The following is a 56,604-nucleotide window of genomic DNA, read 5'->3' as shown; positions in this document are numbered from 1 at the left end:
TGGCCATGAACAGGATGATCGGCTCCTGCCCGACCAGATGCTTCATCACCAGCACCTGCACCAGCCAGGCCAGCAGCACCATCACCGCGACCGTCAGCGCGATTGCCACGACGCCCGGAACATTCCATCCGAAGTGGGTGATATGGCCTCCAAAGACCGCGTTGATCAGATGCGAAAACGGCACCTGCCCCTGCATGATCCCCACCAGCGTCATCGCTGCAAACAGCGCCAGGACACCCTGGGCATAGTTGAAGATGCCGGAGGCCTTGTAGATCAGGACAAACCCCAGCGCGACCAGCGCATAGAGAACGCCCGCCATCAGGCCGTTCAGCGTCACTTCCATCGCAAAGACGAGTTGTTCGGGCATTACAGGCTCTCCTCGGAATTCTGCGCTGCGGCGGTGCACAAGGGGTGCACAGGGGGTGTACGGGTGTCACCCTGCCGGAGCCGGGTGCTGCTGCGGTGCAACTCAGTCATGGCTGACCCCCAGGTAGGCGTCGATCACATCCTGATTGTTGCGCACCTCATCGGGGGTGCCGTCACCGATCTTCTTGCCGTAGTCCATGACCACGACCCGGTCGCTAAGGTCCATCACCACGCCCATGTCATGTTCAATCAAGGCGATGGTGGTGCCAAACTCGTCGTTCACATCCAGAATGAAGCGGGACATGTCCTCTTTCTCCTCGACGTTCATGCCGGCCATCGGTTCATCCAGCAGCAGCAGCTTCGGTTCCGCCGCCAGCGCCCGCGCCAGCTCGACCCGTTTCTTCAGGCCATAGGGCAGGCGCGCCACCGGGGTTTTTCGGATGTGCTGGATCTCCAGAAAGTCGATGATCCGCTCCACAACCTCGCGGTTCTCGGTCTCTTCAGCCTCGGCCTTACCCTTCCACAGAGCCTGCGAAAACAGGCCTGTTTTCATATAGTTGAGCCGACCGGTCATAACGTTGTCCAGAACGCTCATGCCTTCGAACAGCGCGATATTCTGGAAGGTGCGGGCGATGCCCTGGCGCGCCACCTCATAGGGGCGCATCGGCGGGCGTTTCTTGCCGTGGAACAACACCTCGCCTTCCTGCGGCACATAAAAGCCGGAGATCACGTTCAGCATCGACGACTTGCCGGCGCCATTGGGGCCGATGATCGCGCGGATCTCGCCCTCGCGGATGTCAAAGGAGATATCCTGGATAGCCACCACACCGCCAAAGCGCAGGGTGATGTTTTTCATCTCCATCACCACACCGCCGATGGTGCGGCCATCCTCCGTCACGTAGCTTAAGGAATTGTCAAGCATAACAACGGCCTCCATATTTTTGCCGCATAGAAATTTTAAGATTTCCATGCGATACTTGTTTAAAACGAGCAGCAAGGAGATCGACGTTATGTTCGGCGAACTTGAGCATTCCTGCCTTCTGAAGATGGCACTTGAATGCAAGCAGATGGGCCTCAGCCAATCCGAAAGCCTGGCCTCCATCATGGAGCAGACTCACGGGTTCAGCTCCCACTTTAAGATCCAGCAGGTGGTCAACACGGCCTACAATCCCGGCCTCAACCCCGACCTGATCTGACGGCGGCCCGGCCTGCCCGGCACGGGGCAGGAATTTTTCCGGTGAAACGTGCATCATTCTGCGGCCACCTTGTGAACCGCCCCCGGTTTCACGTCCGCGTCGACAATGGTCAGCGTCGCCTTGATGGAACCCTTGCGGCCGTCCTCATAGGTCACTTCCGTCACTGTCGAGACCTTTTCCGAGCCGTCGTAAAGCGCGGTGATGATATCGTCGAACTTCTCTTCCACGATACGGCGGCGCACCTTGCGGGTGCGGGTCATCTCACCGTCATCGGCATCCAGTTCCTTGTGCAGAACCACAAAGCGGTGCACCTGACAGCCCGATAGCATCGGGTCCTCGGCCACAGACTTGTTCACCGCAGAGACATGCGAGCGGATGGAGTCCAGAACTTGCGGATGGCCTGCCAGCTCCTGGTAAGAAGCATAGGCAATGTTGTTGCGTTCGGCCCAGTTACCCACCGCCGTCAGATCAATGTTGATGAAGGCAACGCAGCGGTCGCGGCCATTGCCGAACAGCACCGCTTCCAGGATGTCCGGATAGAACTTCAGCTTGTTTTCCACATATTTGGGCGCAAACATGCTGCCGTCGGCCATTTTGCCCACGTCTTTGGCGCGATCGATGATCCGAAGGTGGCCGGAGCCTTCCTCGAAGAAGCCTGCATCGCCTGTTGCCACCCAGCCTTCAGCATCCTTGGTTGAGGCGGTGGACTCCGGGTTGTTGAAGTATTCAACAAAGGTGCCGGGCGAGCGGTAGTGGATCTCGCCGCTGTCGTCGATCTTGATCTCGACCTCCGGGGCCGGCACGCCAACGGTATCGGCGCGGACCTCGCCATCCGGCTGCACAGTGATGAAAACGGTGGCCTCGGTCTGGCCGTACAGCTGTTTAAGGTTGATGCCCAGCGAACGGTAAAAGTCAAAGATCTCCGGCCCGATCGCTTCGCCAGCGGTATACCCCACACGAATACGGCCATAGCCCAGCGTGTCCTTGAGCGGACCGTAGACCAGCACATTGCCCAGCGCGTATTTCAGCCGGTCCATCAGACCCACAGGGCGGCCATCCAGGATATCGCCGCCGACTCTCTTGGCGTGCGCCAGGAAGTGGTGGAACATCTTGCGTTTCAGGGCGCCTGCGTCCTCCATCCGGATCATCACATTGGTCAGCTGGCCTTCGAACACCCGCGGCGGCGCAAAGAAATAGGTCGGGCCGATTTCGCGCAGGTCGGTCATCATGGTGTCTTGGCTTTCCGGGCAGTTCACGCAGAAACCGCACCAGTAGGCCTGGCCGATCGAGAAGATGAAATCGCCCACCCAGGCCATCGGCAGGTAGGACAGGATGTTTTCACCTTGAGTCAGATGATCGAACTCTGAAGAATTCTTGGCGCTTTGGATCACGTTGCGGTTCGACAGCACCACACCCTTGGGCTTGCCAGTGGTGCCGGAGGTATAGAGCATCACGCAGGTGCTGTCGTAATCCAGTTTGGCCTGGCGCGACTGCAGCTCGCCGATCAGCTCGTCATGGGCGGCGCGGCCCTGATCCTGGATATGGCTGAATTGATGCAGCTGGGTGTGGTCGTATTTCCGCATGCCGCGGGGATCGAGGTAGATCATATGCTCGAACTGATGCAGCTGATCCTGGATCTCGATCACCTTGTCGGCCTGTTCCTGGTCGCCAACGATCACAAAGCGCGCGCCGCAGTGGCCCAGCACATAGGCCATCTCCTCGGCTACCGCGTCCTGATAGAGCGGCACCGGCACGGCACCCACCGCCTGCGCGGCAACCATCGACCAGTACAGGTAGGGGCGGTTGCGGCCGATGATGGCGACAAAATCGCCCTCTCTCACGCCAAGGTTGATAAGGCCCAGCGCCAGCGCCTCGATTTCCTTTGCCGTCTCGGCCCAGGTCCAGCATTGCCAAATGCCGAATTCCTTTTCCCGGTAGGCCGGCGCATCCCCGAATTGCGCCGCATTGCGTTGAAGCAGCGCCGGCAGGGATTGCATGCCCTGGGCGCCCATCTGCATCTGAGCCAACTTTCTCTCCTCCCTTTCCGGCGTTACTGCCGGACTGGCCGCTGCTCGCGGCTCTGGCCCCGATTAGGGACAGCGGCAGAGTAGCCCGTCAACTTTTTCCTGATGTTTTCCCAAATCTTACGAATTGTAACAGCCCAAATTCCCTTGTTTTTAAGACAGCTACACGAGCGGATCGGCCTCCTCTCAAGCAAATCCTTACGCCGCAGATTAACCAACCGCGCACCCTAGGCGCGGGATACGAACAAAAAGTCATGTTTCGAATCGCCAATAATTGAGCGCCTTCTGAAACATTCGGGCCAGCAAGCTTGCCGACAAAAGAGCTGTCCTCAGCCGCCCGGCAACCAGAAGGAGATCATGCGCCGTGACTTAAATGTCTCTCGGCCCCCGCGGCTGAATGCCAATTTGCCCTGAACCCGCCCCGGTGCTAGCCATGATCCGGGGAGAACCATGAACCGGACAAGCAAACAACACGCCGCCATGACGACCGCCGGGCTGAATCTGATCGCCCAGGCGCTGTCGATCTATGACAACGACCTGCGGCTGGCGGTCAGCAACCGACGCTTTCAGGAAATGTTCAATCTGCCTGACCACCTGGTCGAGCCCGGCGCCTCTTTTGCCGAAACCATCCGCTTCCTTGCCGAAGCCGGGGAATACGCGCCGGAAAGCGATATCGAGGACATCGTTCAAAGCCGGGTTGAGCAGGCACTGAATTTCGTGCCGCATTACCTGGAACGCGAGCGGCCCAACGGGCAGATGATCTCGATCGAAGGCTCGCCACTGCCGCAGGGCGGGTGGGTCACGGTCTATACGGACATCACCCGCGCCAAACGTGCCGAGCAGTTGCTGCGGTCCCGCTCAGAAGAACTGTCGGAGAAGCTGATTGCCCATACCGAGGAGCTGTCCGCCGCCAACCGGCAGCTGGAGGCAGCTAACACCGCGCTGGAAGAGACCAAGCGCCAGCTGACAGAAATCGAGGGCCGCACCCGCCTGACAACGGAAATGATGCCCGCCCATATCGCCCATGTGGATGCCGACGGGTATTATACCTATACCAACCGCCGCCTCAGCGCCGTGTTTCCGGGCCGCCCGTCGGATATCCTGGGCATGCATATCTCAGACGCATTGGGCGAGGCCGCATTTGAGCGGATTGAGCCGCATCTGCTGGCCGCCTACAAGGGCGGCAGCCCGGTGTTCGAGTTTACAGAAAGCCACGGCAGCCGCCGGATCAGGGTGGCCTTCACCCCGGACCAGCAGGGCGGTGTCTATATCCTGTCGATGGATGTGACCGAAGAAACCCAGGCCCGGGTGGCGCTGCAGCAGGCGCGGCGCCGCGAGATGGCCGCGCAGATGACCAGCGGCCTTGCGCATGATTTCTCCAACCTTCTGACCATCATCCTGGGCATGCAGGGCAAGCTGGAGAAAATGGGACTGGGCGGCGAGGCGGGCGATCTGGTGCAAGGCACCTTGTCTGCAGCGCGGCGGGGCGGGCGGCTGTTAAACCGGATTGCCGAAATGACCAGCCAGCGAACCCTACGCCCCCAGGCCACCGACATGCACGCGCTCCTCGATGAGCTGAAAGTGCTGGCGTCACCGTCGCTGCCGCTGGGTGTGGGGCTGAGTATTCTCGACAACTTGCCGGATCAGTCACTGCTGCTGGACGCGGGCAAGCTGCAGGACGCGCTGTTGAACCTGATCCTGAACGCCCGCGACGCCTGCGGCACGTCCGGCCAGATCACCGTCAGCGCCCATGCCGTCGGCCAGACCTGGGTCGAAATCACCGTCACCGACACCGGGCCCGGCTTTTCACCGGAAGCGCTGGAAAAGGCGCTCAATCCGTTTTTCACCACCAAGGGCAGCGAAGGCTCCGGACTTGGCCTGCCGATGGTCTACGACATGGCCAAGCTGGCTGGCGGCGACATGCGCATTGGCAATGGCATTTCCGGCGCCGCGATCACCCTGCGCCTGCCCTACCGCCCGGCCCCGGATGCGGGCGGAGGCATGGCGCTGCTGGTGGAGGACAGCGAGGACCTGCGGGCAGCCTTCCGCGACATGCTGATCGATCTTGGCTATTCGGTGATAGAAGCCGCGAGTGTAGACGAAGCCTGCGCACTGACTGCTGACCTCCCGGACATTGCACTGGTGCTGTCGGACATCATGCTGGAGGGCAGTGCAACCGGTGTTGATCTGGCCTTGCGGCTGGACGGGTCCGGTCTCCCCTGCATCCTGATGACCTCCCTGCCTGTCAGCGATCCGCTGTTCCGCAAGGCATTGAAATGCGGTCCGGTTTTGCGCAAACCTTTCACCATTCACCAGCTGTCTGAGCTTATCCAACCGGAGCCCGCCGCATGACATCCCCTTTGGTCACCATATTGGATGACGAGCCGGAAATCCGGCAGATCCTGACCGAAACACTGGAGGACGCAGGCTTTCGCACCCAAAGCTTCGCCCGCGCGCGTGAATTCGAAGCAGCCTTGAACCGGGTGACGCCGGACGTTTGCCTGGTGGACCTTTCATTGCCGGATACCGACGGTTTGGCGCTGGTGCACCGGCTAGCGCTGGAACAGGGGGCGGCGGTCATCATCATTTCCGGCCGGGCGCAGGTGCAGGACCGGGTGACCGGTCTGGAGCTTGGCGCCGATGATTACATCACCAAGCCCTTCGATCCGGCAGAGGTGGTGGCCCGGGTCCGTGCGCGGCTGCGCGCAGGCCCGCGAACGGCGTCCTCTGCCAGCAACACCGCACATTTCGCCGGCTGGACTGCTCATTTCGACCGCTATGCACTTGAGGATGCCGAGGGCACCGAGACCCCTTTTTCCCACGCCGAAGGCGAGGTGCTGCGGCTGTTTCTGGACAGCCCCAAGCGGCTGATTTCCCGCGCCCAGATGCAGGAGATGCTTGGCGGCGCGGCCGGCGACAGCTTCGACCGGGCGATGGACGTGCGCATTTCGCGCCTGCGCACCAAGCTGCGCGAAGACCCCAAGAACCCGAGGCTGATCAAGACCATCTATGGCGCAGGCTATATTTTTCTGGGAGATGTAGACTGGACATGACCCTGTTCAGCTAGAAAAGCCGCCGGTCTGCACTACGCTCCATTTGAGAGACAAAAGGAGCGAAAGATGACGCAGCTGCAGTATTTTACCGCCCTTTCCGGGCTTTGGGTGTCACTAGCCTGGCTTCCCTATATCCTGGACCGGGTCATGGTCCGCGGGCTGATGGGCGCCATGGCCAATCCGGGCCCCAGCGACCTGCCGCAATCACTCTGGGCACAGCGCGCGCACCGGGCGCATATCGTCGGCGTGGAACTGTTTGCCGCCTTTGCGCCGCTTTCCGTTCTGGCGATGCTGGTTCTGCCCCTGGAAGACCAGCCCGACAGCCTGGGCCTCACCTTTTTCCTCGGCATGGCAGCGCATTATGTCATCTACACCATCGGCATCCCGATCCTGCGCACGCTGGCCTTCGCGGTGGCGGCGCTGTCTTCTGTGCTTCTGGGCCTCACGCTGCTGGGCGCAGCATAGAGTTTCTTGCCCGTGCGAATCACTTGGCATAGAATCAGCCCATGGCCACCTGTCTGCTCTACCGCCAAGCTCCTTCGCGCCCGTCGCGGTTCTACCGCATTGAGCTGGCGATGAACCTGTTCTCCGAAGTCTCCGTGCTGCGGGAATGGGGTGTGGCCGGCGGCAACGGGCAAAGTGTAATCAATATCTACGCCAACCTGCGCGAGGCCTCGCTGGCCGCCGACAGGCACCGCAACCGGATGATCAAGCGCGGCTACGGCCGGGCCTGACCCGCGCCGCACCAGCGGCGCCCGGCCCAACTGTGACGGGCCTCCGGCAGGAGGTCCGGGAACAGGCGGGAGTTCACCCGGCCAGGGCGCAGGCAGCGCGGTTCAGCACTTGCAGACCCAGCACCAGATCCGCCTCGCCGGTATCTTCGTCAAAGGCATGGCTGATACCGCCGATCGAGGGAACAAACAGCATCCCGGCAGGCATTACGGTTGCCAGATTGGCCGCATCATGCAGCGCTCCGGAGGGCATTTTCTGCCATTTTCCCGGTGCCAGCGCCTCCGCGGCAGCCGCCAGCTCCGCCTGAAACCGCGCATCCATAGCCGCCGGTTCTATGCCCGTAACGGGGCCAAGCTGCGCCGCCACACCGTGACCCGCAGCAATCTCTTGCACAGTTTCCCTGATGATGGCCTCCATCCGTGCCAGCCGATCTGCATCCGCATCCCGCCATTGCAAGGAGAACTCCACCCGCCCCGGCACTATGGAAGATGCATTGGGATGCAGCGCCACATGGCCGATGGTCCAGACCGTTGCGGGCGTGACCACATTTGCAAAGCGGCTGTTTAGAGCCGTGTTGAAATCAGACAGCGCCTGGAACACGTCCCGGCGCAGGTGCATCGGCGTAGTGCCTGCGTGGTTCTGCCGACCCTCAAAACTGATCCGCATGTCCCGGATGCCGACGATATCCGTCACCACCCCGATCCCCAGGCCGGTTTCCTCCAGATAAGGCCCCTGCTCGATATGCATTTCCAGAAAGCCGCTGAACCTGTCATGCGGCAGGAAATCGCTGGCCAGGTCCGCCATCGTGCTGCGCATGTTCGCAAGCGTATTGCCATGATCGTCGGCGAACCCGTCCGCCTCTTCAAGTGCCAGCTTGCCGCTCCACACGTCAGAGCCGGTCAGCACTCCGAACCGGCCCTCCTCATCCTGGAAACTGACGCAGGAAATGGGTGGACCCCCGGCCTCCTTTGCCGCCCTCGCAATCTCCAGCCCGGCGATCACGCCCAGCGCTCCATCCAGCCAGCCGCCCTCTGGCTGGCTGTCGCTGTGGGAACCGACCAGCAGGCTATTTTCCCCGGCCAGCCCGAACAGATTGCCGAGAGGGTCGAGATACGGCTCTAATCCGGCATCCTTGAAACGTTCAGCCAGCCATTTGCGCGCCGCAATGTCGGCATTCGAATAGGCCTGCCGCACAACCCCCTTGCCCACGCCTGATGCACCAAAGCAGCGCAGCTTGTGCAAGTCACCGAGAAATCGCTGAGGGTCGAGGGGCATGGCGGGTCTCCAAACTGACAGAGGCACATTGCGCCATGTTCCCGCGGCCCTCAACGAATTTGATCCGAGCAGCGCCAAGCCCGCCCTTTCCTCCGCCTGCAAGCTCCCCTAAGACTCCCCCGGTAACAACGGAGCCGCCTGTACATGTCCCACATCACGCTGATCCGCCACGGCCAGGCCAACACCCAGGCCCGCGACGAGAAAAGCTATGACCGGCTCAGCGATCTGGGCCACCAGCAGGCGGCCTGGCTGGGAGACCACCTGCGGGCCAGCGGCAGCAATCATCCGCGCGTCTATTGCGGCACGCTCACGCGGCATATCGAAACCGCCGCCTCGATGGGGTTTGCGGATCCAGTGCAGGATGCACGGCTGAACGAGATGGAGTACTTTACACTCGCCGAGGCAATGCGCGATCAGCACGGGCTGCCGATCCCCGAGGAGCGCGAAGGATTTGTCGAGCATCTGCCAAAGGTCTTTGCCGCCTGGGCGAACGGGAAGATCGCCCAGCCTTATGAAACCTGGGAGCACTTCGAAACCCGCACCCGGCAGGCGCTGGAGGAGATCTCCGCAGGCGACGGCCCGGCGTTGGTGGTAACCTCCGGCGGACTGATCTCGATGGCGCTGCGGCAGGCGATGGGGCTGGACACCGCGGGGATGGCGCGGATAGCGCTGGCGGTGATGAACACCTCCATGCACCGGCTGTTCCCCATTGGCGGCCACTGGAGCCCGGTTTTGTTCAATGCGGTGCCGCATCTGGAAGCGCCGGACCGGCATTTTGCCCAGACACATCTCTGAGACATGAACGGGAGGGACGACATGCAGCTTTACTATGCCCCCAACACCATTTCGGTGGCCGTCGCCATCGCGCTTGAGGAAGCCGGGCTCGGCTATGAAGCGGTGAAGATCGACTTTGCCGCCAAGGAACAGACCGGCGCGGCCTATGCCCAGATCAATCCCAAGGGGCGTGTGCCGGCACTGGCGGTTGAGGGCGGTATCCTGACCGAAACCGGCGCGCTGCTGGAGTACATCGCCGACATGGCACCGGACGCGGGCTTGCGCCCGCAGGACCCGGTGCTGCTGGCCCGGATGCGCGAGGTGATGTTCTACCTCGCCTCCACCATGCATGTGAACCACGCCCACCGCCTGCGCGGCGCCCGTTGGGCCCAGGAGCGGACCAGTTGGAAGGACATGCAGAAGATGGTGCCGCAAACCATGGCGGCCTCCTGCGAATACATCAGCCAGTTTGGCCTGCGCGGGCCATTTGTGCTGGGGGAAGAGGTCAGCCTCGCCGACTGCTACCTTTACGTGGTTTGCACATGGCTGGAAGGTGACGGGGTGAACGTGGCAGACTTCCCGAAAATCCGGAACTTCATGACGGCAATGGAACAGCGCGCATCCGTGCGCGCGGTCCATGCCAAGGGAATGCTTTGAAGGACATGTCAATGACGCATCTGTGGGTACGGGCCGAGCAGCGCCCCAACGAAGACCGGGTGGGCCTGACCCCCGAAGGGGCCAAAGCGCTGCTGGCCGCGGGCATCAAGGTCACGGTCGAAGCAAGCTCTGTCCGGGCAATCCCGCTGCAGGGCTATGCCGATGCGGGCTGCGAGATTGCGGCGGAGAACTCCTGGCCGCAGGCGCCTGCGGACGCGATCATCTTCGGCCTCAAGGAATTGCCCGAGGATGGCACCCCGCTGCCGCACCGCCACATCATGTTCGGCCATGCCTTTAAGGGCCAGCACTCCGGCAAGGCTTTGCTGGAGCGGTTCAAGGCCGGCGGCGGCACGCTTTATGATCTGGAATACCTGGTCGACGAGACCGGCCGCCGGGTGGCCGCATTTGGCTACTGGGCGGGCTATGCCGGCGCGGCGGTGACACTGAAAGCCTGGGCGGCGCAGCAGCGCGGCGAACTGTGCGGCCCGGTTGGCGTCTATGGCGGCAAGGATGCCTTGCTGGCAGACCTCGGTGCAGAGCTCGACGCTTTGAACAAGGACCGCCCCACCGCAATCGTGATCGGCGCGCTTGGCCGGGTCGGCACCGGTGCTGCCGACCTCTGCGAGGCTATGGGAGTCGCCGTCACCAAATGGGACATGGCCGAAACCGCCAGCGGCGGCCCGTTCCCGGAGATCCTGGCCCATGACTTGTTCCTCAATTGCATCTTCGCACGCCCAGGCACCCCGGTATTTGTCCCACGTGAAGCATTGGCAGCGGACCGCAAGCTTACCGCCATCGGCGATGTCGCCTGCGACCCGGACAGCGACTACAACCCGGTGCCGGTTTATGACCGCGCAACCACCTGGGAAGCCCCCGCCTTGCGCGTCGCCGAAAACCCGGTGCTGGACGTGATGGCGATCGACAACCTGCCGTCGATGCTGCCGGTGGAAAGCTCCGAGGATTACGCCGCGCAGCTGCTGCCCTCGCTGCTGACGCTGACCGATCTGGAAAGCGGCGTTTGGGGTCGGGCAAAATCCACCTTCCTGGAGCATTTGCCGGAATGATCGCTCCCTACATCGGCTATCTGGCGGCTTTCCTCGGTACCGTTTGCTGGATCCCCCAAGCCTACAAAGCTTGGGCCTCCCGCGACACTTCCGGCCTGTCGCTGCCCTCGAACCTGATGTTCCTGGCCACGGTGTCGCTATGGCTGGCTTACGGGCTTATGGTCGGCGACTGGCCGCTGATCGTTGCAAATATCTGTGCAGTGACAGCCGTTCTGGTGATCGTCGCAGCAAAACTGAAATTCGGATAAGGGAGACATCACATGACTATTCACTGGTGCGGCACCGGCCTGTCGGCAATCCCCGGCCTGCGCCGCCTGCTGGAAGCGGGCCACGACGTGGCGGTCTGGAACCGGACCACCGACAAGGCCCGCGAGGCCGTCGGCGATCTGACCACCAACATCCATGCCTTCAGCATCGCCAACCTGGGCCAGATGCTGAGCCCGCACGACGTCATCGTCTCAATGCTGCCGGGCGACTGGCACGTGCCGCTGGCAGAACTGGCCATCGAACACGGCGCGCACTTCGTCTCCTCCTCCTACATCGCGCCGGAGATGCGCGCGCTGGACGAGAAGGCCAAGGACGCTGGCGTTTGCCTTATCAACGAGGTGGGTCTGGACCCGGGCATCGACCACCTGATGGCACATGCGCTGGTGGCGGACTACAAGGCCTCCGGTGCCTTCGACCCGGCAAACGAGATCAGCTTCATTTCCTACTGCGGCGGCATCCCCAAGACCCCGAACCCGTTCCGCTACAAGTTCAGCTGGTCGCCGCTTGGCGTGCTGAAGGCACTGCGCTCGCCGTCAAAGTCGATCCGCGACTTCAAGGAACTGGAGGTCGCCCGCCCCTGGGATGCGATCTCCTCGTATGAGGCACCGCTACCGGCACCAGAGAGCTTCGAGGTATATCCGAACCGCGACTCCATCCCCTTCATGTCCCAGTATGAATTCGGCGAGGACTGGAAGGTGAAGGAATTCGTCCGCGGCACCCTGCGCCTCAACGGCTGGGCCGATGCCTGGGCGGATGTCTTCAAGGAGGTCGAGACCCTTTCCGGCCCCGAAGGCGACGCCCGCCTCAAGGAAATGTCGGACCAGTTCTGGGCCGAGAACGCCTATGACGAAGGCGAGCCGGACCGGGTGGTGCTGTGCGTAGGTCTGAAGGCCGAAAAAGACGGTGCCGAGGTCTGGCACAAGACCTATGTGATGGACGCCTGGGGCGACGCGCGCGGCACCGCCATGGCGCGTCTGGTCTCGTATCCCGTGTCCTTCGCCATCGAGGCCGTAATGAACGGCAAGATCGCCGCTGGTGTGCACGCCGCGCCCAGCGATCCTGTCCTGGTCGAGAAATGGATGGCTGAGATCGGCAGGCTGGCCCAGCACCTCGAGGTCGTCGACAGCAAGGCCTGATCGCAGAAGCAAAACAACAAAGGGCGCCGGATTGCGGCGCCCTTTCGCTTGCGGAAGCCAACGTGGCAGATCAGCGGCCTATCACATCATCCTCGACATCATTGACGTCGATCCCCAGAGCTTCCAGCCCGGCCTCCAGATTGTCGGCCAGATGCGGTGTGCCCAGCAGGTAGTCAGCGGTTGGCGTGGTGGCTTCCTGACGTGCCGTATAAATCGCCTCAGCCAGTTCTTCTGGTTCGAAACTGCCGCGCCCGACCCACATGATGCCTACCAGCTCGGCTTGCTGGTCCTCGCTCATCCTGTCGATAAAAGCGCGCAACTCTCCCTCAGCCCGGCCCAGCTCCCGGGCCATCATCGCCACTTGTGCCACCTTGCGGACCGAGATCTCCAGCATTGCTCCATTCCTTCTGTTCGCTGCCTCAGCATATCAAACCGCAGGCAAAACGCCTAAGTCTTTGATCTGAGGCAAATGGAGCGACCACTAACCTTTCGGCTTCCCGTAAAGAGCGAGCCCCTTACTGCGCCCGCGCAAAACTTCCGGCGGCAGCGCCATCCAGCCCTCGCGCGCGGGCTCTGCACCGGCGGCCTCCAGTAAGTCCGCAGAGGCAATCACCATCATGCCCTGCGCCTTGGTCAGCTGCTCCAGCCGCGCCGCAGTGTTCACCGTGTCGCCAAAGACGGAATACTCCAGCCGGTCCTGCGTGCCGGTCACACCCGAGAACACCTCTCCCCAGTGCACACCGATCCCGGCGCCCAAGCCGGTGTCACCGGCCTGTTCCCGTGCCCGGCGCCAGTCGTTCATTTGCGCCGCCAGCCCTTCAGCGCAGCCCAGCGCTTGGGCCGCCGCGAGATCCCCTTCGAACAGAACCATCGCGGCATCGCCGATATATTTGTCGATCAAACCGCCTGTCCGGGCTGCAACACTTTCCACCCGCGTCCTGAATTCCGTGATCAGGCTGCTCACCTCCTGAGGCTCGCGGCCCTCGCACCAGGTGGTAAAGCCGCGGATATCGATAAACAGGATTGCCATTTCCTGCTGCCGGCCCTCCTGCATTGCCTCCAGCCCGCCGCCAGCCAGTCGGCCTGCCAGCTTCGCCGGCAGATAGCGGGTCAAGTTTGCCTTCTGGCGGGCTTCTTCAATGGAGCGGTGCAAAAGCGCGCGCATCCGCACGGCAGCCACCACCAGAACACCGCCGGCCAGACACAGCATCACCAAACGCATGAAGTTTGGAGGAGAGTCCAGTGTCAGCCTGATCCGCTCAACCAGATCCGGCGCAGCTTGAGGCGGCTGCCAAAGGATCATCCATGCAAATCCCGCTGCGATCAGCACCAGCATCACGGCAAGCCGCAGCGGATTCAGCCTGAGAACGCCGAAGGCCAGCACAACTGGGGCCATCCAAACGGCGGGCATGGCAAACAGCGCACCACCGGGCACGCCTGTGTTCAGCAGCGACAGGAATGTGTTCAGCAGCAGAAAGGCGCAATCTGCAAAAACCGCCAGCCAGATCATCCAAGGCTTGAAAAGCAGTTTCCCAATTGCCCAATAGATCAGCACGCCAACCGCCAGGTAAGACAACATGGTCGCCGCTGCCAGCCCGACCTGACGCCGCAGATGCGGCTCTTCAATCACCCTCACGGACTCGACGGCCAGCACCATCGTCAGCATCAACCCCAGCGCCACAGCAATCCGCAAAAGCGCAACGATGCGCTCCGCCTCGACCTCCGCAGAACGCAGCAGGACCGCTTCCTCGGCCCGCTGCGTCATCAGAGCCAGCGGCAGCTTCATTTACTCCTCCGCCAGAAGCGCCACCTGGCGCGGCTCGACTTCCACTTGGCCTGGGTCCTCCAACTCAGCGCCATTGGCCACGACGCCCATCGCCTCAAACCTTCGGGCCGAGGGCAGCACACGGGCTTCCAGCGAGCCCACCGCCTTGTTGTAGTTGTTGACCGAGGACGACAGCGACCGCCCTACCGACGCGAGATTCTTGGAGAAGGTTGCCAGCCGGTCATAAAGCTCCTTGGCAGTCTTCTGCACTTCGACGGCGTTTTCTGCCATCTTCTCTTGCTGCCACCCATAGGCAATCGACTTTACGAGGGCCATCAGCGTGGTCGGAGTGGCGATCAGCACCTTGTTCTCAAAGGCGTATTCGATCAGCCCCGGGTCCGCTTCCGCTGCTGCCGACACGAAGGTCTCGCCGGGGATGAACATCACCACGAAATCCGGCGTCTCCCCCAGCGCGCTTTGATAGGATTTGGAGGCCAGCTGCCGCACATGGGTTTTCACATGGTTTGCGTGACGGGCCAGTGCCGCCTGCTGCTGATCCGGCGTTTCCGCCTCCAGCGCATCCAGATAGGCCTCCAGCGGGGTTTTTGCGTCCACCACGATGCTCTTGCCGCCGGGAATGCGCACCACCGCGTCGGGACGGCGCAGGCCGTCGTCGGTGCCAACACTTTTTTCCAGCTCATAGTCCACATGCTCAGCCATGCCGGCCATCTCGAACACCTGCCGCAGCTGCATCTCACCCCAGCGGCCGCGGGTCTTGGGTGCGCGCAGAGCCTGCACCAGCTTGCGGGTTTCGCCGCCCAGCGCTGCCTGACCCTCCGCCAGATGCTTCACCTGCGTCTGGATGGCGCCATAGGCCTCGTTGCGTGCCTGTTCGATTTCCTTGATCCGTTCCCCAAACTGGCCAAGCTTCTGGTCCAGCGGTTTCACCAGGTTCTCAATCGCCGCATGGCGCTTGGCCAGATCCTCGTCTGCTGTCTTGCTGTGGGCCTGAAACCGCTCGCTGACCAGGCTCAGGAAGCTTTCAGAATTCTGCTTCAGCACACCCGAAGCCAGCGAGGCAAACTTGTGCTCCATCTGCTGGTTCATGTGCTTCAGCTCTTCCAGCCGTGCCGCGTGCTCGGCTTTCAGCGCCTGCACCTGTGCCTCTGCCTGATAGCGGCCGGTGCGCTCGTTTTCATGCACGCGGCGCAGGGTGGCCAGCTCGTCCGTCAGTTCCGGCAGCCGGGCCGCTTCAGCCTTCAGCCCCGCGATGTGGCTGCGCTGATCCGCGTTCACCTGCTCCAGCTGCCGGGCCGTGCCGCGCAACCGCAGACCGGCCAGCGCCAGAAGTGCGGCCAGTCCAGCCAGCGCATAGATTACCCATTGGGCTTCTTCCAGTGTCACTGCTCGTCCTCCCTTGAACGGGGGTTCTTGTTCATGTGCGCCCGAACAGGCGCTCGATATCTGCCAGTTTCAATTCCACGTAGGTGGGGCGGCCATGGTTGCACTGGCCGGAATGGGGCGTGGCCTCCATCTCCCGCAGCAGCGCGTTCATCTCCTCGCCCCGCATCCGGCGGCCGGAGCGGATTGAGCCATGGCAAGCAACCCGGCTCAGGATGGCCTCGACACGCGCTTGCACCAGCTGGCTTTCGCCCTGATCAGACAGCTCATCCAGGATGTCCTTGATCATTGCCTCGGCATTGACCTCACCCAGGATCGCCGGAGTTTCCCGCACCGCAATGGCATTGCCGCCGAAGGCCTCAATCCCGAGACCGAATTTCGCCAGCTCATCCGCGACCCCCAAGAGGCAGGCACAGTCGTTGTCGCTCAGCTCAATGATCTCTGGAATCAGCAGCGCCTGCGCGGCGACGCCGTTCTCCGCCATCTGGCGTTTCAGCTTTTCATAGACCAGCCGCTCGTGGGCGGCGTGCTGGTCGACAATCACCATGCCGTCGGCGGTCTGGGCGATGATGTAGTTCTCATGCACCTGGCCGCGCGCCGCACCCAGCGGCAGGGCTTCGGCCCCGGGCGCGGTGCCTTCAGGCGCATCCAAGGGCTGACCCGGGGCCATCGGAGCCTCTGGCGGTTCTGTCACCCGGCCGCTGTAGGCACCGGCCAGCTCGGCAAACCCAGCAGACGCCTGCGGCTGGTAGGCGGGTGCAGGCGCAAAGCTCTCCGGCTGCTGCGCCGTATAAGATGCCGCCCGAGCACCAAAAGAAGGCCGGTCCATCTGATAGATCCGGGGGCCGCCGCTCGCGGTGGGCTGTTCCGCCTTCATCGCCCCCAGCGTGGCACCGGCCACGGTGGTCGAGGCGCGGTGACCGGCTTCGGCCAGCGCATGGCGCAAGGAGGAAACGATCAGGCCGCGCGCCAGGCCGGGATCGCGGAACCGCACCTCGGATTTTGCCGGGTGCACGTTCACGTCCACCAGCTGCGGGTCGCAGTCGATGAACAGTGCCGCTGCCGGGTGCCGGTCGCGGCTGAGGAAATCGAAATAGGCCGCCCTAAGCGCGCCGGACAGCATCTTGTCCTTCACCGGCCTTGTGTTCACAAACAGGAACTGCGCCACCGCCGCGCCGCGGGAATAGGTCGGCAGCGCCGCATAGCCATAAAGCCGGATGCCCTCGCGGGTTGCGTCGATCTTCAGCGCGTTTTCGGCAAACTCCCGCCCTAGAACAGAGGCCAGCCGGCCGTGCAGCGCGTCAAAAAGATCGCCAGACAGGGGATCTGCGCGGAAGGTGATCCGTCCCTCTCCGCCTCCGGAGACATCGCGCAAGGTAAAGCCAATTGATGGCTCCGCCATTGCGAGCCGTTTCACAGTATCTGAAATCGCCTGCGCCTCTGCGCGTTCGGTACGCATGAACTTGAGCCGCGCAGGTGTTGCAAAGAACAGATCCCGCAGCTCTACGATGGTGCCTGCCCGCAAGGCTGCAGGCTTCACTTGCTCCAGCTTGCCGCCCGAAACCCGGATCTGCGCCGCCTCATGACCCTCGGCCCGGCTGGTGATGGTCAGCCGCCCGACGGCACCCAGGCTCGGCAGCGCCTCGCCCCGGAAGCCGAAGGTGTGGATGTTCAGCAGGTCCGTGCCATCGATCTTGGAGGTCGCGTGGCGGCTCAGCGCCAGCGGCAAGTCCTCCGGTGTCATGCCGCAGCCATCGTCGGTGACCCGGATCAAGGTCTTGCCGCCATCCGCAATCTCTACCGAGATCCGTGTGGCCCCGGCATCAATGGCGTTTTCCACCAGTTCTTTCACAGCGGAGGCGGGGCGTTCCACCACCTCGCCCGCGGCGATCCGGTTGATGGCGCTGTCGTCCAACTGGCGGATGATTGGCCGGCTGTCTGACGCTGATTTTTCGCGGATATGGGGTTCTGCACTGCTCATACCCCTAAATTTAGCATGTGTGGCCGATTCTGCCACCGGAATGCGCAGCCCAGCCTCCGCAGGATCACGAAACTGGAAGTCCCCTCATCCAGCGGCTTTCCGCGCGCCCTAATGCTCCGCCCCTTGATTTTTTTGTCCATTCAGTCAAAAAACATGCCCGTCTGCGGGGGCGTTCGCTTGCCAATATGCCGCACCCGTGCGATTTTCGCACAGAACTCTTCCGAGGAATTCCAATGGATAGCCAAACCGCTGAACGAAGCGCGCAGCTGCCGCAGCTGGCTGAGCCGCGCAATCCGGGCATGGAACTGGACCTGGACTGGGTCGCAGCCGTGCAGGCCAACACTTCGGCCATCGAACGCCGCTGCGCCACCCTCCCGGGCCGCCGCAGCGTCAAGAAGGACCACCAGGCCGCCTGGCTCTTGAAGGCGATCAGCCTGATCGACCTCACCACCCTCTCCGGTGACGACACCGAGGGCCGGGTGCGCCGCCTGTGCGGCAAGGCGCGCCAGCCGGTAAGCGCGGGCCTTTTGCGCACGCTGGGGATGGAGGGCCTCACCACTGGCGCAGTCTGCGTCTACCACGACATGATCCCGACCGCGGTCAAGGCGCTGGAAGGCACCGGCATCCCGGTTGCTGCCGTCTCCACCGGCTTTCCGGCCGGCCTGTCGCCGTTTCACCTGCGGGTCGCGGAGATCGAGGAAAGCGTCAAGGACGGGGCAGAGGAGATCGACATCGTGATCACCCGCCGCCATGTTCTGCAGGGCAACTGGCAGGCGCTGTATGACGAGATGAAAGCGTTTCGCCACGCCTGCGGCGATGCCCATGTGAAGGCGATCCTGGCAACCGGCGAGCTGGGCAGCTTGCGCAATGTGGCGCGCGCCTCGCTGGTCTGCATGATGGCGGGCGCCGATTTCATCAAGACCTCCACCGGCAAGGAGAGCGTAAACGCAACGCTGCCTGTGTCGCTGGTGATGATCCGGGCGATCCGCGACTATTACGACCGCACCGGCTACCGCGTCGGTTACAAGCCCGCGGGCGGCATTTCCAAGGCCAAGGACGCGCTGGTCTATCTTGCGCTGATGAAGGACGAACTGGGCGACCGCTGGCTGCAGCCGGACCTGTTCCGCTTTGGCGCCTCATCACTGCTGAACGATATTGAGCGCCAGCTGGAACACCATGTCACCGGGGCATACTCCGCCGGCTACCGCCACGCGATGGGCTGAGGGCTGAACACATGACCATCAAAGAGATTTTCGACACCATGGACTATGGCCCTGCCCCCGAAAGCGCTGCCGAGGCACTGGCCTGGCTGGTTGATCAGGGCAGCCGGTTCGGCCATTTCATCAATGGTGAATTCACCAGCCCGGGCGAAGGGTTCGACAGCAAGAACCCGGCGACGGGAGAGGTGCTGGCTACACTGACTCAGGCCACGCAAGCGGATGTGGATGCGGCTGTTGAGGCCGCGCGCAAGGCGCAGGGCAGCTGGGCCGGTCTTGGCGGCGCGGGCCGCGCCAAATACCTCTATGCCATCGCACGCCTGTTGCAGAAGCACGCGCGTCTGTTCGCGGTGCTGGAAACACTGGACAATGGCAAGCCGATCCGCGAAAGCCGCGACATCGACATTCCCCTGGCGCAGCGGCATTTCTACTATCACGCCGGCATGGCCCAGCTGATGGACAGCGAACTGCCGGATGCCGAAGCCCTTGGTGTCTGCGGCCAGATCATCCCCTGGAACTTCCCGCTGCTGATGCTTGCGTGGAAGATTGCCCCGGCCATAGCCATGGGCAACACCGTGGTGCTGAAGCCTGCGGAATACACCTCGCTGACGGCACTGCTGTTTGCCGATATCTGCCGCCAGGCAGGCCTGCCCAATGGTGTCGTCAACATCGTGACCGGCGACGGTGCCGCGGGCGAGATGATTACCGCTGCCAAAGTGGACAAAATCGCCTTTACCGGCTCCACCTCCGTTGGCCGCAGGATCCGCGAAGCCACCGCAGGCAGCGGCAAGGCGCTGACGCTGGAGCTGGGCGGCAAGTCGCCCTACATCGTCTTTGACGACGCAGATATCGACTCCGCCATCGAAGGCTTGGTCGACGCAATCTGGTTCAATCAGGGCCAAGTCTGTTGCGCGGGCTCCCGCCTTTTGGTGCAGGAAGGTATCGCCGAGCGTTTTCACACCAAACTGAAGGCCCGCATGGACGGGTTGCGTGTTGGCAATCCGCTGGACAAATGCATCGACGTGGGTGCCGTGGTGGACCCGGTGCAGCTGGACACCATCAGCAGCATGGTTGCGGCCAATACCGCCGGCGTCATGCACCAGGCGCAGGTCAAAATGCCCGAAGGCGGCTGCTTCTACCCGCCGACGCTGATCGAGGGACTGTCCCCCGCAGATCCGCTGATGCAGGAGGAGATCTTTGGCCCCGTTCTGGTCTCCTGCACCTTCCGCACCCCGGCGGAGGCAGTGGAGCTGGCCAACAACACCCGTTACGGCCTCGCTGCAACAGTTTGGACCGAGAACGTGAACCTTGCGCTCGATATGGCGCCGAAGCTGGAGGCCGGCGTTATTTGGGTCAACGGCACCAACATGTTTGACGCCGCTGCCGGGTTCGGCGGCGTGCGCGAAAGCGGCTTTGGACGCGAAGGCGGCTGGGAAGGGCTGGCGGCCTATACCCGCCCGAAGTCCAAGGCCAAGCAATTGGCCAAGGTAGAGGCGTTTGCCGGCAACGGTGCGCCGGTGGACCCGCTGGACCGCACTGCAAAGCTTTATGTTGGCGGCAAGCAGGCGCGGCCGGATGGCGGCTACAGCCAGGCCATCCACGGCAAGTCCGGCGCGCTGCTGGGACACGTTGGCCTCGCCAACCGCAAGGACGTGCGCAACGCGGTTGAGGCCGCGGCGGGTGCCGGCAAGTGGTCCAAGGCCACCGGTCACCTGCGGGCGCAGATCCTCTATTACATCGGCGAAAACCTCTCGGCCCGCGCAGAAGAGTTTGCGGCCCGCATCGACGCGATGACTGGCAAGAAGGGCGGCGCGGCAGAGGTCGAAGCCTCGATCCAGCGCCTGTTCTCCGCGGCTGCTTGGGCAGACAAGTACGACGGTCAGGTGCATGGCGTTCCAATCCGCGGTGTGGCGCTGGCGATGAAGGAGCCGGTTGGCGTGATCGGTGCGCTCTGCGCCGATGAAGCGCCGCTCTTGGGTCTGGTCTCGGTGATGGCGCCGGCCATTGCCATGGGCAACCGGGTGGTGCTGGCGGCCTCCGAGCCGTTCCCGCTGGCGGCAGCCGACTTCTACCAGGTGCTGGACACCTCAGACGTGCCCGGCGGTGTGGTCAACATCCTGACCGGCAGCCATGCGGAGCTGGCAAAACCGCTCGCCTCGCATCTGAACGTCGACGCGGTCTGGAGCTTTTCGTCTTCCGACCTGTCTGCAGGGATCGAGGCCGCGTCTGCGGGCAACCTGAAACGCACCTGGGTCAACAACGGCACCGTAACCGATTGGATGCAGGACCACACCAAGCACTTCCTGCAGGAAGCCACAGAGGTGAAGAACATCTGGGTACCCTACGGCGAGTAAGCCGCTTTTGCTACCTGCAAAACATTACGCCGCTCCAAACGGGGCGGCGTTTTTTTTCACGCCCTCCCGGGGCCTGCAAGTACTTGCCGTGCTGCCGCCGGGACCCGCCCTTGCGCAGCAGGGGCCAAGCCCATGGCCAAAGGCTGTCCGGTGCATCCGGGGAGCCAGCGGTCGCGGGAGCACTGCGCGGCTTGACGCGTCTGGAAGAAAAGAAAACGCCCGCTCCTTTCGGAACGGGCGCAGAAAATCCGGATAAGCGCGGATTAGCGGCGGATGCCCAGACGCTTGATCAGGTCCTGGTAACGGGCCTCATCCTTGCCTTTGGTGTAGTCCAGCAGCTTGCGGCGCTGAGCAACCATTTTCAGGAGGCCACGGCGGCCGTGGTTGTCCTTCTTGTGGGTTTTGAAGTGCTCAGTCAGGGTGTTGATGCGCGAGGTCAGGATTGCAACCTGGACTTCCGGGGAACCGGTGTCGCCTTCTTTGGTTGCAAATTCTTTCATCAGGCGCGCTTTTTCTTCCGCAGTGATCGACATCGGGGTCTCCTTCATAGGTTAGAGTGGATGGCGCAGGCCGGGATGTCGTCCAGCACAGGCCCATGGAGCGATCTGCCGCGGAGTCGCGGCAGATGCGGGCGTATAAGATGATTCCGGCGCAAAGGCAAAGAATATGTGCAGGGGCCCTGAAGGGATTGCCGCTCTTACTGCGGCAGTATTCCTGCCGCAGCCGCCGAGGCTGTGTCCATTAGCACCAGATCGCTGGCCGTCAGCGCATCGGCTCCTGACACGCGCAGCGCAGGTTCGCCATCCACCAGGACCAGCTGCTCCCCCTCTGCATCTGGATTCTGCTGCACCTCCACGGTTGGTTCAGCACCAACGTCGAAGTCCCAGACCAACACCAGCTGATCCTCAGCGGCATCGTAATCCATCAGATGGACAGCCTCCGCCGTTCCTGTCCAGATGCCCGCAGTAAACTGGTCTGCGCCCGCACCGCCTGTCAGGACATCCGCAGCCCCGGCGATCAGTGTATCGTCGCCCTCGCCGCCATTCACGAAATCCTGCTCAACGCCATCCCCGGCACCGGACACCACGTCATCACCCGTGCCGCCGAACAGCGCATCCTGACCGTCACCGCCGGCCAAACTGTCATTGCCATCATTGCCATGCAGCGAATCCGCGCCGCTGCCGCCCTCCAGCCAGTCGCCGTCCTGACCGCCGTGAAGAACATCATCGCCGCTGCCGCCAACCAAACTGTCGGCTCCGAAATGGCCGTACAGGCTGTCCGCCCCGTCGCCGCCTTCCAGAACATCGGCACCTTCCTCGCCGTGCAGAAGATCATCTCCGCTGCCGCCAAACAGGCTGTCGTTGCCGCCATCGCCATGCAGAACATCGTGACCTTCACCGCCGTCCAGCCAGTCATCGCCACCGTAGCCGCCAATCTGGTCATCCCCGCCGCCGCCGATGATGCTGTCAGACGCGCTGCTGCCGGGCAGCACATCATCTGCATCAGTCCCTGTTACGGTTTCTCCCTCTGCAGGGTTCTCACCGCCAGGCTCAATGTAACCGCCATCCAGGCCATCTTCCTCCGCCTCCGCGGCTGCAGTGTCTTCGTCCTCTGCACCGTCGACATTGACCAGAACCGCGCTGCCCATTGCAACCAGTCCCAACATGCTTGCCAGCCACAACATTGGCGCTCAACTCCTGGAGGATTCACTCACACGCAAGCACACTCTCACAGTGCGCCGCAAATTGCAAAACAAAACAGGAACGCCAGTTAATGCCTCTCAATGGTCATCGGTGTCCAGCCACAGTTCCGGCTGCTGGCGGTAGGGAATATACAACGGGTGCTTTGGATGGCCTGCCTTGCTGAGGCCAAGATGATGCAGCGGCTTTCCTGTTGACCGCAGCGCTTCTTGCACACGCGCGCCCTGACCGAGGTGTTCGCCATGCGTGCCCCAGGCACAGAGGACTGTATCAGCCCACTCCATCCCTTCAAGAATAGCAGCCATGTTGTCCGGCCCTTCCGGTGCGTCCAGTCTGCGCATCTCCCGCGGGTCGGTAACGCGGCACGCAAAAATGTTGGTAGCGCGGAACCCGCCAAACCCCAATGCGCGAGCGCGGCGTTCGCAGCGTTCAATGGTTGGGTCGTTCTGCACCTCGGTTGCAGTCGAAGGGTTCAGCATCACGAACATCACCCGCAGGCCAGCAGGTTCCCAGATCCGGGTCAGGCTGTAGCGGTACGTTTCGCAATCGGAATACACGGCGGTCGAGGGCGCATCGCCCTTGGTATGGCTGCGGGTGATCATGGCAGCGGTTTTAGAACAGCAAAGGTTGCCTTCCAAGCCGGCTTTCATCATCCTCCAACTGATCCGCGGCCAGACTATTGCCGCAAAGGTTTTGACCAATTTAACGATCTGAGCGGAATGGAACTTCTTATCTTTCTGGCACTGGCTGGCTCCGCAATCGCGGTTGGTTTTGATAATGCGGAAGATTCCGGAGAAGATCGGTCTGAACCGGAACCGCCAGTTGATCCCGAAACGCTGGAGGAACCTGATCCGCTGCCCCAAAGCATCAGCTTGTCCGGCACCGCCGGGACGAACGACATCCTGGAAGGCGCAGATGGAAACGACACGCTGAATGGCAACGCCGGTGACCTCGACCTCATGGCAGGCGGCAGCGGTGATGATGTACTGCATCTAGGTGCCGGCAATACGGCCACCGGCGGCCAAGGCGCGGACCGTTTCGTTCTGGACGATGCAGGCAGCCGTGAAACGGTGATCGAGGATTTTGAACTGGGTACCGACCAGCTGGCACTGACGCCGTATTCCTCCGGTTACGTTGAACTGATCGAAACCGAGGACGGCAGCGGGCTGCGGTTTATCGACACTCTCAACAACCAAACGATCCTGACCCTGCCCGGCGTTTCGCTTGCAGAGGGAGAGGTCTTGGAAGTGGATTTTCTGAACGGAATTGGTGACGTTGCCTGGACAGAGCGTTTTGAAAACCCTGGCTCCAGCGCCCCCCTTGCCCTGGATGCGATCCGCGGCACTTCGGACAGTGACACACTGGACGGCACCGCAGGCGATGATGTGATATTTGGCGAAGGCGGTGCCGACACCCTTACCGGCGGCGAAGGCAACGACACGCTCTACAGCGGCAGTGGCTCAGTCCACTATGAAGGGTCCTACAATCACTACCCCGGCGATCTGACCCGTGTGGGTGACGACGGTGATGTGCTCGACGGTGGAACTGGAGATGACCGCCTGTGGATCGGTCCCGGAACAACGGCCACAGGCGGCGCAGGAGCGGACGCCTTCCACGCCTTTGCAAATGTGTTTGAGGCCGGAACTCCGGCGGCGGAAATCACCGATTTCGATCCGTCAGAGGATCAGTTGCGGATCGACTTCCCGGTCGTTGCCGGCTTCGGCTCCATTCCCAGCTACAGCTTCGAAGATGCAATTGCTGGGCTTAGCGTCAGCTACGACGCGGATCAGAACAGCACTCTGATCGCCATGGACGGTATTGCCATCGCAACCTTGCCCGGGGATCAGTCCGGGGTCAGTATCGCCTTCCACGACGACTACTCCACCAGCGAGGACCGTTGGCGTGATGCGGCGGGCAGCCGGATCAGCGCCGAAGAGGGCGCGCAGGCCAGTGTCCTCCTGACCGCACAAGAGTTTTACTCTGTATTCGGAGACAACGGTACAGCCAGGCCATCCTAGGCAAGACCGCAGAATACCACCAAGGATATTAGGTCAGCTCTACTGCCCGAATGTTTCGCGCGCGAAACATCCGGTCAACGCTGCTGACCCAAAAAGATACACTTTGTTAACCGGCGCTTACGTCCTGATTGAAGACCCGGCTGGGATGCAGGGTCCCGGATTTGTAGACGCCGACCGCAACCGCCTGGCCGTCGAGCGAAGCCCAGGCCTCATCGCCGTACTCAACCTCATCATTGGGCATCACCATGCCCGGGTTGCCGTTGCGCAGCCGGACCGCACCTTCGGGGGTGCATTTGACTTCGGGCAGATCAGCCAGCCCTTCCTCCAGCGGGCGCAGGTATTGGTCCAGCTCCGGCGTGCGGGCCAGGCGGTCGATCTCCTCCAGCGAAATCCCGTCCTCTGCCGCATCAAACGGGCCAGACCAGATCCGGCGCAGTTCCTTGACGTGGCCGTGACAGCCCAGTGCTGCGCCCAAGTCACGGGCGATCGAACGCACATAGCCGCCCTTGCCGCAGGTCATTTCCAGCACCACATGGTCCGCATCGGGGCGGTCCAGCATGATCAGCTCCTCAACCCACAACGGGCGGGCCTCAATCTGCACGTCCTCGCCGTCCCGGGCCAGCTTGTAGGCACGCTGGCCGTCGATTTTGACGGCCGAGAACTTGGGCGGCACCTGCATGATCTCACCCAGGAAGGGCAACAGTGCCTCCTTGATCTGCGCGTCGGTAGGACGCTCGGCGCTTTCGGCAATCACCTCGCCTTCGGCATCATCGGTTTTGGTCGCCTGGCCCAGCCGCACAGTGAAGGTATAGGCCTTGAGCGCGTCGGTGATATAGGGAACCGTCTTGGTCGCCTCGCCCAGTGCCACCGCCAGAACGCCGGTGGCCTCCGGGTCCAGGGTCCCCGCATGGCCGGCCTTCTTGGCCTCCAGCGCCCAACGCACCTTGTTCACAACCGCGGTCGAGGTCAGGCCCGCGGGCTTGTCCACCACCAGCCAGCCGGAAATATCGCGCCCTTTGCGTTTGCGTGCCATGCATCGTCCCCATGTGTATGTGAGGCGCGCCGGTTACCGGATCGCCGGGACAGTGTCAATTTAACAAAGGTGCTGCTGGCGGGAAAGCAGTGTTGCACCGCTTGCCCTTGCCCGGATCCCGCAGTAGGCAATCGCCCATGGCCGTATCAAGCAAATACACCCCGCCGCAGGACCCGCTGGAGATCCTGCACCACGACGCCGAACTGCTAGCGGTGAACAAGCCGGCGGGCCTGTTATCTGTGCCGGGGCGCGGGGAACATCTGGCCGATTGCCTGATCAGCCGCATCCAGGCGGCCTTCCCCGAGGCGCTTCTGGTGCACCGGCTGGACCGGGATACTTCTGGCGTGATGGTGTTTGGCCTTACCCCGCATGCGCAACGTCACCTGTCGATGCAGTTTGAAAAGCGCACCGCAAAAAAGGCCTATGTCGCGCGGGTCGCGGGCCGGCTGGAGCCGCGCAGCGGCACCGTGGACCTGCCGCTGATTGTCGATTGGCCGAACCGGCCCAAACAAATGGTCTGCCACGAGACCGGCAAACCTGCCGTCACCGACTGGCGGGTGATGAAGTATGAGGACGATGCCACACGGGTGCGGCTGACCCCCAAGACCGGGCGGTCGCATCAGTTGCGGGTGCATATGCTGTCGCTGGGCCACCCGATCCTGGGCGATCCGCTTTATGCCGCTGGCGCCGCGCTGGAACATCCGCGCCTGATGCTGCATTCGGAGGAATTGCGGATCAAGCACCCGGACAGCGGCGAGTCCTTGAAGTTCCGGGTCAAGCCGGATTTCTGAAGCCTGCGGAGCTTACGGCGCCTCCATCACCATCATGAACAGCGTCTCCGCCTGCAGCGCCTCGTAGCTGTGCGGGCGGTCGCCGGGATAGGTGTAGTAATCGCCGGTCCTCAAGATCTCCTCCTGCCCCTCCGGCCCGGCCCGCATCTGACCGGAACAGACCAGCATATGCTCCACCGTGCCGCGCGGATGCGGCTGGGCGCGGCGGATTTGCCCGGGCTGCATCACCACCCGGTAGACGTCCCGGCGCACGTTCGGCGGGCTGCGGGACAGCAGAACAGCGGCGAAATCAGACTGGTCCGATTCCAGAACCTCCCCCTCGCCGGCACGGATCAGCCTTGTGGCGGGTGCCTCGGTCTCAAACAGCAGGCTCAGCGGGACATTCAGCGCAGCCGCCAGTGCCCAAAGTGTTTCTACGCTGGGGTTCCCGTTGCCTGCCTCCAGTTGGGACAGCGTTGATTTGGCTATCCCCGCCCGCGCAGCAAGGGCCGAAAGCGAAATCCCCGCCCGGCTGCGTTCGCGCTGAATGGCCGCGGCGATCATCTGGTGCGGTGCTGCAGTGTTCATTATTTCACCCGATTGTTCGACTTGACGAACGGCAATTGCGTTCGGTATAGAAACCACACGTCCGGATTAGACGAACGATCAGCTCATTGCCAGAGGAGCCGTGCAATGGTCATTCAGGAGATCACCGCCCATCCAGGCGCCCGCGGCCAGCTAATAGCCGGCCTGCAGGACATTCTTCCTCTTGCGGTCGGCGTTGCTGTCTACGGGCTCGCCTTTGGCCTGCTGGCCGCGCAGGCGCAGATGAGCGGGGTGCAGACCGGGGTGATGGGAACCATCGTCTTTGCCGGCTCGTCTCAGATCATCGCGGTGGAGCGGCTGGCGGCTGGGGCGAGCGCCGGTGCGGCGTTGCTGGCAGGCCTTGCGCTGAACCTGCGGCTGCTGCTGATCACCGCCTCGCTGCGGGATGAGCTAGCCGGGCGGCCATGGTGGCAGATCCTGTTGGGCGTGCACCTGGCTACTGATGAGAACTGGGCGCTTATGCACGCCAAGCGCGCCCGCGGCAAAAGCGTTGGTTACTGGTACCTGGTCGGCGGCGGATTGGGTTTGGTGGCTGTGTGGGTGGTGGCCACGGTGGCAGGGGCGAGTTTCGCTACGGCTGTGCCGGAACCGCGCGCCCTGGGCATGGACTTTGCCTTCACTGCCGCCTTCATCGCCATCCTGCGCTCCCTGTGGAGCGGCAGTGCCATGCTGCTGCCTTGGGGCGGATCCGTTGCCATCGTTCTGCTGGCCGGACTGCTCACCCCGCTTGATCCGACCTGGACGCTGATACTGGGGGGGCTGGGCGGCGCTGCAATTGCAGGAGTGCTGAACAATGAATGAAACCTGGCTCCTGATCCTTGGCCTTGCCGCTGCCACATTCACCGTTCGCCTCTCGGGCTACCTGCTGGGCCGGCGTCTCCCGGACCACGGCCCTTGGGCGCGCGGACTGCAGGCGCTGCCGGGCTGCCTGATCCTGTCGCTTGTCACCTATCTGCTGATGCAGGGCGGGCCGCAGGAATGGGCTGCAGGCGCAACCGCGCTGGTGGTAGCGATGCTCTCTCGCAGCCTGCCGCTGACAATGGCGGCTGGCATCGCTGCAGTTTTCCTGTTTAGAGCCTATTATTAACCCACTCCGGGTCTCGTCTTAGGGCGCCGGAGCACCACCGCCCTTCCCGCGCAAATAAGAAAGCCGCCCCGGAAGGCGGCTCTCCACAACTCCTCAAGCAGCAGGCTTACTCGGCAGCCCAGCCGCCGACGGCTTTTACTTCCAGGAAGTCCTCAATACCCCATTTGCCGCCTTCACGGCCTTTGCCGGACTGCTTCATGCCGCCAAAGGGCGAACCGGCGGAGCGGGACTTGCCGTTCATCTCCACCATGCCGGAGCGCAGGGCACGGGCCATGCGATTGGCACGGGCGCCGTCCTGGGTCTGCACATAGTTGGTGAGGCCATAGGGCGTGTCATTGGCGATCTCGATCGCTTCTTCTTCCGTCTCGAATGGAATGATCGACAGCACCGGACCAAAGATTTCCTCGCGCGCGATGGTCATCTGGTTGTTAACATCGGCAAAGACGGTGGGTCTCACATAGAACCCCTTGTTCAGGCCATCCGGACGGCCAGTGCCGCCGGCTACCAGCTTGGCGCCTTCGTCGATGCCCTGCTGGATCAGGTCCTGGATCTTGTTCCACTGCATCTCATTCACGACCGGGCCGATATGGCGGCCCTGCTGATCTGCCGGGCCGACCTCGACCTTGGCAGCCACTTCCGCAGCCTCGGCAACCACACGGTCATAGATGCTGTTCTGCACCAGCATACGGCTGGGCGCGTTGCAGCTCTGGCCGGTGTTCTGCATCATATGGAGCACGCCGCGCTTCACCGCCTTCTCGTCGGCATCTTCAAAGATCACATTGGCACCCTTACCGCCCAGTTCCAGGTCCACCTTCTTGAGGGTCGGTGCTGCCGCCTGAGTGATCGCGATGCCAGCGCGGGTGGAACCGGTGAAGGAGATCATGTCCACGTCCGGGTGGGTGGTCAGCTGCGAGCCGACGCCCGGGCCATCGCCGTTCACCAGATTGAACACACCTGCCGGGAAGCCGGCCTCGTCCATAAGTTCGGCAAAGATCATCGCGTTGAGCGGGCTCTGCTCCGACGGCTTCAGCACCATGGTGCAGCCCGCGACTGCAGCGGCGCCAACCTTCAGCGTCACCTGGTTCATCGGCCAGTTCCAGGGCGTGATCAGGGCGCAGACGCCTACTGCCTCGTGGATGATACGGTCGTTGGGGCTGCGGTCGTTCAGCGGCGCGTCAAACGGAAACTCCTTGGCCGCGGTGATGAAGTTGCGCAGGTGCCAGCTGCCGGCCCCAACTTGCGAAGTGCGCGACATGTCGATGGGCGCGCCCATTTCCAGCGACATCGCCTGGGCGAGGTCTTCGGCGCGTGCCTCGTAGACGCTGATCAGTTTTTCCACCAGCGCGATGCGCTCCTCCACCGGGGTCGCCATCCAGCCCGGCAGCGCCGCCTTGGCCGCGGCCACCGCAGCGTTGGTGTCGGCCTCGGACCCCAGCGAGATCACAGCGCAGGGTTCTTCGGTCGAGGGGTTGATCACCTCGAAGTCGTTGGCGTCAGAGGGGGCGACCCACTGGCCGTTGATGTAAAAGTCACGTTTCTCGATCATCTGGGAACTCCCGTTTCAGACGTATTCCTGGCACCTGTCTGCCGGTTTTGCGGCCACTCTGTCACTGCGCCCCCGGGGGAGCAAGGGTCTTTGCGCCACAATTTGATCAAATTGTGGCAGGCGCTGTCAATGGCCTTGCATGACAGCTTCCGGCCCCGAGAGCCGTGATATTTTGCGGTTTCCTTGCACGGCTTCTTTTTCTTTACGTTAGAGTACTTAGGTAGCAGTCAAGACGACTCAATACTCAACTGACAAGGAGATACCGCCATGGGTTTGCGCATAAACGACACGGTCCCGGATTTTACAGCGGAAACGGATCAGGGCTCTATTACTTTCCATGACTGGATCGGCGACAGCTGGGCGATTCTGTTCTCCCACCCCAAGGATTTTACGCCAGTCTGCACCACTGAGTTCTCGGCGGTCGCGCAACTGGGTGACGAATGGGCCAAGCGCAACACCAAGGTGATCGGCGTTTCGGTCGACGGTGTCGAAGACCACAAGAAGTGGAAAAAAGACATTGAGGCATACGGCAAGGCGGCACCGGGCTTCCCGATTATTGCCGACGACGGGCTGGCAGTGTCCAAGGCGTTTGACATGCTGCCTGCCGAAGCCTATCTGCCCGACGGCCGCACCCCTGCCGACAGCGCCACTGTGCGGTCGGTGTTCATCATCGGACCGGACAAGCAGCTGAAGCTTTCGATGACCTACCCGATGACTGTTGGCCGCAACTTTGCCGAGATCCTGCGCGCTCTGGACGGGCTGCAGATGTCGATCGGCAAGGGTGTTGCCACCCCGGCAAACTGGGTCCCCGGCGAAGACGTGATCATCCCGCCCACAGTGTCAAACGAAGACGCCAAGGCCAAGTTCGGCGAGTTCGAGACCATCTTCCCCTACCTGCGCAAGGTGAAGGCGCCGGAATGACGAAGTTTGGATCTGGCTTTGACTAACTGAAAAATTGGCATGTTTTCTTAAGTAGCGGGCTCTGACCTCTCAGGAGTTCGGGGCCCTTTCGGCTAAAAATTTTTCTGAATGCAGGTGCACAGTTGGATCTTGTAGATCCTGCTGACAAATGGTGCAGCCAAAGGCGAAAGGACATTATGTCGACGAGGCTCAGCAATCCCCGGCGGACTTATTGTAGAGGATCGCGCCCCTACGGTCGTTCATAAGATTGTTGAAGCATCGTTCGAGCAGGCTGCTAGGTCTTTTCAATTTCAGATAGCTCTATGGGTCTACCTTGGGTGACAGAGTTGGAGATCGCTTCGATAACGAGCATATTACGGTATCCGTCTTTGGCGGACACAATGGGAGATACACCAGTCTCCACCACATCCAAAAAATGCTCGAGCTGCCGCTCCAAGGGATCAAACCTTGTCAGGTCTAAGCGACTTTCTTCAAATGCTTCCCACCAGGACCTTTCCCTGTCGTAATAGCGGACCCTCATACTAGGGAAATCTAGTGACCCACGGGTTCCAGCGAAGTGATAGCACGTCTCGTCGGGAAACGTCGGATAAGCAGGGTTTTCTCCGCTTGTCATTTCCCAGCTTTTTGAACTTGCAGTGCTGTCTGAAAGCAAAAACGTTCCAACTACACCATTCCTAAATCTGAAAGTCAAAGCCACAGAATCTTCCACCTCAAATCCCCGTTGATGGTTGGATGCAAAGGCAAAGACAGCTTCAATCTCCCCACAGAAATGACGCATCAGCCCAATCTCGTGGATCAGATTAATTAAAATGGGTCCGCCACCCAGACGGGTCCGCCACAAACCTTCCTTGAAATAATTTGCTGGCTTGTAGAATAATGCTGAGCCTTGAAAAGCGACCAAGTTACCAAATTTATTGGAATTCAGAAACTCCTCCGCTGTGTTAAGAAGCGGTGAGTACGTTCGGTGGTGCCCAACCAAAACCGGGATACCACACTTCTCTGAATCCTCAACGATACGGCGGCTCTGCTCCAGGGTATCAGCAAGAGGCTTCTCCACAAGAACGGGGATTCCGAAATTGAGGCAGTGGGCAACCTGATCCGCGTGAAAAGCATTTGGGCTGCTGATGATAGCCGCGTCAGGTTCTACTTCCCTTAGAGCTGTCTCAATTGAGTTAAAGAAGGGAGCATCTTCATCCCGGGCGAGATCTCGATTTCCATCCCTGTCCGGAGCGACGATTGCCGCTAGCACAGAACGTTCATTGCCCTTCACAAGAGAGATATGTTTCTTGCCAATAAGGCCCGGACCGGAAACCAAAATACGAGTCATTTCCACCTCAAAATGGGGTTATTCTACTTAGCGTGGAATACGGCGCTAATGTCCGCAAGATCAGTGTCATCCACACCACTGTGGAAAGGCAGGCAAAGGACTTGGCTCTTGACTTCCTCAGCAAATGGGCGGTTCCGGTGAGAAATGATTGACATATGCCGGTAAGGCTCGAAGTCAGTGCAAATCGGGTGAAAGTACTTTCTCGAAAAAATCTGCCTTTCTTTCAAAGCGTTATAAACATCGTCACGCGTTCTGCCAAATCGCTGCGGATTGATAACGACAGGGAAGTACTGCTCTGAGTTTTCTACATTATCCTGCACAACGGGCAATCGCACTCCCGGCAGGTCTCCGAGAGCCTCGCAATATATCTCGCGCAACCGGCGTCTCTGGATCCGCTCATTTTCAACCAAAGGAAGGTTTAGCAGGCCGATGGCAGCCTGCAATTCGTTGACCTTTCCGTTGATGCCAACTTCAACGACCTCTTCCTCGTTCAAGATTCCGAAATTGCGCAGGAAATATATTCTCTCACGATCTTCAGCGTCAGGCGTGGCTATCAGCCCGCCTTCAAAAGTGTTGAACAGCTTTGTTGCATGAAACGAAAAGACTGAAGCGCGGCCGAATTTGGCAACAGGTATGCCCCCTAGGGTTGCACCAAAAGCATGCGCGGCATCGTAGATGATGGGGAGACCATGTTCATCTGCCACCCGTTGCAAACCTTCAACATCGCATATTGTCCCGTATACATGAACGCCAATAATCGCCGATGTTTTGGAGGTAATCGCATGTGCGACCGAAGCCGGGTCAAGCGTCAAAGTGTCTGGAGACACATCTGCAAAAACAGGTTTCAGCCCGTTCCAAACAATTGCATGCGCCGTTGCCGCGAAAGTAAGTGGTGTTGTGATAACTTCTGACCCAGGCTCGAGATCCAGCATCTTTAGGGCAGTGAGAAGTGCGATGGTTCCATTGTTAAACAGCATCGCAGTCGGAGCCTGCAGATAGGCCTCCATCTCCGCCTCAAGTTTTTGATGCATTGGACCGTTGTTCGTCAGCATCTTGCTGTCCCAAATTTCGTCCAGCATTCTGTCGAAATCTTTTCTTTCGGGCAGTAAGGGTTGAGTGACGTACAAGGGTCTCATTGGAAGATTCCGTAGGCTCAGTTATCAGGCGGATTTTTTAAGTTGAGCAGTGGCCCCTGGAAAGATTTCAAACTCTTTCAGTGCAAGCTTTCGAATTTGCTGAACATACTCTTCAAAACTGTAAAGTTCCTCATAGCGGGACAACAGTTCACGGTTCACCTCACGGAATTCTACCGGGTCATTCATAAGACGGCGGATCGTGGGGACAAGGTTCTGAAGCATTTCACCTTCGGACTCAAAAAACACAGGGAATTTGGCATAGCCCTCATCCGGGAAAAACTCCTTGTTAAACACAGTCATGCCCAACCCACCCTGGTAAATAGGTTGAGCGACATAACCATCAAATCCTTCGCCAAAGGAAATCGAGAACATACAGCGAGTCGCAAGGTCCATGTACTCTTCAAAGGGAATGTCTCGAATTTCCACCAACTCGAATTCGGGCAACTCTTTTTTAAGGATGTCCAGACACTCTTGACGATGAGAAGCTTCTTCGTCCGGGGAATAAATAATCAGCTTTTCCTTCGTCCGGAAATCAGACCCCGGGAACTCGGACAGATCCGTGTACGCTGGAAGCAACAATGTCGGCAAGCCATATTTGTCAGAAAATTCCTGACCAAAATAAGAGTGATGTGCCACCGACTGCGTCACATTGGGTGTCAGGTTATACAGACTCTGAAAGTCTTCGGCTTCAGGCATGAGCTGGATATTTTGATTCAGCAGGTTGATCTGCACAGTCTCTCGATTGGCGAGCCAATTCCGTTCGTTATCACTCAAATCGTCATAAAAGGTTTCTGCCAAGTACTCCGGAAGATGAATATAAATTTCCCTGACGTGATCACAGTAAGTCAACTGCTCGAAACGGAATACATGCTCCGAGTTTCGAAAATGAGAGTTCCTAAAGTATGTTGAACCGTTTTTCATCGGCCGCGTCATCATGATGACATCGTATCCGTGTTCCCGTTTAAGGCGGCGCATTTGATTGGCGATGGAAAACATAGAAAATATGCCACCGCTCATAAAATTACCCTCAGGGACGACAATCACCATTAGACGTTTGGATCCGAGGACACTCTTAGGGAAGTATTGGTTCTGCAATGAAACCGAAGGAGCATTTGCATGCACTCCAAATTGCTTCAACAGCTGCCCGAATGTAGCTTCATAAATACCGGCCCTAATTTCTCTGCGTTGCTGTTTGGAACGACCAAACAACGCGGCAATCAAATTGGCGTACAACCGTACAACTTTAAAGTACATTCCGGACCTCTACGATGGCATAAGAGCTCTTTGCCAGTGGCTAGCACGTTGAATCACCGCCGTGTATGCATTCGGCTCTGCGTTAGGTCAAGGCGCAATAAAACAGAAGCAAAACTAGGCTGATCCATGCCCACGTCACGCCTCTGTGTGAGGAGTCTCCAATTTTGACCCATACGATACCTTAGTGGTGCGCTTCGCGCCCTAGAATTTCACGGGCCTTTCAAACTGTCAAACCACTCTCTTGAAACAAAATTTTCAATTCCTTGGATCAACGTTCTACCCGCTGGCTGTGACAAAGCCTTCATATTGGGTGTCAAACAGCTTTTTGAACTCTCCGCCCCGACTGAGCAGTTCTTGGACTGTGCCGGCTTCGGCGATCTGCCCATCAACCACGACGTAGATTCGATCAGCCTCCAACACAGTGGACAAGCGGTGTGCGATCATAATTGTGGTTGTACCCTTGGTTGCGCGTGCCAATGCTTCTTTCACGCGTGCTTCCGAAGAGGCATCCAACGCACTGGTCGCTTCATCGAGAAGAAGAATCCCCCCCTTGCGCAACATTGCCCGTGCGATTGAAAGCCGCTGCTTCTGCCCCCCAGATAGGAAACTGCCGTTCTCACCTACAAGAGTGTGATAACCCAGTGGCAGCTTTTCGATAAAGTCATGCGCGTTGGCGGCCTTGGCAGCCTCAATCACATCTTCATCGCTGGCATCGGGACGGCTAAGGCGAATATTCTCCATCACACTATCTGCGAACAGGAAGGTGTTCTGACCAACGAAAGAAATACGCTGGCGGATAGACTGAAACTTTGCGCTAGCCAAGTTCTGTCCATCGATACGTACCGCTCCGGCGCTTGGATCGTAAAGCCGCATTGCCAGGTTCAGGATGGTCGATTTCCCTCCGCCCGAGGGACCAACGAGGGCGGTTAGTTTGCCTGGCTCAAACTCCAAATTGAGCCCCCTAAGCACTGGGTCTCCGTTATCATATCCGAACTGCACGTCCTCAAAGACAACCCGGCCAGGTCCTTCAGGTAGATTGACCGCATCCGGCTGTTCAACCAGATTTTCCTGATAGTCGAGCAGATCGTACATCATTTTAACGCCAATCAGCCCTGCTTCCAAAGAAATCCTCATACGCGACAATCTCTTAGCTGGTTCGTAAGCCATTAGAAGCGCAGTGACAAAAGACATTAGCTGCCCGGCAGTGGGCGGGGTCGCGCCAAAAAGATTTAAGGCACTCAGAGCCACCACAGCAGCGATTGCGAAACCAGCCAGAGTTTCCATCAGCGGACTGGTGATGGCCTCAAGGCGGATAATCGAATTTGCTCGATTTTCGACCTGGCGAACTGCGCCACTCATGCGCTGCGCCATGCGTTCTTCGAGCGAGAACACCTTGATGACTTGAATGCCCTGCGCGGTTTCCTGGACTACCTTGATGATCTCAGCCAGAGACGTCATTTCCTGCTGCATCAATTCCCTGACGCGCTTCAACAGTGATCGCACGCCCAAGATAGCCATCGGGCCAATGACAAGGCAGATCAGGGATAGCACTGGTTGCTGATAGAACATCACAGCCAGAAGTCCAATTAAGGTCAGTGAATCACGAACCACAGAGGTCACCAGCAGATCGACAACCCGCCGCGCCTGCTGCGCCCCATGTGTCAACCGTGTCAGCAGGTCCGACGACTCGGTCAGTGTGAAATAGGAGACTCCGTGATCCAGAAGCTTCTCAAACGTCTTCTTCTGCTGATCGGCGATAATACGGTTGCCCGCCCGCGCCATGAAAACCAGTTGAACGTATGTCGCCAGTCCCTTAACCGCAAAAACTACGACCACTGCAAAGGCAACCAGGAAAACCTGAGCACGGTTGTCGGTCGCGGTCAACGAATCGACAATGCCTTCCATTAGATAAGCCGTGAGCGCCGCTGTCACTGATACAACGATCATCGCTGCAATCGAAATACCGTAGTACTTCCGCTGAGTAATCAGACTGTCACCGATCAGGCGGGACAGCGGGCTTTTCTCCTTGCCGGCCGATGCTTCCGAACGCAACAGAGTCCTAAAAAACGATTTCATACCAGTCATTTCAACTGGCGATCAGACCTGAGATCCGCTCTGCCAGCCGCCTCTCGGTGAAGTGCTGCAAGGTTTCAGGGGCGTATTTACGCAACAACCAAGTTTAGTTCCTAGGCGAATAGCCTAGGAACCGGGTTCTTTGCAACTCGATATAATGAGCCGAACATGCATCCGAACTTCATAACCCCACTTCATCTCTCAACAACGCAACCGTTACGATTGAGCCAGCTGAGTATAGGCCCTTTCGAGTGCTTGAGACTCCGCCAGATCATAGAAAGAAACAGCTACCCGCGCGGCAGGCGAATCGGGAAGCCGCTCTCCAGCTCGGACTGTGGGCACCAGCTCCATGAGGCCCGCGCAGGGAAGAGGACCAAAGCCCGGGAAGGGCCGCCCACCGGGGTGCTTGATGGTATGCCGCAGAACCGGGCGGGACTTCGCAGACCAAGCAGGGCCGGCCTGCCCTAGAAAATATGAAGCATAACGGGCAGCAAAGGGAAAACCCGTACTATATTCAATAAGCATTGGATAGAGGTCACCTGGACATCTGCGCGACATTTCAATCAGCGCGATGCCGCTGCCATCTGAAATGAATTGCGTATGTATGAGGCCGTCGCACAGCTGCAACCTGCCTGCTACTGCCTCAACCGCAGCTTTGCAGTCGTCAAACAATGCTGGAGAAAAATCATGCGCGACATAAGAGGTATCAACAGCAAAGGGATCATAATGCGAACCTTCTCGAACCACAAAGGCGTTCACGACCTGCCCGTGCTCAATGAATGCGGTAAAGCTATAAAGCTGTCCCTGCACAAAGTTTTCGCAAACCACCTCTCCAGAAGGGCTGTTTGCCTTTGCTCTAGCGATTGCCTGATCACGCGCCTCCCTGTCAACAGCCTCGAAGACTGTCACCCCCCTCCCACTGAAACTATCGCATGGTTTGCAAATCAATATCCCGTCATCAGGTAGTGCGTCTGTTTCAAAGGCTTGCGGCGCAGGAAGCTCTAGTTCTGCGCAAAGACCTCGAAACAAGCTTTTTTTGCCCAACACCTGATCAGCCGAGGATGGATAACTAAAGAAATCACTCTGTGGCAGTTGAGTGAAAGTTTCCATCGAAACATCAGTGCAGCCCGGGATCACCGCCTCAATACCCAGACGAATAATTTGATCTTGAACGAGGGAGACATCGCTGTAGTCCCCTCTAATCCACTGGTTCGGATACGACAACGCCAGGGTATCATGGGGCCGATTGCTGATTGTCCATACCTGATGGCCTTGGCCAATCAGATAGCGGTGAATCGGTTCTACCGCAAAAGCAGCATCCAGAAGAAGTACACGCATCAGGTCGATCTCATGTTATTTTGGGGGATTTCGGAGAACCTCCACGTCCAAAGAGCCGAAAGAAAGTTAGCAACTCTCAACACAAAGGTCGTCATAGAAGTTCATCACAATGCCAAATGAGGGGTAAATATTGAGGAGGCGCCGAAGAGCATTGTTTATCTGACCATAGAAGACTGGTTCATAGTTCCCCCCTGGCTGTATGAAGAACAGGGTCCAGCTTACGCTGTTGGCGCAATTGTGCTGCTTCCCTAAGTATTGCTGGCCCAAGTTCACCATCCAGCCCCTTGGCGAAATCGACTGTAAGCTCGTAGGCCCGGTCGTTTAGCCAACAAGGTGACTTCTTTAGGAATGCAAAACCCTCCCTCTCATGCATCAGCGCAGGCAGCGCATAGCTAACTCCCTGCGAAGAGACCGCTGTCAGGATAAAATCCCTAAGGTCTTGGGTAGAAGCATCATTTGTCAGCAAGTGTTCCTTCAACTCCAGCAATCGGGGCCGTTCCGGGATGACTGTTTGCTCAGCTGCTTTTCTAATTTCCTTTTCACCCAAAGCAGAAATTTCTCTGTCGAGATTGTCCAGCTCCAGCGTCGACCCATGGGTGAATCCATGCGAGATCACCCATTGGCTAAGGCCGATTTCCCCGCGCCGCACTGTGACCTTCTTATTGTTGGTAAGCGGGAACCGCTTCCAGAAATTACGAAACTGGACATCGCTCAGAATTCGCTCCGAGAACATCAACGCATATGAACAGTAATGGAAGTTCTTATGGCTTGTGGAATAGCTCCACTGTATACTTTTAAAGTCCTTGGCATCCACTCTGGGATGACCAAAGTTGCTGGCCGCGCCAACAAAGTCGAGTTGCCTTTGTTCTGCTTGCTCCAGCCAATCAGTTGATCCAGGCAAAGGAAACCACACAGAATCGTTCAATAGCACCAGACGCTCTATATGACTCTGCGTCTCCAGAACTTTCATGACACCATCTCGGTAACCGCCAAAGTCATAACCAAAGTTCGGCCTTTCAATGAATTGCCAACAAAGGTCTTTCAGTTTGCCGAATTCACCCTCATTCAATTGAATATTTGAAACGACGATCGTCGCGTATCCCTTTGAATTCAAGTACCGTAGCGCTGTAAGGTGCGAGGCAAGCAACCCGTTTTGAGGAAAGATCAAGTAGATCGCCACCTTCGATCCTGCCTGAAGCTTACCAGTGCGGCAACGAGTTTGGCGAGCCAATACGCAGTCATAATAGTGATGACCAAACAAAAAGGTTCCCATCCTGCTGGGCAGCATCCTCAATTGCTGGAAAGGACGCCTTAGCTCCCGAGCAATCTTCCAGAACGGTGGCAATTTCATGAGACAACCTTGTTGGCATGGTTTTCAGATTAGACAAATAGCTGGACTATTGCCATGGGGGCAGCCGGTTCGCACCTTGTTGCCTTCTGCTGCTGAGAATGGCCTGGAAGTAGTACCAGCTTTTTGACCGCTTACGCGCAGACAGAAGGTTTAGCGGTGAGATAAGTTGGAGGATAGCCTCTCCCAATGCCCGCAAATACCCGTAAGACTGACCGTGCTTGCGTGCAGCATAAACGCGCGACTGCCCCATGTACCAAGCTTTGAGCGCAGCGGTTTTTGCAGAGCGTTCCGTGGAATGCCCCAATAAGTGCCGAACTTTTGCATCAAAGGCATATCGCAGCGGGCCACAGTGCTCCTTCAGGCGCAGACTGAGATCATCATCCTCGTGGAAAAGAAAAATCTTGGGATCAAAGCCCCCAATCTTATCAAAAGCGGCTTTGCGGACAAGCAAAGCGCCGCCGGACAGGACCGGAACTTCACCGTCCCTTTTCGCAGCATCGCGGCCAAGCCAAAGCGACTTTGGGATCAGCTTGCTGCGGCGCTTGAAGAAAAGAGAACCGTCGCCTTTGACAACGCGCGTATTGAATGCCGACGCCGTGGGATGGGCATCCGCAGTAGTCAGCAACTGTTGCATCGTGTCGCCGAACAGCTCGGCGTCGGGGTTCACGAAGAACAAAAACTCTGTGTCAGCCAGCTCTGCACCCTGATTGCAGGCACACCCAAAGCCAAGATTTTCAGAATTGGCAATGAATTGGGCCCCGTGTTTCGAAGCAAGTACCCGGGTTGCATCCGCATCCTGCGAAGCGTTGTCGATCAGGATAACGGGAACTCCATCCGTGTTGGATCGCAGCAAGTTCCCGGCTATCTCCGAGGAGTTATAGGTCACCGTGATAATAGTGATACGGGGAGTCATAAGCTCGCCTACGCGTGTTCCGGAAGAAATGGAATAGCCCGAGACGCACTACATGGGCGCCTCGGGCTGCTATGAGAAGTCAGGCCGAAAATCAGTCCTGCTCTGCTTTTTCTTTCTTCTCCGGCTGGATTTCCTCGCCGGTTTCCTGATCGACCACTTTCATCGACAGGCGGACCTTGCCGCGGTCGTCGAAGCCGAGAAGTTTGACCTTCACTTCCTGGCCTTCCTTCAGAACGTCCGACGGATGGTTCAGGCGGCGGTTTTCGATCTGGGAGACGTGCACAAGGCCGTCGCGCTTGCCGAAGAAGTTCACGAAAGCGCCGAAATCGACGATCTTCACGACCTTGCCGGTGTAGACTTGGCCTTCTTCCGGCTCTGCCACGATCGAATAGATCATGTCATAGGCCTTCTGAATGGCGTCACCGTTCGGGCTGGCGATCTTGATCACGCCATCGTCGTTGATGTCGACCTTGGCGCCGGACACTTCAACGATCTCGCGGATCACCTTGCCGCCGGAGCCGATCACTTCGCGGATCTTGTCGGTCGGGATCTGCATGGTTTCGATGCGCGGGGCGTGGACCGAGAACTCGTTGGTCTCGGACAGGGCCTTACCCATCTCGTTCAGGATGTGCAGACGGCCGTCCTTGGCCTGGGCCAGAGCTTTTTCCATGATTTCCGGAGTGATGCCGGCAACCTTGATGTCCATCTGCAGCGACGTGATGCCGTTTTCGGTACCCGCCACCTTGAAGTCCATGTCGCCCAGGTGGTCTTCGTCACCCAGGATGTCGGTCAGAACTGCATAGGAACCGTCGTCCTCAAGGATCAGGCCCATCGCCACACCAGCAACCGGTGCCTTCAGCGGTACGCCTGCGTCCATCATCGACAGCGAGCCGCCGCAGACGGAAGCCATCGAGGAGGAGCCGTTGGATTCGGTGATCTCCGACACCACACGGATGGTGTACGGGAAATCGGTCGGCGCCGGCAGAACCGCCTGCAGCGCGCGCCACGCCAGCTTGCCGTGGCCGATTTCGCGGCGGCCCGGGGAGCCGACACGGCCCACTTCGCCAACCGAGTACGGCGGGAAGTTGTAGTGCAGCAGGAAATTGGATTTGAAGTTGCCGTGCAGCGCATCGATGAACTGCTCATCGTCGCCGGTGCCAAGAGTGGTCACAACCAGGCCCTGTGTTTCGCCGCGGGTGAACAGAGCGGAACCGTGGGTGCGCGGCAGCAGGCCGGTTTCGGCCACGATCTGGCGCACGGTGGACGTATCACGGCCGTCGATACGCTTGCCGCCCTTGACGACGTCACCGCGCAAGATGCTGGCCTCGAGCTTCTTCATCGCAGAGCCGAGGTTGGAGTCTTCCAGCTGCTCTTCGGTCAGAGCTGCCTTGATGGTCTCACGAGCAGCGGCAACAGCGGCAGTGCGCTCCTGCTTGTCGGTGATCGCAAAGGCGGCGCGCATCTCGGTCTCGCCGGCGGCCTTCACGGCTTCATACAGCTCGGAGTAATCCGGTGCCTGGAAGTCGAAGGGCTCGTTTGCGGCTTCTTCAGCCAACGCAATGATCAGGTCGATCACCGGCTGGATCTGCTCATGCGCAAAGTTCACCGCGCCCAGCATCTCAGCTTCGGTCAGCTCGTAGGCTTCCGATTCCACCATCATCACGGCGTTCTTGGTGCCGGCCACGACCAGGTCCAGGCGCTGCTCGGGGTTGAGGCGCAGGTCCTGCATGTCGTCAACAGTCGGGTTCAGCACGTATTCGCCGTCAACAAAACCGACGCGGGCACCGGCGATCGGGCCCATGAACGGCGCGCCGGAGATGGTCAGAGCTGCGGAAGCCGCGATCATTGCAACGATATCCGGGTCGTTGACCAGATCGTGGCTCAGCACGGTGCACATCACCAGCACTTCGTTCTTGAAGCCGGGGACGAACAGCGGGCGGATCGGACGGTCGATCAGGCGCGCAGTCAGGGTTTCTTTTTCGGTCGGGCGCGCTTCGCGCTTGAAGAATCCGCCGGGCACCTTGCCCGCGGCATAGTATTTTTCCTGGTAGTGCACGGTCAGCGGAAAGAAGTCCTGGCCGGGCTTCTGCTGACGGGCAAAGGTCACGTTGGCCATGACCGAGGTTTCGCCGAGGGTGGCAATCACAGAGCCATCAGCCTGGCGGGCAACCTTGCCGGTTTCCAGTGTGAGCGTCTCTTCGCCCCACTGCATCGATTTTTTCGAAACGTTAAACATCTAGCGTATCCTAATTGGGAGCACTCCCGGCCCTCCGGGTCTCCCGTTTGCGTGGCGGCCCCATTGCCGCCGGCCCCATCTATCTTTCTTTCGCGTGCCGGGGCCTTGGCACATCGTCTCAGACAGGCCCGCCCATACAGGAGTTTCAGGCAAAATGAAAGGGAAAGCGGCAGCACGCAGCCGCCGTGGGCGGCGGCGTGCTAGGGAAAGGCAGCAAGCGGGGAGTTTGTCGGCACCGGCCCCGGATCAGTTGGTGGTTTCCAAACCTTCCGGACGGCCTGCGATGGTGAAATGCAGCCCGTCCGGGTCCAGGAATTCTGCAGCAAAGCGCTTCACGTCCTCCAGCGTCACCGCGTTAATCCGGTCGTTGCGGGTCTCCACATAACTGACCGGCAGGTCATCCATCTGCATTCCCGCAAGGATCGCAGCGATTTGGCTGTTGCCGTCGAACCGCAGAGGGTAGGCGCCGGTAAGGTAGGTCTTGGCGTCCCTCAGTTCCTTCTCCGTCACGCCTTCTTCGGCCATGCGGCGCCACTCATTGCGGATCACCTCCACTGCCTCTGCCATCTTACCGTTGGCGGAGGCAACGGACCCCATGTAGACCGCAGCCAGATCCCGCGGAACCAGATAGGAATAGACCCCGTAGGTCAGCCCGCGCTTCTCCCGCACTTCAGTCATCAGCCGGGTTTCAAAGGAACCTCCGCCCAGGATCTGGTTCATGACATAGGCGGTGAAGAAATCCGGGTGCTCGCGTTCGATTCCCTTCTGGCCAAACAGCGCAACTGATTGCGGTGTTTCAAAATCGACAACGGTCACGCCGCCCTCAATCGTCACGTCGGCGGGTCCTGGAATTGGCGCGCCTTTGTCCGGCAGCGCACTCAGAAGGCCATCGAGCAATCCGCCGAGTTCCTCGGCCGTGATGTCGCCCACAGCACTGACATAGAGCCTGTCGCGGGCAAAAACCGCCTCATAGGCGTCGAATATGTCCTGGCGGCTGAGCGCGGCAACCGAGTCCAATGTGCCCTTGCCATCGCTGCCATAGGGGTGATCACCATAGGCCATTTTAGCGAATGCCAAACCGGCAATATCGTTTGGGTTCTTGGCGTCAGAGCGCAGCCCTGCCAGAACCTGGGCCCGCACCCGGTCCAGCGCATCCTGATCGAACCGCGGCTCAAAAAGAGTCTGGCGCAAAAGCGCAACGGCATCATCGCGGTTTTCAGTCAGGAAGCGGGCAGAGATAGAAACCGAATCCTTGTCTGCGTCGTAGTTGAAATCAGCGGCAAGGGATTCCAGCGCCCGCGCATAATCTTGAGCGCGCAGATCACCCGAGCCTTCCTCCAGCAAACCTGTCATCAGATAGACCCCGCCGCGCTTGCCTGGCGCATCCAGAGACGTGCCGCCGCGGAAACGCAGCTCGAGCGCAGAGAACGGTATCGAATGATCCTCTACCAGCCATGCGGTGATGCCGCCGGGCGAGACCACTTCCTGGATCTTGATTTCAGCCCACGCAGGCAGCGACATGAAGCAAGCCACCAAACCCGCAGCCATGTATTTCAGCATGTTCATTGGGTCACCTCCTGGCTGCGTGTCATCCAGCCTGTCACCGATGTTTCCGGGCGCAGCACCTCATTGGCGGCGGCAATGATCTCATCCGCGGTAACGGATTGCAGGATCTTCGGCCAGTCCTGCACATCCTTCACCGTCAGCCCGATGCTGAGTGCCTGCCCATAACGGTTGGCGATGCCATTCACGTTGTCACGGTCGTAGATTTCGGCAGCGCGCAATTGCAGCTTGATCCGCTCCAGCTGGGCCTCGTCCACGCCTTCCTCCAGAAAACGGGCGAGGGTGGCGTCCAGCGCCGCTTCGGCCTGTTCCATGCTGATGCCTTCGGCTGGGACGATCAGCAGCGTAAACGACGTATCGTCCAGCGTGCTTCCCGAGTAAAAGGCGCCGGTGTAAACGGCGACCTGCTGGTCGAACTGCAAAGCATTTGCCAGGAATGAGGTATTGCCCCCGCCCAGAAGCTCAGCCAGCAGGTAGAGCGCTCCGGCCTTCTGCTGATCACCGCTGTCCCGCTCCGGCGCCAAATAGGATCGCTGCACATAGGGTTGCGCGACGCGCGCGTCTTCGAACGTAAGCCGACGGGCGGCTGTTTGCGGCGGTTCCTGACTGCGGAACCGTTCCGGCAGGTCCGGGTTTGCCGGAATCGCACCATAGTATTCTTCTGCCAGCGCCTTCACTTCATCCGGCTGCACATCGCCGGACACCACCAGTATGGCGTTATTGGGTGCATAATAGGTGCGATAGAAGGACAGCGCGTCCTCCATATCCAGGCTTTCCATCTCATGCCGCCAACCGATCACCGGCTGGCCGTAACGGTGATTCAGGTACTGCACCGCCCGCAGCTGCTCCCGGAATAGAGCAACTGGATCGTTGTCAGTGCGCTGGTTGCGTTCTTCCAGAATGACCTCGCGTTCGGTGGCGATATCCTCCTCGCTAAGGCGGAGGTTGGTCATCCGGTCGCTTTCCATCTGCATCATCAATTCCAGCCGGTCGGCAGCCACGCGCTGGAAATAGGCAGTGTAATCATAGCTTGTGAAGGCATTGTCCTGGCCGCCATTGGCGCGCACGGTGGCTGACAGTTCACCCGGCGCCAGCTTATCGGTGCCCTTGAACAGGAGGTGCTCGAGAAAATGGGCCACGCCGGACTGGCCCGGCGGTTCATCGGCGGATCCCGCCCGGTACCAGACCATTTGCTGAACCACCGGTGCGCGGTGATCCTCGATCACCACCACATCCATACCATTGCCCAGGGTGAAAGCGGTCACTGCCTCATCCTCAGCCCGCGCTGGGACGGACAAGGCAGCGCTCAGCGCCGCGGCGGCCAATGTGATCCTCTGGATCATCTGGCGTCCTCCAATTTCTGCACCTTTGCCCTTGCCTGGCTTGATGCGGTTACTGCTCATTTGCTCATTTTGATCAATGCAGCCATAATTCGCCTCCCATTGCCAGCAGAAAGACTGCTGTCAACCTACGCTGCCGCTGGCGTCATGCAAGATTGGCTGGCGGAAAAGTGAGCGTTCAGGACTCTTCTTCAGGTGGAGAAGACGGTGTTGACGCCCCCGCCTTGCGGAATTGCTCGCTCACGGCAAACGGGTCAATGCTCTGCTTGCGGTAAAGCTGCTCGTAGCGGTCTACCGGCACGATTTTGATCCGGCCCAGGTGGCGGTTGCGGTGGCGGAATTTTGCATCTTCCGATGCCAGCGTGTCCCGCACCCCATGCTCTACTCCATACCGGCTGGAAGCGGTGACCAGCGCCGCATCACCTGACGGGACGCCGTCAGCAGGGACAAGCGCGCCGGGTTTGCCGCCCAGAGCGGCGACAGCATCAGCGCTCGGATTGGGATCGGTCAGGTTGCTGCCGCCGGGAGTCGGCGCGGGAAGGGCAGAATAGCTTTCCGGAGCACTCAGAGGCTTTGACGGCAGGATCAAAAACTCATCCGGACCGGACCCTGGTTTCTGCAGAACGCGCAGCCCTTTTTGCGCGCAGCCGGACACTGCCAGCGCGCCTGCAAGAACGATCACTCCGAACGGGATCCGCATTGCCCCAAACTCCTGCCTGTTTCCCTGCGCTTTTAACGCAATTGCCTGGCGAGGTCTACGCAGGCTTTTTACTGCGCCCATCAAAGAAGATCAGCCCCGCTGCACCGCCAAATATGAAGATATCCGCGACATTGAACACAAACGGGTTCTGAATACCGCAGCAAGATGTGTTGAGGAAATCGAGAACATAACCATAGAGCAGCCGGTCTGCGACATTGCCCAAAGCACCGCCGATCACCAGCCCCGCAGACAGCTGCATGCCTCTGGACTTGCTCTGCCCCCGCAATAACCACACCACCAGCGCAATGCAGATCACCACAGAGAGCCCGATCAGGATCCAGCGCGCGGTCTCGTCGCCACCGCCGAACAGGCCAAAGTTGATGCCGGTGTTCTCGCCATAGCGGAAGTTGAGAAACGGCGGCAGCACGTCGATCCGGTGGCGCTGGTCCAGCCCCATCCAGTGGATCACCAGGTATTTGCTGGCCTGATCCGCCAGGAAGGAGAGGATTGCGCCCCAGATCATCCAACGTGCTGCCATGACTCAGTCGCTCTGCTTAGTGGCGGAAGTGGCGCATGCCGGTGAAGACCATGGCGAGGCCTTTTTCGTTGGCTGCCTTGATCACTTCGTCATCGCGCATCGAGCCGCCCGGCTGGATCACGCAGGCACCGCCTGCTGCCGCTGCTTCCAGCAGGCCGTCCGCAAAGGGAAAGAAGGCATCAGACGCCACAGCACAGCCCTTGGCAAGGCTTTCTTCCAGCCCCAGCTCCGCCGCCATTCGGCCCGCCTTGGATGCCGCCACATTGGCGCTGTCCAGACGGCTCATCTGGCCCGCACCGACGCCGACGGTGGCGTTGTCCTTCACATAGACGATGGCATTGGACTTAACGTGCTTGGCGACCTTCCAGGCAAACAGCAGGTCCTGCATCTGGGCGTCAGACGGCGCCTTTTCGGTCACTACCTTCAGATCTTCCATGCCGACGTAGCCGACGTCCTTGTCCTGAACCAGCATGCCGCCGGCCACCTGCTTGTAGGCCACGATGGGCTTGCGCGGGTCGGGCAGGCCATCGGTCAGCAGCAGGCGCAGGTTCTTCTTGGCGGCAAAGATTTCCTTGGCTTCATCAGACGCACCAGGCGCGATTACCACCTCGGTGAAAATCTCGGTGATCTTGGCGGCAGTGTCCGCGTCCAGCGGCTGGTTCAGCGCCACGATGCCGCCAAATGCCGAAGTGCGGTCGCAGTCGAACGCCTTCTGATAAGCCTCCGCCAGGGTCGCGCCCTTGGCGACGCCGCAGGGGTTGGCGTGCTTGATGATCGCAACTGCAGGGCTTTCGGCCGGATCGAATTCCGCCACCAGTTCATAGGCCGCATCGGTGTCGTTGATGTTGTTGTAGCTCAGCTCCTTGCCCTGCAGCTGCACGGCGGTGGCAACACCCGGACGGTTTGAGCCATCGGTGTAGAAGGCAGCTTCCTGGTGGCTGTTTTCGCCATAACGCAGAGTTTGTTTCAGCTCGCCGGCAAAGGCGCGGCGGCGCGGCGTCTGTTCTTCGATGGCAGTGGCCATCCAGTTTGACACCGCAGCGTCATAGGCAGCCGTGCGGGCATAAGCGGTCTGCGACAGACGCTGACGGAAAGCATAAGAGGTCTGGCCGTCGTTGGCATCCAGCTCTGCCAGCAGCGCGTGATAATCCTGGACGTCGGTCACCACGTTCACAAAAAGGTGGTTCTTGGAAGCCGCACGGATCATCGCCGGACCGCCGATGTCGATGTTTTCGATCATCTCATCGTAATCTGCACCACGTGCCAGCGCGGCCTCGAACGGATAGAGGTTCACGACCAGCAGGTCGATGGCGCCGATGCCATGCTCGGTCATCGCGGCGACATGGGTGTCATTGTCGCGCAGCGCCAGCAGGCCGCCATGCACCATCGGGTGCAGGGTCTTCACACGGCCGTCCATCATCTCCGGAAAGCCTGTCACTTCGGAGACATCTTTGACCGTCAGGCCGGCATCACGCAGTGCCTTGGCGGAACCGCCGGTCGAGAGCAGCTCGACACCGCGCGCGGCCAGCGCCTGGCCCAGCTCGATCAGGCCGGTCTTGTCGGATACGGAAAGCAGCGCACGGCGTACGGGGTGAAGGTCGGTCATGGCAGGGCAGGTCCTTTTAAAGGCTCAGTCAAACGTCTCGGGTTCGTCCCGGTTCAGGTCTCGCACGGCAATGGCAGTCTCCTGCGCTTTGCTGAGCGTCCACCGGACGCGGGTGGCATATCCCATCGCCCGCCCGGATAAAACGATCTGCTTTGCCGCACGCGGCTTCAAGCGGGTCTTTTCCAGGAAAACGCTTGGCTCCAGCCGCAGATGGCAGGCGCCGTCATGACGGAACACCCAGATTTCCCCGCTCTTGAGCGCCATGGATACTGCTGCGCCGCCCAAGTCAAGGGTTGCATCGACTTCGGGGTGCAGATGCAGGCGGATATCAAAGCTGACTCCGCCATCCGGGTTGCTGCTGCTGGCCTTGTCAAAGCGGGCCTTGGCAGGGGCTTCCAGCGCCAGAAGCATGTCCTCTCCGGCCAGGGCGCGGCCATCAAAGGACAGATCCAGGGTGCGGGCATGGGTCAGGCCGAAATGCGCGGCATAACCGTTGTGGCCGCCCTGAAACCGGAAGCCGTCAGGCAGGTCAGCCAGATCCAGCGGGACATCGTCCGGCGCCTCGATCAGCTCCTCATGGCCGGTGGTTTTCTGCGGCGCCGACAGCCGGGCGCTGGAGTGGCCTTCGATGCACAACGTGCTGTGCGAAGGCGTTGCCCGGCCGGCCCGGCGCCATTCCACACCGAACGACTCGCCAGAGCCGCAGTTTACAATCAGCGGGCGCCGTCCCGAGGTGAGTTCAAACGCCAAGGTCGAAGCATGGCCGTTATTCGATGCCTTGCCCTTTGGCGGCGCAGAAGCATCAACAATAACCGAAGTACGCCGCGCCGACAGCCGGGCAAAGCCCATTGCCAACCCGTCCGCATGGCGCTCTGCCACGTGGCTAGCAGCCAGTGCGTGGTCCAGCCGCCCCTCCAGCCCGCGGCCGCCGCCGTGGAACCGTGCCAGCCCGCCGTCGCTGTGGCGCAGGGTGCGCAAGGTGGGCGCAATCCGCTCGATGGCGGCGATATGTGCGGGCGGCACCATCCTGCCTGCCTCATGCAAAGCAGCAGCGGCCCAGGTCAGCAGCGTGAACACCTCCAGCAGTTCTTCCGGGTTGCGGGTCGGCAAGCCGCCCTGTTCGTCGATCTGGGAGTCGCATTCCGCCGCCAGCGCCTTGACCGCCGGGTCTGCCAGTTCCTCCCGCCCCTGCAGGGCAAGACCCGCGTAAATCAAACCGCACAACGCTTCGAACCGCGGCAGCCCAGGGGCAGCCCCCTGCCAGCGTTGCGCCAGATACCAGGTCTGCCGCGCCAGTGAGCCATAGAAGACTTCGGTCTCAACCTTGTCCTTGCCGCTCAGCAGGAACAGCGCGTGGTTGATCCAGCGGATCACCCGGCGCCCGGTCAGGTCCGGCAGCCAGGCCAGCCCGCTGCCGCGGCCATGCTGTTCAATCCAACCCCAGACCCATTTCTGCGCCTTGAGCCGGGCCTTGAAATCGCCGACAGCCGCCAGATCGTCGAGCCAGGCAAACCCATGCCGCTCTGCGTCGAAGGCTGCATCAGGCGCCGCAACCTCCCACAGGCCAGTGTCGGGCGATTCGACAAGGTAGCCGGCAAACAGCAGATTCCCCGCCACCAGCTGCCGCCCGCGGGCAAAGCTGCCGATGGTGCGTGGTTCCGGCTGTGAGACAAAGCCGGTTGCCGCTGGCTGGCTGCGCGCCCGCCAGGCGTAATACCGGTTCAGCAGCCGGGTGCCGCGGCCTGCCATTCTGTCATAAGTGGACATGCTCTGTAGCCTCACGCCGGATTGTGCCAGGGCGTTTTGGCGAGAGCATAGCGCGGGGTTCGGGCCAAGTCACCGGCGAATGCCGGAGAGGCCCCGCCGTCACGCAGATTTGCGCAAAAGGGCCATGTAGAAACCGTCCATGCCGCCGCGGTCCGGCCAGTAATCCGGGCGCAGACGCAGGCCGCCTTCCTCGGTGATCCAGTCTGCCTCGACGCCGGGCACCGCCAGTGCATCGCGGTCAGCCGCCATCTCCGGGAACATGTCCAGCGCCTCCTCGACCTGGCATTCGCCTTCATCCGGCAGCAGCGAACACGTGCAGAACATCAGCCGGCCGCCGGGTTTTACCAACGTCCAGGCGTGGGCCAGCATCTGCGCCTGCAGCTCGATCAGCTCCCCGAACTCTCTGCCGTCCTTGGCCTGCGGCAGGTCCGGGTGGCGGCGGATTGTGCCAGTGGCGGAACAGGGCGCATCCAGCAGCACGGCGTCGTATAGGCCGGATTGCTCCAGTGCGTCTCCCACGATCAGCTCCGCCTGCAACCCGGTGCGCTCCAGATTTTCCTTGAGGCGGGCAACGCGTCCTTCTGAAACGTCCACGGCCGTCACCCTGGCACCTGCTGCAGCCATTTGCATTGTTTTGCCGCCTGGTGCCGCGCACAATTCCAGCACCTGCTCGCCAGGCTGGACGTTCAAAATGCGGGCGGGCAGCGCGGCGGCGGCGTCCTGGACCCACCAATCGCCAGCCTCATAGCCCGGCAGAGCGGAAACCTGGCCCGCATTCGCGAGTCTGACAGCGCCAGTCGGCAGCACTTCTCCGCCAAGCGCAGCCAGATCCGCACCGGGCTTTCCGGTGATATCCAGCGGTGCACCGGCAAAATGCGCGGCCTCGATGCCCAGCATCGCCTCAGCCCCCCAAGCCTGAACCAAGGGTTTCCGGATCCAGTTCGGCAGACGCGGCGTGCGCAGTTTGATCCACTCGGCCTGGCCTTCGTCAGCCACCTTACGCAGAACCGCATTCACCAGGCCCTTAAGCTGCGCGTGACGCCGGTGTTTGGAGACAATCGCCACCATAGCATTGACCACCCCATGCGCCGCACCTCCCGAGCACAGCTCGACCGTCCCCAGCCGCAGGGCGTTCATGACGGTTAGAGGCGGCGACTTCTTCAGGTGCTTTTTCAGCACCCGGTCGGCACGTTCCAGACTGCGCAGAGTCTCAACTGACAGCCGCTGCGCCCGGGCGCGGTCTTCCGGCGCCAGTTTCTCAAGCGCCCCGGCGGCATAGCATTCTGCCAGCAGCCGCCCCTCTCCCAGCACCTGATCCAGCAGGTAAACCGCAGTGCGGCGGGCTTGGTTGGCATCGGACATGGGGCAACTCCTTAGGGCGCGCCTTGTGCGCACGGGACAGGGGCGTATATCATGGGCAAAGGATAAAGGAACCCGCGATGAGCGACGAGACCGCGCCGATGAAGAAAGACCTGCCGCCCGCTGCCATGCGCGCCCTTGCGGAGGCAGAGGAACGCCGTAGGGCCGCAGAGGCGCAAGCCCCCCGCCCAAAGGAGCTTGGCGGCCGCGATGGCCCAGACCCCGCGCGTTTTGGCGATTGGGAGAAAAAAGGCATCGCCGTCGATTTCTGAGCAGCCGGAGCCTGAAATACCATGATCCTGGAAATCCGCATGTACACGCTGCACCCCGGAAAACGCGAAGAATTCATCCAGTTTTTTGAAGCGGTGAACCGTCCCGCATTGAAGGCCGCTGGCATGCTGGTTTTTGGCCCCATGCGCGATACCGAGGATCAGGACAAGGTTCACTGGCTGCGGGCCTTCCAGACCATGGAAGAACGCGATCGGATCAAAGAAGCATTCTATGGCGGCCCGGTTTGGGCGGATGAGGTTGAGCCAGTTGTCATGCCTCTGATTGCGCATTTCGAGGCTTCCGTTGTCTCAACCACTGAAGGTTTTGAAGGGTTCAGGGGAACCCCGAAGCTGTAATCACAGCCCCAGAACATCCACCATGTCGTACTGGCCCGGCCCCTTGTCCTGGCCCCAAAGCGCGGCCTTCAGTGCTCCGCGGGCAAAAATGGCGCGGTCAGTGGCCAGGTGGCGCAGCACGATGCGCTCTCCTGCAGCGGCAAACAGCACGTCATGCTCGCCCACGATGTCGCCGCCGCGGATGGCGGTGAAGCCGATGTCGCCGCGCTTGCGGGCGCCGGTGATCCCGTCCCGGCCGGAATCGCGCACATCCGCCAGTTTCACACCGCGGCCCTCGGCGGCAGCTTCACCCAGCATCAAGGCGGTGCCGGAGGGCGCGTCGACCTTGTGATGGTGATGTGCCTCTATCACTTCGATGTCGAAATCCTCATCCAGAGCAGCGGCAACCTTCTTGGTCAGCTGTACCAGCAGGTTCACACCCAGGCTCATGTTGCCCGCACGGATGATCACCGCGTGGCGCGAGGCCGGTTCCAGCCGGGCGATCTGCTCATCCGTCATGCCGGTGGTGCCGATCACATGCACGGCGCGGGCCTGCGCTGCCAGCTTGGAAAACGCCAGCGTTGCCTCCGGCGCGGTAAAGTCGATCACCGCCTGCGCCTTAGCAAACGCCTCCAGCGCGTCGGACGTCACGGTGACGCCAACCGGCGCGCCGCCCATGGCCTCCCCGACGTCGCGGCCGACCCAATCGTGGCCCTCACGCTCCACCGCTCCGGCCAGCGTGGCCTTATCGCTCTCCAGCACCGTTTTGATCAGCATCTGCCCCATGCGGCCCGATGCGCCGGTAATCACGATCCCTGGTTTGTGAGTCATTGGCCCATTTCCTTGTTCAAGCTGGTTTTGTCCTACATCGCCGGGCAGCGCTTGGCAAAGCCTGCGATCCGGCATAGATCGAAACTATGGCAAAGAACAAATTCCACGATGGCCCCGGCCCCTCCCAGCGTCAGCTTCGCGTCGGCGAACTGATCCGCCGCTCGCTCTCCGAAGTGCTGGCGCGCGGCGATGTGCATGATCCGGACCTGAACCGCATGTCGATCACCGTGGGCGAGGTGCGCACCTCCCCGGATCTGAAAATCGCCACCGCCTTTGTGCTGCCGTTGGGCGGCAAGGGACAAGAGGATGTGCTGAAGCTTCTCGCCCGAAACAAGAGTGAGTTGCGGCGTATGGTTGGCAAGAAGCTGGGCCTGAAGTTCACCCCGGACCTGCGGTTCCGGCTGGATGAGACCTTCGACCAGATGGACGAAACCCGCCGGATGCTGAGTCAGGACGCGGTGCGCCGCGACGTGGAAGAGTGATCCGCAAGGCCGCCTTGCTGCTGACAGCGCTATGGACCGCACCCCCGGCCGGCGCTGTCGAGTGCAGCGATGTGGCCTTTGAGGGCAACCGCTATTCGATCTGCGAAGTCGACGCCGCGCAGGAAGAGCTGCAGCTGTTCCTGAAGGATGGCGAAGGGCAGGTCTTCGGGCATTTCTCCAAATTGGAGGAAGCGCTGGCCAATGACGGCAAGACGCTGGCCTTTGCAACCAACGCAGGCATGTACCACAGCGACCGCTCCCCGGTCGGCCTTTATGTCGATGAAAGCGGTGAGGAGATGCGTCTGGTGACCAACGCCGGTCCCGGAAACTTCGGCCTGCTGCCGAACGGCGTGCTGTGTATCCGGGGGAGCCGGGCCGACGTGTTTGAAACCCTTGCGTTCGAGAAGGCTGCCCCCGCCTGTACTTATGCCACCCAGTCCGGGCCAATGCTGGTGATCGACGGCGAGCTGCATCCGCGGTTCCTGCCCGATTCGGACAGCTATTACATCCGCAACGGTGTCGGCACCTCGGCAGATGGCACGCGAGCGGTCTTTGCGATCTCGCGCAATGCGGTGACGTTTCACCAGTTCGGCAGCCTGTTCCGTGACCATCTGAAGCTGCCCAGCGCCTTGTATTTTGACGGAAACATCTCTCGGCTGCACGCGCCGCAGCTAAGCCGCAGCGATGCCGGATTTATGATGGGGCCGATTGTGGGCGTGGTTGAAAGCGCCCAGCCAGACGGCTGAATCTCTTTCAGCCGGGACGCTTGCGCATCTGCCGGATCATCGGCGCTGAGTAGATCACCAGCGCGGCCCAGATCATCGGGAAGGCGATCATTCTGGCGCGGCCGAATTCCTCGCCGAACAGCAGCACGGCGGCCAGCATGATCATCGTCGGGGCAATGTATTGCAGGATCCCCATGGTTGAGAGCCGCACCAGCTTGGCACCGTTGGCATAGACGATCAGCGGCACCGCCGTAACCACACCACAGCCCAGGAGAAGCCAGGTGTCGGTCAACGAGGCACCAAAACTGCTGCTGCCCGTGGCGGTCAGGTAAGCAAAATAGCCAAGCGCAGGTACCAAGAGGATCAGAACCTCAAGCAGAAAGCCCTGATTGGGGCCGATTGGCAGAGACTTCTTGAAGAAGGCATAAAATCCCCAGGACAGGGTCAGGCCAACTGCCACCCAGGGCACCCGGCCCGCTTCCAGTGTCAGCACCAGCACAGCCGCCGCCGCCAGCGCAACAGCCGCTATTTGCGCCTTGCCGAGCGGTTCGCGCAGAAGGATGGCGCCGAGTGCAATGCTGAACAGCGGGTTGATGTAGTAGCCAAGCGCAGCGTCCAGCGCCCGCCCGGCTGCGATGGACCAGACGTAGATTCCCCAATTGACCGAGATCAGCGCCGCGGTGATGCAGGCCATGCCGAGCATACGGGGATTCTTCAACGCCGCGCGCAGATCCTTGGTCCGGCGCAGGACAATCAGCAGTGCGCCTGCCACCGGCACTGACCAGATCACCCGGTGCGCCACTACCTCAGCCGTAGGAATGTGTGAGAGCGCCTTCATGTAAAGCGGCAAGAATCCCCACAGCAGGTAAGCAGTGAAGGCAAAGGCCAATCCGCGGGGCGTGTCCAAGTTCTGTGGGGTCTGATCTGTCATGCCGCGCTCCTATCCAGGGCGCCGTTATGACCGGTTTTGCGAGCCTTGAAACTTCGTTTTCTGTGATACCAGGCATTCACCACCGTTATGGGTTTTCCAGGCGGCCATTGAGCCAACAAAAACGGCCCCGGAAACCGGGGCCGCAGTGCAATTTGGGGTTTGCAGCTTCAGCTATTTGAACGTCAGGCTTCCAGCGACCGGCGCAGCATTTCAACATCCTCGGCAATCTGGCCGTCGGTCAGCTTCAGCTCTTCGATGCGCTTCACGCCATGCATGACGGTAGTGTGGTCGCGCCCGCCGAACCGGCGGCCGATCTCGGGCAGAGAGCGGCTGGTCAGCTGCTTGCACAGGTACATCGCCACTTGGCGCGGCCGCGCATAAGAGCGCAGGCGCTTGGGGCCGATGATGTCGGACATGCGGATGTTGTAGTACTCGGAGACCTTGCGCTGGATTTCTTCGACGGTGATCTTGCGCTCAGAGGCACGAAGGACGTCTGCCAGACAGTCCTGGGTCAGGTCCATGTCGATCTCGCGGCCGACCAGCGACGCAAAGGCGAACAAACGGGTCAGCGCACCTTCGAGAACACGCACGTTGGTCGAGATCCGGTGCGCCAGAAACTCCAGCACGCCGTCCGCAATGCGCAGGTCCGGGTATGTCTCGCGCTGCTGTTGCACCTTGGTCTGCAGGATGCCCAGACGCAGTTCGTAGTCGGTCGGGTGAAGATCCACCACCAGGCCGCACTGCAGGCGCGATTTCACCCGCTCCTCCAGATCCTTGATTTCGCCCGGAGCGCGGTCGGCAGAGATGATGATCTGCTTATTCTGATCCACCAGCGCATTGAAAGTGTGGAAGAATTCCTCCTGAGTCGAGTCCTTGCCGGCAATGAACTGAACGTCATCCACCATCAGCACGTCGACCGAGCGGAACAGGTGCTTGAAGTCCATCATCTTGCGCTCGCGCAGAGCTTGAACAAAGCGGTACATGAACTGTTCCGCCGACAGGTACAGCACGTTCAGCGACGGATTCTTTTCCTTCAGCTCCCAGGCGATAGCATGCATCAGGTGAGTTTTACCCAAACCCACACCGCCATACAGCACCAGCGGATTGAAGGTGACCGGGCCGCCTTCGCCGACCCGCCGCGCAGCAGCATGGGCCAGCTCGTTCGGCTTGCCTACGACAAAGCTGTCGAAGGTGAAACGCGGGTCGAGCGGTGCGGCCTGAAGGGCCTCCAAAGTGTCCTTACCCGAAGAAGAAGCCGCGGGCGCAGTCATCACGGCCACATCGCCGTCAGCGCTGCCGTATGCCTCAGCCGCAGCGGCGGGTTGTGCCGGTCGCGCCGGGCTGTTCGCCGCCACCCGGAAGGCCAGGCGCTGCACTTGCTCGCCAGACATCGTCAGTTCATGCAGAATCAGATCTGCAAAGTTCTGGCTGACGTAATTGCCCATGAAATTGGTCGGCACCTTGAAGACGGCAACCCCACCGTCCACGGCGTCAAATTCAAGCGGCTCGATCCAGGTCGTAAAATTGTTTTGACCGACCGTCTTCAACAGCCGGTTTCTGAGCTGTCCCCATTTTTCTTCTGTCAT

The 56,604-nt window shown here is 60.4% G+C and carries 53 protein-coding genes (1 of these 53 only partly in view); 21 read left to right on the top strand and 32 right to left on the bottom strand.

Going from position 1 to position 56,604, the window contains the following annotated elements:
- Both K3725_RS00265 and K3725_RS00260 read right to left on the bottom strand, forming a co-directional pair.
- Positions 1-367, bottom strand: partial view of a branched-chain amino acid ABC transporter permease gene (locus K3725_RS00265; RefSeq protein WP_260016917.1) — the start only. 620 nt of this gene lie to the left of the window's left edge; the window shows 367 of its 987 coding nt (coding positions 1-367); the start codon lies at positions 365-367; the stop codon falls past the left edge of the window.
- 102 nt (positions 368-469) lie between these two features.
- Entirely contained in the window at positions 470-1,288 is an 819-nt protein-coding gene (locus K3725_RS00260; RefSeq protein WP_260016916.1) for an ABC transporter ATP-binding protein, read from the bottom strand.
- A 55-nt stretch (positions 1,289-1,343) separates the two neighbouring features.
- On the opposite strand from K3725_RS00260, the gene K3725_RS00255 reads away from it, so the two are divergent.
- Positions 1,344-1,562, top strand: coding sequence for a hypothetical protein (locus K3725_RS00255; RefSeq protein WP_260016915.1), 219 nt, complete (start codon positions 1,344-1,346; stop codon positions 1,560-1,562).
- Positions 1,563-1,615: 53 nt separating this feature from the next.
- Here the strand turns inward: K3725_RS00255 and K3725_RS00250 are convergent, their stop codons facing one another.
- Positions 1,616-3,580, bottom strand: a complete 1,965-nt coding sequence (locus K3725_RS00250) for an AMP-binding protein (RefSeq protein WP_260018651.1) — start codon at positions 3,578-3,580, stop codon at positions 1,616-1,618.
- A 456-nt stretch (positions 3,581-4,036) separates the two neighbouring features.
- Here K3725_RS00250 and K3725_RS00245 point away from each other — a divergent pair, with 456 nt between their 5' ends.
- The 4 genes from K3725_RS00245 (at position 4,037) to K3725_RS00230 (ending at position 7,373) form a co-directional block, all read left to right on the top strand.
- Entirely contained in the window at positions 4,037-5,938 is a 1,902-nt protein-coding gene (locus tag K3725_RS00245; protein ID WP_260016914.1) for a PAS-domain containing protein, read from the top strand.
- Positions 5,935-6,639 (top strand): response regulator transcription factor, encoded by a 705-nt coding sequence (locus tag K3725_RS00240; protein WP_260016913.1) that lies wholly within the window; start codon positions 5,935-5,937, stop codon positions 6,637-6,639. The genes K3725_RS00245 and K3725_RS00240 overlap by 4 nt, the downstream gene beginning before the upstream one ends.
- 66 nt (positions 6,640-6,705) lie before the next feature.
- Positions 6,706-7,104 (top strand): MAPEG family protein, encoded by a 399-nt coding sequence (locus tag K3725_RS00235; protein ID WP_260016912.1) that lies wholly within the window; start codon positions 6,706-6,708, stop codon positions 7,102-7,104.
- Positions 7,105-7,145: 41 nt separating this feature from the next.
- On the top strand, positions 7,146-7,373 hold the full coding sequence (locus K3725_RS00230) for a WGR domain-containing protein (protein ID WP_019295103.1): 228 nt from the start codon (positions 7,146-7,148) through the stop codon (positions 7,371-7,373).
- Between the two features lie 73 nt (positions 7,374-7,446).
- Here K3725_RS00230 and K3725_RS00225 read toward each other — a convergent pair whose 3' ends face one another.
- Positions 7,447-8,646, bottom strand: coding sequence for a hydantoinase/carbamoylase family amidase (locus K3725_RS00225; RefSeq protein WP_260016911.1), 1,200 nt, complete (start codon positions 8,644-8,646; stop codon positions 7,447-7,449).
- A 144-nt stretch (positions 8,647-8,790) separates the two neighbouring features.
- Between K3725_RS00225 and K3725_RS00220 the strand changes: the two genes are divergently transcribed.
- Genes K3725_RS00220 through K3725_RS00200 form a run of 5 tightly spaced genes read left to right on the top strand, consistent with a single transcriptional unit; the run spans position 8,791 to position 12,544 of the window.
- The gene (locus K3725_RS00220; protein WP_260016910.1) at positions 8,791-9,441 is read left to right on the top strand and encodes a histidine phosphatase family protein; all 651 of its coding nucleotides are present in this window, start codon (positions 8,791-8,793) and stop codon (positions 9,439-9,441) included.
- 21 nt (positions 9,442-9,462) lie between these two features.
- Positions 9,463-10,077, top strand: coding sequence for a glutathione S-transferase family protein (locus K3725_RS00215; protein WP_260018650.1), 615 nt, complete (start codon positions 9,463-9,465; stop codon positions 10,075-10,077).
- Between the two features lie 11 nt (positions 10,078-10,088).
- Positions 10,089-11,141, top strand: a complete 1,053-nt coding sequence (locus K3725_RS00210) for a saccharopine dehydrogenase (RefSeq protein ID WP_260016909.1) — start codon at positions 10,089-10,091, stop codon at positions 11,139-11,141.
- A complete protein-coding gene (locus tag K3725_RS00205) occupies positions 11,138-11,389 on the top strand; it encodes a SemiSWEET family sugar transporter (RefSeq protein ID WP_260016908.1) in 252 nt (83 codons plus the stop codon). The genes K3725_RS00210 and K3725_RS00205 overlap by 4 nt, the downstream gene beginning before the upstream one ends.
- Positions 11,390-11,401: 12 nt before the next feature.
- Positions 11,402-12,544 (top strand): saccharopine dehydrogenase family protein, encoded by a 1,143-nt coding sequence (locus K3725_RS00200; protein WP_260016907.1) that lies wholly within the window; start codon positions 11,402-11,404, stop codon positions 12,542-12,544.
- A gap of 70 nt (positions 12,545-12,614) precedes the next feature.
- Here the strand turns inward: K3725_RS00200 and K3725_RS00195 are convergent, their stop codons facing one another.
- The 4 genes from K3725_RS00195 to mutL form a co-directional block, all read right to left on the bottom strand.
- Positions 12,615-12,938 (bottom strand): DUF3775 domain-containing protein, encoded by a 324-nt coding sequence (locus K3725_RS00195; protein ID WP_260016906.1) that lies wholly within the window; start codon positions 12,936-12,938, stop codon positions 12,615-12,617.
- Between the two features lie 87 nt (positions 12,939-13,025).
- Entirely contained in the window at positions 13,026-14,330 is a 1,305-nt protein-coding gene (locus tag K3725_RS00190) for an adenylate/guanylate cyclase domain-containing protein (protein WP_260016905.1), read from the bottom strand.
- Positions 14,331-15,713, bottom strand: a complete 1,383-nt coding sequence (gene rmuC / locus K3725_RS00185; RefSeq protein ID WP_260016904.1) for a DNA recombination protein RmuC — start codon at positions 15,711-15,713, stop codon at positions 14,331-14,333. It abuts the gene before it with no gap.
- 31 nt (positions 15,714-15,744) lie between these two features.
- Positions 15,745-17,691 carry a DNA mismatch repair endonuclease MutL gene (mutL, locus tag K3725_RS00180; RefSeq protein WP_260016903.1) on the bottom strand — a complete coding sequence of 649 codons (1,947 nt, stop codon included), beginning with the start codon at positions 17,689-17,691 and terminating at the stop codon, positions 15,745-15,747.
- Positions 17,692-17,924: 233 nt separating this feature from the next.
- Between mutL and deoC the strand changes: the two genes are divergently transcribed.
- Both deoC and K3725_RS00170 read left to right on the top strand, forming a co-directional pair.
- The gene (gene deoC / locus K3725_RS00175) at positions 17,925-18,914 is read left to right on the top strand and encodes a deoxyribose-phosphate aldolase (protein WP_260016902.1); all 990 of its coding nucleotides are present in this window, start codon (positions 17,925-17,927) and stop codon (positions 18,912-18,914) included.
- Between the two features lie 11 nt (positions 18,915-18,925).
- Positions 18,926-21,262 carry an aldehyde dehydrogenase family protein gene (locus K3725_RS00170; RefSeq protein ID WP_260016901.1) on the top strand — a complete coding sequence of 779 codons (2,337 nt, stop codon included), beginning with the start codon at positions 18,926-18,928 and terminating at the stop codon, positions 21,260-21,262.
- 263 nt (positions 21,263-21,525) lie between these two features.
- On the opposite strand, the gene rpsO is transcribed toward K3725_RS00170, so the two are convergent.
- The 3 genes from rpsO to K3725_RS00155 all read right to left on the bottom strand — a co-directional run bounded on the left by rpsO (position 21,526) and on the right by K3725_RS00155 (position 23,564).
- Complete coding sequence (gene rpsO, locus K3725_RS00165) at positions 21,526-21,795, bottom strand: 30S ribosomal protein S15 (protein WP_019295116.1); 270 nt, start codon at positions 21,793-21,795, stop codon at positions 21,526-21,528.
- A gap of 164 nt (positions 21,796-21,959) precedes the next feature.
- A complete protein-coding gene (locus K3725_RS00160) occupies positions 21,960-22,928 on the bottom strand; it encodes a calcium-binding protein (RefSeq protein ID WP_311202210.1) in 969 nt (322 codons plus the stop codon).
- Positions 22,929-23,042: 114 nt separating this feature from the next.
- Positions 23,043-23,564, bottom strand: a complete 522-nt coding sequence (locus tag K3725_RS00155) for a DUF1643 domain-containing protein (RefSeq protein WP_260018649.1) — start codon at positions 23,562-23,564, stop codon at positions 23,043-23,045.
- A 357-nt stretch (positions 23,565-23,921) separates the two neighbouring features.
- Here K3725_RS00155 and K3725_RS00150 point away from each other — a divergent pair, with 357 nt between their 5' ends.
- On the top strand, positions 23,922-24,980 hold the full coding sequence (locus K3725_RS00150; protein ID WP_260016899.1) for a hypothetical protein: 1,059 nt from the start codon (positions 23,922-23,924) through the stop codon (positions 24,978-24,980).
- Positions 24,981-25,086: 106 nt separating this feature from the next.
- On the opposite strand, the gene truB is transcribed toward K3725_RS00150, so the two are convergent.
- Positions 25,087-26,013, bottom strand: coding sequence for a tRNA pseudouridine(55) synthase TruB (truB, locus tag K3725_RS00145; RefSeq protein ID WP_260016898.1), 927 nt, complete (start codon positions 26,011-26,013; stop codon positions 25,087-25,089).
- Between the two features lie 137 nt (positions 26,014-26,150).
- Here truB and K3725_RS00140 point away from each other — a divergent pair, with 137 nt between their 5' ends.
- The gene (locus tag K3725_RS00140; RefSeq protein ID WP_260016897.1) at positions 26,151-26,804 is read left to right on the top strand and encodes an RluA family pseudouridine synthase; all 654 of its coding nucleotides are present in this window, start codon (positions 26,151-26,153) and stop codon (positions 26,802-26,804) included.
- A 12-nt stretch (positions 26,805-26,816) separates the two neighbouring features.
- Here K3725_RS00140 and K3725_RS00135 read toward each other — a convergent pair whose 3' ends face one another.
- On the bottom strand, positions 26,817-27,371 hold the full coding sequence (locus tag K3725_RS00135; protein ID WP_260016896.1) for a helix-turn-helix domain-containing protein: 555 nt from the start codon (positions 27,369-27,371) through the stop codon (positions 26,817-26,819).
- Between the two features lie 105 nt (positions 27,372-27,476).
- Between K3725_RS00135 and K3725_RS00130 the strand changes: the two genes are divergently transcribed.
- Together K3725_RS00130 and K3725_RS00125 are read left to right on the top strand one after the other, a co-directional pair.
- Positions 27,477-28,190, top strand: a complete 714-nt coding sequence (locus K3725_RS00130) for an AzlC family ABC transporter permease (RefSeq protein WP_260016895.1) — start codon at positions 27,477-27,479, stop codon at positions 28,188-28,190.
- Positions 28,183-28,476 carry an AzlD family protein gene (locus K3725_RS00125; RefSeq protein WP_260016894.1) on the top strand — a complete coding sequence of 98 codons (294 nt, stop codon included), beginning with the start codon at positions 28,183-28,185 and terminating at the stop codon, positions 28,474-28,476. The genes K3725_RS00130 and K3725_RS00125 overlap by 8 nt, the downstream gene beginning before the upstream one ends.
- A 106-nt stretch (positions 28,477-28,582) precedes the next feature.
- On the opposite strand, the gene K3725_RS00120 is transcribed toward K3725_RS00125, so the two are convergent.
- Positions 28,583-30,022 (bottom strand): aldehyde dehydrogenase family protein, encoded by a 1,440-nt coding sequence (locus K3725_RS00120; RefSeq protein WP_260016893.1) that lies wholly within the window; start codon positions 30,020-30,022, stop codon positions 28,583-28,585.
- A gap of 267 nt (positions 30,023-30,289) precedes the next feature.
- Between K3725_RS00120 and K3725_RS00115 the strand changes: the two genes are divergently transcribed.
- Positions 30,290-30,943, top strand: a complete 654-nt coding sequence (locus K3725_RS00115) for a peroxiredoxin (RefSeq protein ID WP_260016892.1) — start codon at positions 30,290-30,292, stop codon at positions 30,941-30,943.
- A gap of 274 nt (positions 30,944-31,217) precedes the next feature.
- On the opposite strand, the gene K3725_RS00110 is transcribed toward K3725_RS00115, so the two are convergent.
- The 15 genes from K3725_RS00110 to K3725_RS00040 form a co-directional block, all read right to left on the bottom strand.
- A complete protein-coding gene (locus K3725_RS00110) occupies positions 31,218-32,270 on the bottom strand; it encodes a Gfo/Idh/MocA family protein (protein ID WP_260016891.1) in 1,053 nt (350 codons plus the stop codon).
- Positions 32,271-32,293: 23 nt separating this feature from the next.
- Positions 32,294-33,349 carry a DegT/DnrJ/EryC1/StrS aminotransferase family protein gene (locus K3725_RS00105; RefSeq protein WP_260016890.1) on the bottom strand — a complete coding sequence of 352 codons (1,056 nt, stop codon included), beginning with the start codon at positions 33,347-33,349 and terminating at the stop codon, positions 32,294-32,296.
- A gap of 81 nt (positions 33,350-33,430) precedes the next feature.
- Positions 33,431-34,660 carry a hypothetical protein gene (locus K3725_RS00100; protein ID WP_260016889.1) on the bottom strand — a complete coding sequence of 410 codons (1,230 nt, stop codon included), beginning with the start codon at positions 34,658-34,660 and terminating at the stop codon, positions 33,431-33,433.
- Between the two features lie 276 nt (positions 34,661-34,936).
- On the bottom strand, positions 34,937-36,745 hold the full coding sequence (locus K3725_RS00095) for an ABC transporter ATP-binding protein (RefSeq protein ID WP_311202209.1): 1,809 nt from the start codon (positions 36,743-36,745) through the stop codon (positions 34,937-34,939).
- Positions 36,746-36,949: 204 nt separating this feature from the next.
- A complete protein-coding gene (locus K3725_RS00090) occupies positions 36,950-38,071 on the bottom strand; it encodes an acetyl-CoA carboxylase biotin carboxylase subunit family protein (RefSeq protein ID WP_260016888.1) in 1,122 nt (373 codons plus the stop codon).
- 178 nt (positions 38,072-38,249) lie between these two features.
- The gene (locus tag K3725_RS00085) at positions 38,250-39,422 is read right to left on the bottom strand and encodes a rhamnan synthesis F family protein (RefSeq protein ID WP_260016887.1); all 1,173 of its coding nucleotides are present in this window, start codon (positions 39,420-39,422) and stop codon (positions 38,250-38,252) included.
- A 46-nt stretch (positions 39,423-39,468) separates the two neighbouring features.
- A complete protein-coding gene (locus K3725_RS00080) occupies positions 39,469-40,335 on the bottom strand; it encodes a glycosyltransferase family 2 protein (protein ID WP_260016886.1) in 867 nt (288 codons plus the stop codon).
- A 91-nt stretch (positions 40,336-40,426) separates the two neighbouring features.
- On the bottom strand, positions 40,427-42,571 hold the full coding sequence (gene pnp, locus K3725_RS00075; protein WP_260016885.1) for a polyribonucleotide nucleotidyltransferase: 2,145 nt from the start codon (positions 42,569-42,571) through the stop codon (positions 40,427-40,429).
- A 246-nt stretch (positions 42,572-42,817) separates the two neighbouring features.
- Complete coding sequence (locus tag K3725_RS00070; protein ID WP_260016884.1) at positions 42,818-44,137, bottom strand: pitrilysin family protein; 1,320 nt, start codon at positions 44,135-44,137, stop codon at positions 42,818-42,820.
- Positions 44,134-45,477 (bottom strand): pitrilysin family protein, encoded by a 1,344-nt coding sequence (locus tag K3725_RS00065; protein ID WP_260016883.1) that lies wholly within the window; start codon positions 45,475-45,477, stop codon positions 44,134-44,136. Before K3725_RS00065 ends, K3725_RS00070 begins: the two co-directional genes overlap by 4 nt.
- Positions 45,478-45,652: 175 nt before the next feature.
- On the bottom strand, positions 45,653-46,174 hold the full coding sequence (locus K3725_RS00060) for a DUF3035 domain-containing protein (RefSeq protein WP_260018647.1): 522 nt from the start codon (positions 46,172-46,174) through the stop codon (positions 45,653-45,655).
- A gap of 55 nt (positions 46,175-46,229) precedes the next feature.
- Positions 46,230-46,712, bottom strand: a complete 483-nt coding sequence (gene lspA, locus K3725_RS00055; protein ID WP_260016882.1) for a signal peptidase II — start codon at positions 46,710-46,712, stop codon at positions 46,230-46,232.
- 16 nt (positions 46,713-46,728) lie between these two features.
- The gene (gene purH, locus K3725_RS00050; protein WP_260016881.1) at positions 46,729-48,318 is read right to left on the bottom strand and encodes a bifunctional phosphoribosylaminoimidazolecarboxamide formyltransferase/IMP cyclohydrolase; all 1,590 of its coding nucleotides are present in this window, start codon (positions 48,316-48,318) and stop codon (positions 46,729-46,731) included.
- A 24-nt stretch (positions 48,319-48,342) separates the two neighbouring features.
- Positions 48,343-50,085: a heparinase II/III family protein gene (locus K3725_RS00045; RefSeq protein WP_260016880.1), complete on the bottom strand. Its 1,743-nt coding sequence runs from the start codon at positions 50,083-50,085 to the stop codon at positions 48,343-48,345.
- A 99-nt stretch (positions 50,086-50,184) separates the two neighbouring features.
- Complete coding sequence (locus tag K3725_RS00040) at positions 50,185-51,447, bottom strand: RsmB/NOP family class I SAM-dependent RNA methyltransferase (protein WP_260016879.1); 1,263 nt, start codon at positions 51,445-51,447, stop codon at positions 50,185-50,187.
- A gap of 77 nt (positions 51,448-51,524) precedes the next feature.
- Between K3725_RS00040 and K3725_RS00035 the strand changes: the two genes are divergently transcribed.
- Positions 51,525-51,716 (top strand): DUF1674 domain-containing protein, encoded by a 192-nt coding sequence (locus tag K3725_RS00035; protein WP_260016878.1) that lies wholly within the window; start codon positions 51,525-51,527, stop codon positions 51,714-51,716.
- Positions 51,717-51,737: 21 nt separating this feature from the next.
- Entirely contained in the window at positions 51,738-52,070 is a 333-nt protein-coding gene (locus K3725_RS00030; protein WP_260016877.1) for an NIPSNAP family protein, read from the top strand.
- Here the strand turns inward: K3725_RS00030 and dapB are convergent, their stop codons facing one another.
- On the bottom strand, positions 52,071-52,880 hold the full coding sequence (dapB, locus tag K3725_RS00025) for a 4-hydroxy-tetrahydrodipicolinate reductase (RefSeq protein WP_260016876.1): 810 nt from the start codon (positions 52,878-52,880) through the stop codon (positions 52,071-52,073).
- Positions 52,881-52,966: 86 nt separating this feature from the next.
- On the opposite strand from dapB, the gene rbfA reads away from it, so the two are divergent.
- Together rbfA and K3725_RS00015 are read left to right on the top strand one after the other, a co-directional pair.
- The gene (gene rbfA, locus K3725_RS00020; protein ID WP_019295139.1) at positions 52,967-53,362 is read left to right on the top strand and encodes a 30S ribosome-binding factor RbfA; all 396 of its coding nucleotides are present in this window, start codon (positions 52,967-52,969) and stop codon (positions 53,360-53,362) included.
- Positions 53,359-54,108: a phosphodiester glycosidase family protein gene (locus K3725_RS00015; RefSeq protein ID WP_260016875.1), complete on the top strand. Its 750-nt coding sequence runs from the start codon at positions 53,359-53,361 to the stop codon at positions 54,106-54,108. Before rbfA ends, K3725_RS00015 begins: the two co-directional genes overlap by 4 nt.
- A 7-nt stretch (positions 54,109-54,115) precedes the next feature.
- On the opposite strand, the gene rarD is transcribed toward K3725_RS00015, so the two are convergent.
- Positions 54,116-55,018 (bottom strand): EamA family transporter RarD, encoded by a 903-nt coding sequence (gene rarD, locus K3725_RS00010; protein WP_260016874.1) that lies wholly within the window; start codon positions 55,016-55,018, stop codon positions 54,116-54,118.
- Positions 55,019-55,200: 182 nt separating this feature from the next.
- Positions 55,201-56,604 carry a chromosomal replication initiator protein DnaA gene (gene dnaA / locus K3725_RS00005; RefSeq protein ID WP_260016873.1) on the bottom strand — a complete coding sequence of 468 codons (1,404 nt, stop codon included), beginning with the start codon at positions 56,602-56,604 and terminating at the stop codon, positions 55,201-55,203.

It is taken from the genome of Leisingera sp. S132 (assembly GCF_025144465.1).
GTDB lineage: Bacteria > Pseudomonadota > Alphaproteobacteria > Rhodobacterales > Rhodobacteraceae > Leisingera.
Note: the sequence above shows the minus strand (reverse complement) of the source record. Positions and strands in the feature narration are given on the sequence as shown.

Bases quoted from the DNA above. Each gene is read 5' to 3' on its own strand.
- K3725_RS00260 (WP_260016916.1), bottom strand. From the start codon at position 1,288: ATGCTTGACAATTCCTTAAGCTACGTGACGGAGGATGGCCGCACCATC.
- K3725_RS00250 (WP_260018651.1), bottom strand. From the start codon at position 3,580: ATGCAGATGGGCGCCCAGGGCATGCAATCCCTGCCGGCGCTGCTTCAA.
- K3725_RS00245 (WP_260016914.1), top strand. From the start codon at position 4,037: ATGAACCGGACAAGCAAACAACACGCCGCCATGACGACCGCCGGGCTG.
- K3725_RS00240 (WP_260016913.1), top strand. From the start codon at position 5,935: ATGACATCCCCTTTGGTCACCATATTGGATGACGAGCCGGAAATCCGG.
- K3725_RS00235 (WP_260016912.1), top strand. From the start codon at position 6,706: ATGACGCAGCTGCAGTATTTTACCGCCCTTTCCGGGCTTTGGGTGTCA.
- K3725_RS00230 (WP_019295103.1), top strand. From the start codon at position 7,146: ATGGCCACCTGTCTGCTCTACCGCCAAGCTCCTTCGCGCCCGTCGCGG.
- K3725_RS00225 (WP_260016911.1), bottom strand. From the start codon at position 8,646: ATGCCCCTCGACCCTCAGCGATTTCTCGGTGACTTGCACAAGCTGCGC.
- K3725_RS00220 (WP_260016910.1), top strand. From the start codon at position 8,791: ATGTCCCACATCACGCTGATCCGCCACGGCCAGGCCAACACCCAGGCC.
- K3725_RS00215 (WP_260018650.1), top strand. From the start codon at position 9,463: ATGCAGCTTTACTATGCCCCCAACACCATTTCGGTGGCCGTCGCCATC.
- K3725_RS00210 (WP_260016909.1), top strand. From the start codon at position 10,089: ATGACGCATCTGTGGGTACGGGCCGAGCAGCGCCCCAACGAAGACCGG.
- K3725_RS00205 (WP_260016908.1), top strand. From the start codon at position 11,138: ATGATCGCTCCCTACATCGGCTATCTGGCGGCTTTCCTCGGTACCGTT.
- K3725_RS00200 (WP_260016907.1), top strand. From the start codon at position 11,402: ATGACTATTCACTGGTGCGGCACCGGCCTGTCGGCAATCCCCGGCCTG.
- K3725_RS00195 (WP_260016906.1), bottom strand. From the start codon at position 12,938: ATGCTGGAGATCTCGGTCCGCAAGGTGGCACAAGTGGCGATGATGGCC.
- K3725_RS00190 (WP_260016905.1), bottom strand. From the start codon at position 14,330: ATGAAGCTGCCGCTGGCTCTGATGACGCAGCGGGCCGAGGAAGCGGTC.
- mutL (WP_260016903.1), bottom strand. From the start codon at position 17,691: ATGAGCAGTGCAGAACCCCATATCCGCGAAAAATCAGCGTCAGACAGC.
- deoC (WP_260016902.1), top strand. From the start codon at position 17,925: ATGGATAGCCAAACCGCTGAACGAAGCGCGCAGCTGCCGCAGCTGGCT.
- K3725_RS00170 (WP_260016901.1), top strand. From the start codon at position 18,926: ATGACCATCAAAGAGATTTTCGACACCATGGACTATGGCCCTGCCCCC.
- rpsO (WP_019295116.1), bottom strand. From the start codon at position 21,795: ATGTCGATCACTGCGGAAGAAAAAGCGCGCCTGATGAAAGAATTTGCA.
- K3725_RS00160 (WP_311202210.1), bottom strand. From the start codon at position 22,928: ATGTTGGGACTGGTTGCAATGGGCAGCGCGGTTCTGGTCAATGTCGAC.
- K3725_RS00155 (WP_260018649.1), bottom strand. From the start codon at position 23,564: ATGATCACCCGCAGCCATACCAAGGGCGATGCGCCCTCGACCGCCGTG.
- K3725_RS00150 (WP_260016899.1), top strand. From the start codon at position 23,922: ATGGCAGGCGGCAGCGGTGATGATGTACTGCATCTAGGTGCCGGCAAT.
- truB (WP_260016898.1), bottom strand. From the start codon at position 26,013: ATGGCACGCAAACGCAAAGGGCGCGATATTTCCGGCTGGCTGGTGGTG.
- K3725_RS00140 (WP_260016897.1), top strand. From the start codon at position 26,151: ATGGCCGTATCAAGCAAATACACCCCGCCGCAGGACCCGCTGGAGATC.
- K3725_RS00135 (WP_260016896.1), bottom strand. From the start codon at position 27,371: ATGAACACTGCAGCACCGCACCAGATGATCGCCGCGGCCATTCAGCGC.
- K3725_RS00130 (WP_260016895.1), top strand. From the start codon at position 27,477: ATGGTCATTCAGGAGATCACCGCCCATCCAGGCGCCCGCGGCCAGCTA.
- K3725_RS00125 (WP_260016894.1), top strand. From the start codon at position 28,183: ATGAATGAAACCTGGCTCCTGATCCTTGGCCTTGCCGCTGCCACATTC.
- K3725_RS00120 (WP_260016893.1), bottom strand. From the start codon at position 30,022: ATGATCGAGAAACGTGACTTTTACATCAACGGCCAGTGGGTCGCCCCC.
- K3725_RS00115 (WP_260016892.1), top strand. From the start codon at position 30,290: ATGGGTTTGCGCATAAACGACACGGTCCCGGATTTTACAGCGGAAACG.
- K3725_RS00110 (WP_260016891.1), bottom strand. From the start codon at position 32,270: ATGACTCGTATTTTGGTTTCCGGTCCGGGCCTTATTGGCAAGAAACAT.
- K3725_RS00105 (WP_260016890.1), bottom strand. From the start codon at position 33,349: ATGCTGGACGAAATTTGGGACAGCAAGATGCTGACGAACAACGGTCCA.
- K3725_RS00100 (WP_260016889.1), bottom strand. From the start codon at position 34,660: ATGTACTTTAAAGTTGTACGGTTGTACGCCAATTTGATTGCCGCGTTG.
- K3725_RS00095 (WP_311202209.1), bottom strand. From the start codon at position 36,745: ATGACTGGTATGAAATCGTTTTTTAGGACTCTGTTGCGTTCGGAAGCA.
- K3725_RS00090 (WP_260016888.1), bottom strand. From the start codon at position 38,071: ATGCGTGTACTTCTTCTGGATGCTGCTTTTGCGGTAGAACCGATTCAC.
- K3725_RS00085 (WP_260016887.1), bottom strand. From the start codon at position 39,422: ATGAAATTGCCACCGTTCTGGAAGATTGCTCGGGAGCTAAGGCGTCCT.
- K3725_RS00080 (WP_260016886.1), bottom strand. From the start codon at position 40,335: ATGACTCCCCGTATCACTATTATCACGGTGACCTATAACTCCTCGGAG.
- pnp (WP_260016885.1), bottom strand. From the start codon at position 42,571: ATGTTTAACGTTTCGAAAAAATCGATGCAGTGGGGCGAAGAGACGCTC.
- K3725_RS00070 (WP_260016884.1), bottom strand. From the start codon at position 44,137: ATGAACATGCTGAAATACATGGCTGCGGGTTTGGTGGCTTGCTTCATG.
- K3725_RS00065 (WP_260016883.1), bottom strand. From the start codon at position 45,477: ATGATCCAGAGGATCACATTGGCCGCCGCGGCGCTGAGCGCTGCCTTG.
- K3725_RS00060 (WP_260018647.1), bottom strand. From the start codon at position 46,174: ATGCGGATCCCGTTCGGAGTGATCGTTCTTGCAGGCGCGCTGGCAGTG.
- lspA (WP_260016882.1), bottom strand. From the start codon at position 46,712: ATGGCAGCACGTTGGATGATCTGGGGCGCAATCCTCTCCTTCCTGGCG.
- purH (WP_260016881.1), bottom strand. From the start codon at position 48,318: ATGACCGACCTTCACCCCGTACGCCGTGCGCTGCTTTCCGTATCCGAC.
- K3725_RS00045 (WP_260016880.1), bottom strand. From the start codon at position 50,085: ATGTCCACTTATGACAGAATGGCAGGCCGCGGCACCCGGCTGCTGAAC.
- K3725_RS00040 (WP_260016879.1), bottom strand. From the start codon at position 51,447: ATGTCCGATGCCAACCAAGCCCGCCGCACTGCGGTTTACCTGCTGGAT.
- K3725_RS00035 (WP_260016878.1), top strand. From the start codon at position 51,525: ATGAGCGACGAGACCGCGCCGATGAAGAAAGACCTGCCGCCCGCTGCC.
- K3725_RS00030 (WP_260016877.1), top strand. From the start codon at position 51,738: ATGATCCTGGAAATCCGCATGTACACGCTGCACCCCGGAAAACGCGAA.
- dapB (WP_260016876.1), bottom strand. From the start codon at position 52,880: ATGACTCACAAACCAGGGATCGTGATTACCGGCGCATCGGGCCGCATG.
- rbfA (WP_019295139.1), top strand. From the start codon at position 52,967: ATGGCAAAGAACAAATTCCACGATGGCCCCGGCCCCTCCCAGCGTCAG.
- rarD (WP_260016874.1), bottom strand. From the start codon at position 55,018: ATGACAGATCAGACCCCACAGAACTTGGACACGCCCCGCGGATTGGCC.
- dnaA (WP_260016873.1), bottom strand. From the start codon at position 56,604: ATGACAGAAGAAAAATGGGGACAGCTCAGAAACCGGCTGTTGAAGACG.